Source organism: Lysobacter sp. HA18 (assembly GCF_054057595.1).
In genome coordinates this window covers 2,392,015-2,446,377 of record NZ_JBSRZL010000001.1, presented here as the reverse complement: position 1 = coordinate 2,446,377, position 54,363 = coordinate 2,392,015, and the positions used below count along the sequence as shown (strand labels likewise).

The window sequence follows — 54,363 nt, the reverse complement described above, 5'->3', positions numbered from 1 at the left end:
ACGACGTGCAGGTCGAATCGCTGGTGCCCGAGGTGCTCGCACGTTGCACCGCCAACGAAGTCGATGACGCGCTCGACGCGCTCGACGCACCACTGCGCGAGCGCTACCAGCACGCGTACAAGAGCCGCGAGAAATTGCGCCACGTCGCGCGGCTCGAGGTCATCGACGGCCGCGTGCACGCACGTGTCGGCGTCGAATCGCTCGCGCCTGACGATCCGCTCGCTGCGGGGCAGGGCACCGACAACCGCGCCGCCATCCGCTGTGATCGTTACGACGCGCAGCCGCTGGTGATCCAAGGTCCGGGCGCTGGCGCGGGCGTTACGGCAGCGGCCTTGCTCGACGACGTGCTGCGGATTGTCCGCAGCACGTGATCATTCGATCGTCGCGCCGACCGGTCGACCGGCGATGCGACCGATGATGCGCAAGGCATCGCGGTTGAGCATCGCGGAAAGATCGCGATGCATGTTGTCGACGAGCTCGCGCAGGTCGGTAAGGGGCGTCGGGCGGAACGAGGCCCAGCCGTTGCGCCCGTTCGTCTTGACGTAATACAGCGCCTGGTCGGCGAGTTCGATCATCGCCTCCCAACCGAAACGCGCGCCGTCGTCGGTGCGCACGATCGGGTATTGCGACAGACCGACGGAGCACGTGACCGGCAACACCATGCCGTTGCCCAGGTCGAACGGATGCGTCGCTACCGCCTGCTGGATGCGTTCGCCGATGGTCGACACATTGCGCTCCGGCATCGGGCGGAACACGAGAAGGAATTCCTCGCCGCCCCAGCGCGCAACGTAGTCGCCGGTGCGCACGAGGCTCGACAGCACTTCCGCGAGCTGCTGCAGCACGAGGTCGCCTGCGCGATGGCCGTAGCGATCGTTGACCTGCTTGAAGTGGTCGATGTCGACGAGCGCGAACAGCATCGCCTTGTCGTTGACCGGGCCGTTGTCGATCTGACGGTCGTAGAACGACAGGTCGGCCGGCAGCTGCGCGCCGATGTAGCGACGATTGCGCAGGCCAGTGAGCGGATCGGTGTGGCTCGCTTCCTCCAGCTGGCGATTCGCCTGCGCGAGCGCTTCGGTGCGCTGCAGGACGATGTCTTCGAGCTCCTGCTGGCGACGCTGGAAGCGATAGCGCTGGATGCGATAGCCGACGAACACCAGCAATGCAAGGCCGAGCCCGCAAAGCGCGATGAACCAGCCGGTTTCGACGAAGCGCGGCGGCACGGAGAACGTCAACGTCGCCGGCGATTTGGCCCAGACGCCGGCGTTGTTGCTGCCCGTGACCTCGAACACGTACTGGCCCGGCGGCAGGTTGGTGTAGCGCGCGCGACGCACGCCGACATCCGCGTCGACCCAGTTGGGGTCGTAGCCGCGCAGTCGATAGCGCAGCTGCACGCTCTTGGGGTCGACGAACGATGTCGCGGTGAATTCGAACGTGGCGTCGCGCGCTCCGTCGGGGAACGCGCGGCCCTGCAGTTGCCAGGCGTCGCGCCAGTTGTCGCCGATCTGCACGCGCTCGATCGCGACACCGGGCGCCACCGGGTTCTTGTGGATCGCACGCGTGTCCATCGACACCACGCCGTCGCGCGTCGGAAGCCAGAGCGTGTTGCCGTCGAGCACGCCCTTCGACGTGCCGGCGCCATTGCAGCAATAGCCCTGCTGCCCGGCGAGACGGTCGCCGCGTTCGTTGAGCAGCATCTCGCCACGCACGCGCGGCGCACGGCCGGTCACGTAGTCGGCGATGTCGGTCGCGAGTACACGGCTGATGCCGCGCAGGCCGGCGGTCCAGAGATAGCCGTCGTCCTCGGCGAAGAAGAACGGCGCGTTTGCGGGCTCGCCGTGCGTTACGCCGAGGTCGTGCCAGCGGTGGCCGTCCTTGACGTACGTGGTTTCGTTGAGTGTGCCGATGACGAGGCGGCCGTCGGCAAGTCGATGGATCGCGGTGACGTCGAGCGCCTGCGGCAGGCCGGGGTCGCGATCGCGCACGAAGGTGTCGCGGCGCTGCACGAACAGGCCATTCTGCGTGCCGACCAGAAGACCGGCCGGCTCGTCGACGATGAAACGCACGCGCGCGTCACTCAAACCGTTGCGCTCGTCGAAGCGCTGCAGTTGCTCGTTGTTCCAGCGGAACAGGCCTTCCGGCGTGCCGATCCACAACGCGCCGTCGTGTGCGCGAACGAGTGCATTGATCTGCGCGCCGCCGATCGCCGCGAGCGCCGGAAGCGCCTTTGGTTTGGCGTCGCCGGCATCGAGAACACGCAGGCCGCCGCGCGTGCCGATCCAGAGCCGGCCGTGCTCGGCGAGCAGGTTGTAGGCATGCGGATGCGGCAGGTCGCCGGGCGCGACCACATGCGTGAAGTGGCCGTTGCTGAGCAGGCTGACGCCGTCGTTGCCGCCGACCCAAAGGCCGCGACCGTCCGGATCCTTCGACACCGACCAGACGATGCGGTCGGTCAGGCCTTCGGCGGTGCTGTAGCGCCGCGTCCACGAACTCCACACGCGCACGAGGCCTTCCCACTGGCTGCCGAGCCAGAGGTTGCCTTCGCGGTCTTCGAATGCCGAGCGCAGGCCCGGGAATCCACCGGGCGCGCCGACCGGAATCATTTCGTCGACGTGGCCGTCGCGCAGTCGCGCAAGCCCGAAGTCGCCGCCGACCCACAGGTTTCCATCGCGATCCTCGAACAGCATGTCGACCGGAACATGCGCGAGCGTGGCGTCCTCGTCGTAGGCCACCCAGCCGTCGGCGACGCGACGGAACAGGCCGCGGGACGTCGCCGCCCATAGCGACCCCTGCGACGCGATCAGCCGATTGACCTGCGCATCCGATGCCGATTCGGGCAGGGCGAGGCGTTCCCAGCGGCTGGTCGGCAGGCGATGCCAGACCGCGCCGCGACCGCCGACCCACAGGCCGTCGTCGCGCGGCAGCGGCGCCTGCGCCGGTTGCGGCGCACCCGCGACGGGTTCGAGCCGGTCGCGGATCACGCGGAAAACGCCCGACATCGACGTCACCCAGATGCCGCCCTGCGCGTCGGTCGCCAGCCCGGTGATGTCGAGCTGCGGCGCGCCGTTCGGTGCGGGGATCGCCGTAAAGCCGTGGCCGTCGTAGACCGACAGGCCCTTGTAGGTGCCGATCCAGACGCGGCCGTCGCGGCCGGTCAGCAGCGCGCGGATCCACGGGCCGGGGAGGCCGGGCGTGTTGTCGGGCGTGTAGACGTGAAATTCGATGCCGTCGAAACGGGCGAGGCCGGACTGCGTGCCGACCCACAGGTAACCGGTGCGGTCCTGCGTCAGCGCCAGCACGCTGATCTGCGGCAGGCCCTGCTGGATCGACCAGTCATCGCGGACGTAGTGATGGAACGCCTTGCCCGGTTCGAGCGCGCCCGCGGCCGGTGCGAAGACCAGGCCGATCATCAGCAGAAGAAGCGTGAGAAGGCGCATTACGACGGCCGTTTCCCCTCGGGCGGGCATCCCGCTAGAGGTCTTATCGGCACGCCCGCGCAGGGCTGAGGGCGACGTGCGTCGCGTTTCTCAGCACTCGATAACGTTCACCGCGAGGCCGCCGCGGCTGGTTTCCTTGTACTTGTCCTGCATGTCTCGGCCGGTTTCGCGCATGGTCTTGATGACCTTATCCAGCGACACCTTGTGCTTGCCGTCGCCGCGCATGGCCATGCGGCTGGCGTTGATCGCCTTCACCGCGCCCATCGCGTTGCGCTCGATGCAGGGGATCTGCACGAGGCCGCCGATCGGGTCGCAGGTCAGACCGAGGTTGTGCTCCATGCCGATCTCGGCCGCGTTCTCGATCTGACCCGGCGTCGCACCGAGCGCGGCGGTGAGGCCAGCGGCAGCCATCGAGCAGGCCACGCCGACTTCGCCCTGGCAGCCGACTTCCGCGCCGGAGATCGACGCGTTCTCCTTGTAGAGGATGCCGACCGCCGACGCCGTCAGCAGGAACGTACGCACGCCGGCGATGTTCGCGCCGGGAATGAAGCGGTCGTAGTAGTGCAGCACCGACGGGATGATTCCCGCCGCGCCATTGGTGGGCGCAGTGACGACACGACCGCCCGCCGCGTTCTCTTCGTTCACCGCCAGCGCGTAGAGGTTCACCCAGTCGAGCGTGGTGAGCGGATCGCGCATCGCCGCTTCCGGTTTGCCCGACAACTCCGCATGCAGCGCCGGAGCACGACGCGCGACATGCAGGCCGCCCGGCAGCGTGCCGCTCTCGCGAATGCCGCGGGCCACGCAGCTCTGCATCGCCGCCCAGATCTCGTCGAGCGCGGCTTCGATCTCGGTCGGCGAGCGCCAGACCTGCTCGTTCGCGAACATCAGCTGCGCGATTGACATGCCGGTGCGCTCGCACTGCGCGAGCAGTTCGTCGCCGGTGGAGAACGGATACGGCAGGTCGGTTTCGTCGGCGACGATGCGGTCTTCCGCCGCTTCATCCTGGTTGACGACGAAGCCGCCGCCCACCGAGTAGTAATCGCGCGTCGCGATCACTTCGCCCTGCGCGTCGTACGCGGTGAAGCGCATGCCGTTCGTGTGGAACGGCAGCTTCTGTCGCTTGTTCATGATGAGGTCGTGCTTCTCGTCGAAGCCGATCTCGTGCTGGCCGTGCAGCAGGATGCGCTTGGTCGCGCGGATGCGTTCCAGCGCCGCCGGGATCACGTCCGGGTCGATCTGGTTCGGCCAATGGCCTTCCAGGCCCATCAGCACCGCCTTGTCGGTGCCATGCCCGCGGCCGGTGAGCGCCAAGGAGCCGAACACTTCCGCGCGAACGCGCGTCGTGCGCTGCAGCTCGCCGTTCTCGACCAGCCAGCGCTCGACGAAGCGCGCCGCCGCCCGCATCGGCCCGACGGTATGCGACGAACTCGGCCCGATGCCGATCTTGAACAGGTCGAAGGTGCTGACGGCCACCGTGGCTCCAGCGCAGTGCGATAAGGGGAGACCGCTATTCTACGGCCGTACCGCCCACCGCATTTCCGTACTGCAGCGCATTCGAATGAGCCGGTTCATCCTTTTCCAGCGCGACGACTGCCACCTCTGCGACCTCGCGCTCGAGGTGCTCGCCGCCGCGCGCCTGCCGGACTTCGAGAGCGTGTTTATCGACGACGATGCGCTGGAAGCGGCGTACGGCGTTCGCGTACCGGTACTGCGCGATACGGCGGCGGGTGTCGAGCTCGATTGGCCGTTCGATGCGGCCGCGGTGACCGCGTTGGTCGGACGCTAGCGACTGCAGCTCAGGCGCCGCCGCGCGATGCGGCCATCGAGAGCAGGGCGGTCACCGCAGCCAGAAGCAGAATGCGGACGGCGACACGCGCACGTCGCATACGACGGCGCATGGGACTTCGATTCGGAACGTGCATCGTCAGCATCCTTGCTGGCTTGATCCCGCTATTTTGCCGCAGGCGAGAACACGACCTTCGTATTCACCCGAACCTCGTTCGGGATGAGGGTCGGCTTTGCCCAGTCACCGCCGCCGATGCCGAAGTCCAGACGCTTCACCGTCGCGCTGCCGTTCAATACCGGCTGCGCACCGGGCGTCCATGTGAAAACCAGCGTGACCGGACGCGTGACGCCGCGCAGCGCGAGTTGTCCATCCGCGGCGAAGCGACCGCCGCTGAGCGCGCGGAATTTCGTCGACGTGAACCGCGCCTGCGGGAATTTGGCGACGTCGAGGAAGTCGGGGCTGCGCAGTGTGGTGTCACGATCCTTGTCGGCGATGGTGGTGCTGCCAAGCGGAATCACGACGTCGAGCCGCGAGCCGTCAGGCTTCGCCGGATCGAAGTGCAGACGTGTCGCAAAGACCGGAAAGCGGCCGGCGACTGCCTCGCCGTCGTACTGCGTTGCGAACGTGAGCGTCGAGCCCGGTGCCTGCACGTAATCGGCGGCGAGGACAGCGCCGGGCAGTAACAGCGCGGCGCAGAGTGCGAGCGGACGAATCATGGGTGGTTCTCCGGAAGCGTGGTGCGGCGACGCGACGGAATCATGCGATGCAGTGTCGAGTCGCGCAGGAAGATGTGGTGATAGAGCGCGGCGAGTACATGCCCGCACACGAGCACGACCAGTAGCCAGAACCCGTACTCGTGCAGGTTTTTCGCGATCGCATTGAGCGGCTCGCTCTTCGATGCAATGGCCGGCACGCTGACCAGCCCGAACCACTTCAGCGGATAACCGGACGTCGAGTTGATCAGCCAGCCGGTGAGCGGCATCGCGATCATCATCGCGTACAGCACGCCGTGCATGCCGTCGGCGGCGAGTTTTAGATGGCGCGCGGTGCCGGGAATCGGGCCGGGCACCTTGTGCGTCCAGCGCCACAGCAGGCGCAGCAGCACGAGCCCGAGCAGCGTCAGGCCCAGCGACTTGTGCAGCGCGTAGATTCGGATCTTCGACAGCGGGCTGGTCAGCTCCGTCATGTACAGGCCGATCGATCCCAGCGCGATGATCAGCGCGGCGCAGGTCCAATGAAACAGCTGGCTGACCGCGCCCCAGCGTTCGGGCAACAGCGACGGTGTTCGACTCATGGGGTGGAGGTCTCGTCGGGTTTCGTGTCGGTGGAGGGCGCGCCGATGCCGCGGCTGGCTTCGATCTCGATGCGCAGTTCGATGTCGCGACCGATCACCGTCGGCCAGTTCTCGATGCCGTAGTCGAATCGATCGAGCTTCGCGGTTGCGGAGAACCCGGCGGTGCGTCGGAACGGCGGCATTGGGTGGCGCTTCAGCGCGTTGAGCGTCGCGACCATGCACAGCGGTTTGGACACGCGGTGCAGCGTGAGCGTTCCGCAAATCTCGGCATGCGTGGCGTCGCTCGGCGTTACGTGATCGGAGACGAAGTGCGCGTCGGCGAATTTGTCGGTATCGAGCAGGCCCTGCACCGCGCGTGTCCAGCCCGGGTCGCCGTAGTCGAGCTTGCGCAGCGGCACGGTCACGTCGACCTTTGCATTCGCCCAGCCGTCGTCGAAATCGACGCGACCCGTCGCGCCCGACGCCACGCCCATCGCCTGCGAGAAACCGGCGTGCGACGCGGCGACCATTACGCGTGTGTGCACGGGATCGATCGCGAACTGTTCGGCGGAAGCGAGCGTCGGCACGAACAGCACGGCAAGCAGCAGGCGACGGTGCATGGCGATCCTCGGTGTTGCGGCGATTCTAGGCACGCGGTGCGTGAGCGGCCGTGGAGGCCGGCGCAACGGGATGTTCCACGCCGGTTGCCCGCGCGGGCGTGATCGTGGAGCCTTACGGCCGGGGATGCCGGGGAGATGCAGGATGCGCACTGGATGGATCACCGTGGCCTCGGGCCTGCTCGTCGCGATGACGGCGACGCTATGGACCGGCGCCGCGCAGGCGGGACTGCCTGAAACACCACGGCCACGGCAATACACCGTCGCCGACGGGCTTCCCTCGAACCGCATCAACGGCATCGCGCAGGACCGCGCCGGCTATCTCTGGATCGCGACCAGTGACGGACTCGCGCGCTTCGACGGCGTGGGTTTCCGCGTCTGGCGCGTCGAACAGGGCCTGCACGACAACTTCGTCTGGGCGGTGCATGTCGATGCGCACGACCGCGTGTGGATCGGCACGCGCACGGCCGGGCTCGCCATGCTCGATGCCTCGCGCGAGCACTTCACCTCGTACGACCGACGCACGCCGAACGTCGGCGGCGTCGAGATCTGGGCGATCGAATCCACGCCCGACGGCAGCGTCTGGTTCGGCACCGCGGACGCCGGGCTGCATCGCCTGCACGAGGGCCGCATCGAACGTTTCATGCCGGTGCCGGGCAATGCGCGCAGCCTGCCGGCGCCGGACATCCACAAACTCGTCGTGCAGCGCGGAACGCTATGGGTCGGCACCAGCAACGGCATTGCGCGGTGGACGGGTCGCGACTTCGAACGCGACGACGCATCGTCGCTGCCGTCGCCCGTCATTAACGGCATGACGCCGGATGCGGACGGCGGCCTGTGGATCGGTACGCCGCACGGTCTTGTCGAACGTGATGCGCGGGGCCGGATCGTCGCGCCGACATGGACATCGACGGGTGGCCAGCTGCTGCAGATGCTGCTGCGCGATCGCGCCGGCACGCACTGGTTCGACATTCCGCAAGGTCTCGGCGTCGAAGGCGAGGGCACCGTCGCGCCGGTCGCGCTCTACAGCGCCGCGTCGCAGGGCCTGGTGCGGCCCGCATGGGTCGACGCGCGCGAAGATCACGAAGGCGGCCTTTGGTTCGCCAGCAATACGAACGGGCTCTGGTACCTGCCGCCGCGCTGGCGCCAGTTCTCCGTGCTTGCGCGGCGGCTGGATGATCCGAAGTCGCTCGCTAACGCTCAGGTCAACGGCATTGCGCCGTCGCGCGACGGTTCCATCTGGCTGGTCGGCAGCGGTGGCGTGCTCGATCGTTTCGACAGCGAGACCGGCGCCGTCCAGCACGTGTTCGGCGACGTCGCGCAGGGCGTGATCCTCAACGGCGTGATCGAGGACCGCGACGGTCGCGTGTGGGTGACCTATTACGACGGCATCGCGCGAATCGACCCGGCGACGCATGCGATCCAGCGTTGGGCCGCGGCGATGCACGACGGCGCACTGCCGGGCGAAGCGCCGTCACTGCTGCAGGGCGACGACGGCCTGATCTGGACTGCAGGCGAGGGCGGCGTGCAGGCGCGCGAACCGAACGGCCGCGTGCGCGCGACGCTGGCGCCGGGCGATGGCCGCGGCCTTGCGCGTGGCACGACCGTCAATGGACTGGTACGCACGCCGAACGGCGCGGTGTGGATCACCACGTCGACCGGCCTGTACTCGATCGACAGCGCGAGCATGAAGGCCGCGCCGGTTGCAGGCGTCGACGCATCGGAAGTGCACGGCGTGGCGTTCGATGCGACCGGCGAGCCATGGCTCGCGCGCTTCGGTGCGGTCGAGCACTACCGCTTCGACGGTGCGCGCCTCGTGCGCGTCGACACCCTGGGTGCGGATGTCGGCTTTCCGCGCATCGCCCCGAGCGGGCTGGTGGTCGATACGGCAGGTCACATCTGGGCGACGACCGTACGCGGCCTGGTGCGCGTCGATCCTGTTGCGCGGCGCACGCGCGTCTACGGCGTGCACGATGGATTGCCCAGTCAGGAATTCGCCGGTGCGCCGATCGCGCGTCCCGGTGACGGCCGAATCCTCGTGGGATCGCCGGAAGGCCTGGTCGTGTTCGATCCGGCCGTCGTCCGGCCCGAAACGCGCGCGCCACGCTTGCAGCTCGAAGTCGTCGACGTGAACCATGGCGGCAGTCGCGTAGCACTCGATCCGAACAGCAGAATCCGCATCGCGCACGACGACCGCGACCTGCGCGTGCGTGCGCGCCTGATGGCGTTCAACAACGCCGGCGCGAACGGCTACCGATTCCGCCTGTTCGGCTTCGATCGCGGTTGGGTTGACGTAGGCGCCGATGGCGAACGCGTGTTCTCGCAGCTTCCGCCGGGCGATTACCGGCTGCGGATCATCGCTCGCACCGCCGACCAGGTCTGGTCCGCGCCGCGCGACATCGCCTTCGTCGTGCGGCCGCCGTGGTGGCAGACGTGGCTCGCGCGTGGGGTGTTCGTGCTGCTCGGTGTCGTCGCGCTGGTCGCATTCGCGATCACGTACCGCGCGCGCCTGCGTCGCCGCCATGAGCTTGATCGGATGGAGCACGAGCGCATGCTGGCGGAAGAATCGTCGACTGCGAAGACACGCTTCCTCGCGACCTTCGGCCACGAAGTACGCACGCCGATGACGGGCGTGCTCGGCATGACCGAACTGCTGCTCGACACACCGCTCGATGGCACGCAGCGCGGCTACGTCGGCGCGATCCGTGGTGCTGGCGAACACCTGTTGCGGCTCCTCAACGACGCACTCGACCTCGCGCGCATCGAGTCGGGCCGCCTCGAACTCGACGACGCAGCGTTCGACCTGCACCGCGTGCTGCACGACGTGGCGTCGCTGGTCGGTCCGCTGGTCCGTCGACGCGATCGCACGTTTGCGCTCGACATCGCGGACGACGTGCCGCGCGGCGTGCGCGGCGACTGCAACCGTCTGCGCCAGATCCTGTTGAACCTGCTCGGTAACGCCGAGAAGTTCACCGAACGCGGCGGTGTGACGTTGCGTGTCGAGCGACACGACGCCGGCCTGCGTTTCAGCGTGATCGATACCGGCCCTGGTCTGTCGGCCGAGCAGAGCGCGAAGCTGTTCCGTCGTTTCCAGCAGGCCGACGGTGCACGCACGACCGCGCGCTACGGGGGCAGCGGGCTCGGGCTGGCGATCAGCACGGAGCTCGCGGAAGCGATGGGCGGGCGAATCGGATTGGAAAGCACGCCGGGCGTCGGGTCGACATTCCACATCGACCTGCCACTGCAGGAAGTCGCACTGCCCGACGACGCACCGGACGCGACGTCGATCACCGCGCCGCCGCGTGCGCTGTCGATCCTGCTGGTCGAGGACGACCCGATCGTCGCCGACGTCGTCGCCGGCCTTCTGCGCGCACAAGGTCATCGCGTTCTGCACGTACCGCACGGCCTTGCCGCACTTACTGAAGCACGTGTCGCGAGGTTCGACGTCGGTCTGCTCGATCTCGATCTTCCCGGTCTCGACGGCTTCGCGCTCGCGCGTCAGCTGCGCGCACATGGGTTCACCGCGCCGTTGGTCGCGGTCACCGCACGCGCCGACCCGGAGTCCGAACCGCGCGCGCGCGACGCAGGCTTCGACGATTTCGTACGTAAGCCCGTGACCGGCGCGATGCTCGCGTCGGCACTGGCTCGCGTGGGTAGGGGGATTCCAGCATGACCACGACACAACTCATCGGGCTATGCGCGTGGTTCGCCAGCGTTCTCGTCGTCACCACGCTGATCGCGCGCGCCCGGCGTCGAGTCGACGGCGATGCGCTGTTGCTGATCGAACGCGCCGGGCCGAATCCCATGGTCGCGTTGCTGCCGATCTTCGCGATCGGAGCCGTCGGCTACGTGTTGTTGACGATGGCGCGCCCGCACCACCGCGCGCTGATTGCCGTAGCGCTGGTCGTCGTCGCAATGCTGGCCAGCGTGCTCACCGCGCAGGTCGGACACCGCCGCATGCAGGCGTCCGGCGTGCCGATGACGTTCCTCTCGACATGGCGCCGCGCGCAGGTCGCGTCGCTGGCGCTGTTCGTCGTCGGCTGCGCTCTGGTGTTCTGGCCCTACGTCCGCCTGCTCAGCGCGCGCTGAGCTCGTGCACGGCGTCGACCAGAACGGCGACGTGTTCGGGATTCATGTCGGGCGACATTCCGTGGCCAAGATTGAAGACGTGCCCTTCGCGCGAGCCGCCGTTGCCCGCCTTGTACGCATCGAGTGCGCGACCCACTTCGCCGCGGATCGCCTCGGGCGACGCGTACAACGTCACCGGATCGAGGTTGCCCTGTAGCGCGACGCGGCCGCCCGTGCGACGCGCGGCATCGCAGAGATCGACCGTCCAGTCGACGCCCACGCCTTCGGCACCGGTGGCAGCGAGATCTTCGAGGTAGGCGCCATTGCCCTTGCCGAACAGGATCAGCGGCGCGGCCTCGTCGCCTTCGCCGCGCGGCAGTTCGCCGGCGATGCGTTCGAGGTAACGCAGCGAGAACTCGCGATACATCGCTGGCGACAGCACGCCACCCCAGGTATCGAACACCTGCAGCGCCTGCGCGCCGGCGACGCGCTGCGCGTCGAGGTAGGCGATGACTGCATCGGTGGTGACGTCGAGGAGGCGGTGCATCGCCGCCGGGTCGTTCAACGCGAGCGCCTTGACGCGCGCGAAGTCCTTGCTGCCGCCGCCTTCGACCATGTAGCAGGCCAGCGTCCACGGGCTGCCCGAAAAGCCGATCAGGGGAACGCGGCCGCCGAGTTCGCGACGGATCAGCGATACGGCGTCCGTGACGTAGCGCAATTCGGTGCCGACGTCGGGCACGGCGAGCTTGGCGATGTCGTCGGCGGTGCGCACCGGGCGCTCGAACTTCGGGCCTTCGCCTTCGACGAAATACAGCCCGAGCCCCATCGCATCCGGCACGGTGAGGATGTCGGAGAACAGGATCGCGGCGTCGAGCGGGAAGCGCTCGAGCGGCTGCAGCGTCACTTCACACGCAAGCTCCGGGTTCTTCGCCATCGCGAGGAAGCTGCCAGCGCGCGCGCGGGTGGCGCGGTATTCCGGCAGGTAGCGACCAGCCTGTCGCATCAGCCACACGGGCGTGCGATCAACCGATTCGCGGCGGAGCGCGCGTAGGAAGCGATCGTTCTGGAGCGGGGCGTAGGTCATGGAAACGTCGCTTCGAGTCGGAAAGGTCGGGCGGAACAGGGGCGGTGGTGCGGGTGCTTTGGCGGCCGGCGACACAAGGCGTCGCATCGTGCCTATCGCTGATGCATTGGTGGCGACACATTTCCGGTTCGGACTGTCCTGTCCGACCGAACGTGCGGGCGCACCGTGTCGGCTGCCCGCCCGGATGCAGCCCGTCAGCGCGGAGCCGCGCCCTCGGCGAACATGAGCTGGAAACCGCGCTTGATCTGGGTGTCGCGCGCATTTTCGAGCGCCGCGATCGCCGACTGCTGGTCGAGGTACTGCTCGCGGCGCACGGTGCTCTTGCCGCCAATCTGGCCGGTCTCGCGCACGAGCGTCCACCCGCCGAGCAGGTCGGCCTGGAGCATGAGCTGGACGAAGCGCGGCGCTTCGCGGCCTTCAGGGCGTTGTTGCAGGAGCAATCGCATCGGCGGAATTGTAGCCGCGCGACCGGATATTCGGCTCCGACGGGGATGAATGCGTCCCTTTTGTTCGTCATCCGCCCGTCGGGCGGAGCCGCATGGCGAGCGTTCGCCATGCGCGACCGACGGTCCGCTCAGCCGGCGGCGAGGACGTCCAGCACCGCGGCATCCGGCACCTCGCGCACGATCCGCCCGTGGCCGGCGCCGTCCCACAGGATGAAGCGCAGCCCGGCGGCGTCGGCCTTCTTGTCCAGCCGCATGCGATCGAGCAGGGCGGACGGTTCGAGCCCGGCCGGGATGCGGGTCGGGAGCCCCAGCGACGCCAGTAGACGCTGAAGGCGTTCCGCGTCGGCGACCGGTGCGCGGCCCAGCGCTGCCGACAACCGGGCCGCGAGCACCATCCCGACCGCAACGGCTTCCCCGTGCACCAGCCCGCCGGTCGCGCCCGCATAGCCCTGCTCGGTCTCGATCGCGTGACCGAAGGTGTGGCCAAAGTTGAGCAGCGCACGATCGCCGCGCTCGAACGGGTCGCGCGCGACCACCTCGGCCTTGTAGCGGCACGAGCGTTCGACGGCCTCGGCTGTCGCCGTCGCGTCACCCGACAGAAGCAGATCGACGCGCGCTTCGATCCAGTCGAGGAAGCCGGCGTCGAAGATCGCGCCGTACTTCACGACCTCGGCGAGTCCTGCGCGCAACTCGCGCGGTGGTAGCGTCGCCAGCGTGGACGTATCGGCGATCACGGCCGACGGCGGATGGAACACACCGACGAGATTCTTGCCGGCCGGCAGGTCGACCGCGGTCTTGCCACCGACCGACGAGTCGACCATCGCCAGCAGCGTGGTCGGTAGCTGCACGACGTCGATGCCGCGCATCCAGCACGCGGCGGCGAAGCCGGCGAGATCGCCGATCACGCCGCCGCCTAACGCCACGACCGTACCGTCGCGAGTCGCGCCCAGCGCCGCCAGCGCATCGATCGCCTCGCGCCAGCGGTCGAGCGTCTTTTCCGACTCGCCCGGCGGCAGTACGAGCGTCGCGATGTGCGCGTCAGGCCGGATGCGTCGCAGCGTTGCGTCGAGCACCGGCAGGTAGAGCGGCGCCACGTTTGCGTCGGTAACGACGAGCACGTGCCGGCCGCGGATGGCCGACGCGAGCGCGTCCCCGTCGGCGATCAGGCCGGCGCCGATGTGGATGGAGTAGGGGCCGCGCGGACTCTCGACCTCGAGGTGGCGCGGCGCGGTGTCGCTTGCGGTGACCGGTGCGCTTGCATGCAGCAACTCGGCGACTTCGTCCGCATCGAGCAATGCCGTGTCGATACGCAGGTCCGCGATCCCGGCATACAGCGGGGTGCGACGTGCGGCCATGTCGCGCAGCACTTCGTCACGGTCGGCACGCGCAAGCAACGGACGGTCGGTCGCATCGCGAAGACGACCAAGCTGCGACGCGATCTCGGCATGTAGATGCACGACCATCGCCGACTCGCGCATGCGGCGGCGGTTCGCTTCATCGAGTACCACGCCGCCGCCGGTCGCGATGACCACGCCATCGTTTGTTAGTGCGTCTGCGAGCGCGCTCGATTCGAGCTGGCGGAACGCGGCCTCTCCGTCGGTTGCGAAGATGTCGGCAACGCGGCGTCCAGCCTGCGCTTCGATCAGCGCGTCCAGGTCGACGAAACGCAGCCCGCGTCGCGCCGCGAACAGCGCGCCCACGGTCGATTTGCCTGCACCGGTCGGACCGACCAGCACCCAGTTGCGCGAACGGTTCATGCGTCGATTGTAGGCGGAGGCCGCAGCCTGGCGACGTCGTCCGGGTCGGGGCGTCGTTGCGCGTCGAGATGGACGACGTGTTGCGCGATGCTGGGCAGCGTCGCAATAGCCCGGCGGCTCGTGCGTTCGAACAACTGCACGAAGCGGTCGATCTCGCTGCGACTCATGCCCCCGACGTCCGGCCGCGCGTCGCGCAACGCGCACTCCTGCTGCCAGCGCCACTCGGGCACGACGTCGAAACACGGCGGCGCGAGCCAGAGCAGATTCGGCAGCCGCGACCACAGCTTCGGGTAGTCGCGGCCAAGCGCGTGGTTGCAGTACGTGCGCCACGCACCGTCCGCATCCTCGTCGCGTTCCACTGCATTCAGTGGCATCGCGAGCGTGGTCGCATCCTCCGCCGGGACCTTGAGGCACCAGCCCTCGACGATGGCCAGGTCGCAACGGTCGACATGTAGCCAATCGATTTCGGACAACCGGCGATCGGTGAGCTTGTCGAAGCGCGGCACGCGCACGGCGTAGTCGCCCCGCAATGCATCCAATGTCTCGATCATCAACTCGACGTCATGCGTACCCGGCGGCCCGCGCGTGGCGAGCAGCGGGTGCACATCGCGGGCGAGGGCGAGGCGCTGCGGCCGGTCGAGGTAGAAGTCGTCCAGCGACAACGCGACGACACGCAGTCCGCGCGACGCCGCGAGGTCGACCATCCGCGCCGCCAGCGTCGACTTACCGCTCCCCTGCAAGCCCGCGATCGCGAACAGGCGATCCCGCGATGCGAGCGCCACATCGAGCAGCCGCTCGACGAATGCGGGGTCCGGTCCGTCGACGTGCAGCGCATGGGCCATGCCCGCACAATAGCGCCATGGAAACGCATGCCCTGCTTGCCGAAGCCCTCGCCACCTTTGAACGCCTGTTCGTGCAGGCCGCGGAGGCCGGCGAGCCCGATCCCACGGCGATGTCGCTGGCGACCGCCGCGCTCGATGCGCGCCCATCGGTGCGCATGGTGCTGCTGAAGGCGCACGACGCGCGCGGCTTCGTGTTCTACACGCATGTGGAAGGCCGCAAGGGCCGCGAGCTGCAAGCCAATCCGCAGGCCGCGTTGCTGTTCCATTGGCCGCGGCTGCGCAATGGCGTGCAGGTGCGGATTGAGGGCGACGTCTCGATCGTTGCCGATGAGGAAGCGGATGCCTACTTCGCTTCACGCGCGCGCGGCAGCCAGCTGGGCGCGTGGGCGTCGCTGCAATCGGAGACGCTGGATTCGGTGGAGTCGTTCGAGTCGCGACTGCAGCAGGTCGAGCGCGAATTCGCCGGTCGCGACGTGCCGCGTCCTGCCGGCTGGACGGGCTTCCGCGTCAAGCCGCGCCGCATCGAGTTCTGGTACGGCGCGCAGTACCGGCTGCACGAGCGCTGGTTCTACGAACGCGACGCCGCCGGCGACTGGAGCAAGCGGATGCTCTATCCGTGACGGTGCGCAGCGGCCCGCGCCGCATCGTCTGCCTGACCGAGGAGCCGACCGAAACGCTGTACGCGCTGGGTGAGGACGATCGCATCGTCGGCATCAGCGGCTTTACCGTGCGGCCGCCGAAAGCGCGCAAGGAGAAGCCGAAGGTCAGCGCGTTCACCAGCGCGAAGATCGACGAGATCCTTGCGCTGTCGCCGGATTTCGTTGTCGGGTTTTCCGATATCCAGGCGGATATCGCGGCGGAGCTGATCCGTCGCGGCGTCGAGGTGTGGATCAGCAACCATCGCAGCGTCGACGGCATCCTCGACTACATCCGTCGCCTCGGCGCGCTGGTCGGCGTGGGCGATCGCGCAAACGCGTATGCCGATTCGCTGGCGCGCGACCTCGACGACATCCGTGCCGCCGGCCGCGCGCTACCAACGCGGCCGAAGGTCTATTTCGAAGAGTGGGACGAGCCGATCATCACCGGCATCCGCTGGGTCGCGGAGTTGATCGACATCGCAGGCGGTATCGACCTGCTGCCTGCGCGGTCGGTCGAGTCGCTTGCGAAGAACCGCATCATCGCGGACGACCGCGAAATCATCGACGCGGCGCCGGACATCATCATAGGTTCGTGGTGCGGCAAGAAGTTCCGGCCCGAGCGCGTCGTCGCGCGACCCGGCTGGCAGGACGTGCCGGCCGTGCGCGATGGCGAACTGCACGAGATCAAGTCGCCGCTGATTCTCCAGCCCGGTCCTGCGGCGCTTACCGACGGTGTGCGCGAGATCCAGCGCATCGTGCAGGCCTGGGCGGCGAAGCGCCTCTGACGCTCAGCGCGGGAAGAAGTCCCGCGTGAACGACATCGTCGACGTCGCGCTGCCGTAGCGCACGGTCACGTCGAACTTCAGCGTTTCCGGTGGCGCGATGTCGACCGTGCCGACGTGGTCGACCAAGTCGCCGACGCGCACTTCGCGCAGATCGATCGACTGCGCCGCGCCGCCGACGGGCGCGACGGTCGCGCTGATGTCGACCTTCGACGGCGGTGCGTCACCCTTCGCATCGCGCGGGCTGACCAGCAGCATCGCGGAGCGATCGGATCGCTCGAGCCCGTATTCGCGTGCGACCGCTTCATCCAGCGTCGACGTCTGCACCACGCTCGCATGCACGACCACATCGCCGACGCGCGCTTCTGCTTCCTGCGATGCGGTCGACGTCGATGCAGTCACCGGCGGCGCATCGCTACTGCACGCGGCGAGTGTCAGCAGGGCGATGGCGAGAGCTGTGTTGCGCATGCGTTCGCTCAATGATTCGCCCCGGAGAGTTCGCGGCCGCGTTCGGTGGCGCGTTCGATCGCGCGTTCGAGCAGCGCTTCGAATCCACCAGCCTGCAGCGTCTCGACCGCCGCCTGCGTGGTGCCATTGGGCGAGGTGACGCGGGCGCGCAGCACGTCGGGTGTTTCGCCCGGCTGCGCGAGCATCGCCGCGGCGCCAGTAATCGTCTGGCGCACGAGAAGCGCGGCGGTCTCGCGCGGCAAGCCCTGACGCTCAGCCGCGGCCTGCATCGCCTCGGCCAGTAGAAACACATAGGCCGGGCCGCTGCCGGATACCGCGGTCACCGCGTCCATCAGCGATTCGTCGTCGATCCACGTCGTCGGGCCGCCGGTGCGGAGCAGGGCGGAGGCGGTGTCGCGCTGCTCGGGCGACACGGCGTTGGTCGCGAATAGCCCGGTCACGCCCTGGCCGATCAGCGACGGCGTGTTGGGCATTGCGCGGACAATCGCGCGCCCGCCGCCCAGCCAGCGGTCGAGCTGCGACGCGGTGATGCCGGCAGCGATCGAGATCACCAGCGGGTTCGATGCGGCGACGTGCGCCACCGATTCGCAGACGTTGCGCATCACCTGCGGCTTCACCGCGAGCAGCCAGGTCGATGCGCCGTCGACCGCATCCTTCGCATCTGCGACGGCATGCACACCAAAATCGCGGGCAAGCGCATCGCGCAATGCGTCGACCGGCTCGGCGACGCGGATCGTCTTCGGGTCGCGGCCCTGCGCGAAGAGTCCGCCGATCAGGCTGCGCGCCATGTTGCCGCCGCCGATGAAGGCGATCGTTTGCGTTTCGGACGCGTGCGTCATTGGCGACTCCGGTTCGTGGGGCACGGCAGGATAGCCGGCGCAATGCGTGCGCATCACTGCATCTGCCTGCGGTGGCGGCGTTCGCGCCAGAGCATGGTCAGGCTGACCGCGCCGAACACCAGCGCGATCGAGAGCATCCCGAACGCAATCATGAGCAGGCGCGCGCCGGCGCGACAGCCCGGTTCCATCGCGTCGACTGCACTCGGGCCGCACTGGCCGAAGCCGATCGACGCGGCGGTGATCGCCGCGATCAGCACGAGCAGGCCGACGCCACCAAACGCCGCGGCGATCCAGAACGTAACGACGATGCGGTGCAGCTTGTGCGTCATGGATCAGGCCTTTGTCGGACGGGCGCCGAACAGCGCGGACCCTACGCGGACCATGGTGGCGCCTTCGGCGATCGCGAGCGTGTAGTCGTCGCTCATGCCCATCGACAGTGTGTCGACGGATGGGTGCTTCGCCCGCAATGCGTCGAACAGGCGGCGGGCGGTGCGGAAAGCGGGACGCCGCGCTTCCGGGTCCGGATGCGGCGTCGGAATGATCATCAGGCCGCGAAGCGCTAGCCGCGGCTGCGACTCGACGGCCGCAGCGAGCGCCGACACGTCGTCCGGTCGGCAGCCGTGTTTGCTGGTCTCGTCGTCGATATTGACCTGCAGCAGCACGTTCAGCGGCAGCTGATCGTCGCTGCGATGGCGGGCGAGGGCATCGATGATCGACGGCCGGTCGACCGTCTGCACCCAGTCGAAGAGGGCTGCGGCCTCTTTCGCCTTATTGCTTTGCAGGTGGCCGATCAGGTGCCAGACGCCCGGCTGTGACAGGCCCGCCGCATCGAGCTCCTGCCGCTTGCGCATGGCCTCCTGCACGTAGTTCTCGCCGAAGTCGCGCTGTCCGAGGGCCGCCAGTTCCGCGATCGCAGTCGCAGGTTTCAGTTTTGAAACGGCGACCAGCGTCGGTACGGGGCGTTGTGCCGCGGTGGCCGCGCTATAAAGGCTTTCGGAGACCTCGCGGAGGGCGTCGGCGAGCACGTCGGTGACCTCGGAAACCGGCCGTTGCCGGGGCGTTGCGGGGCCCTATACTGCCCCGAGGGGGTCCATGCGGCCAGACCGCATGGATTCGGGGCTCGATCGCTTCACGGGGAAACGCATGGATATCGCCGAGCTGCTGGCCTTTTCGGTCAAGAACAAGGCGTCGGACCTTCATCTGTCGGCAGGACTGCCGCCGATGATCCGCGTCGACGGCGACGTCCGTCGCATCAACATTCCGGCTCTGGAACACAAGCAGGTGCACGCGCTCGTCTACGACATCATGTCGGACAAGCAGCGTCGCGACTTCGAAGAATTCCTCGAAGTCGACTTCTCGTTCGAGATCCCGGGCCTGGCGCGCTTCCGCGTCAATGCCTTCAACCAGAACCGTGGCGCGGCGGCGGTCTTCCGTACGATTCCGTCGGAAGTGCTGACGCTCGAAGACCTGGCGACGCCGCCGATCTTCCGCGAGCTGATCAACCAGCCGCAGGGCCTGATCCTCGTCACTGGCCCGACGGGTTCGGGCAAGTCGACCACGCTCGCGGCGATGCTCGACCACATCAACAAGAACGAGTACGCGCACATCCTCTCGGTCGAAGACCCGATCGAGTTCGTGCACACCTCGCAGAAGTGCCTGATCAACCAGCGCGAAGTGCACCGCGACACGCACGGCTTCAACGAAGCCCTGCGCTCGGCGCTGCGCGAAGACCCGGACTACATCCTGGTCGGCGAGCTTCGCGACCTCGAGACGGTTCGCCTCGCGCTGACCGCTGCGGAAACCGGCCACCTCGTGTTCGGCACGCTGCATACGAGCTCGGCCGCGAAGACCATCGACCGCATCATCGACGTGTTCCCCGCCGGCGAAAAGCCGATGGTTCGCTCGATGCTGTCCGAATCGCTGCGCGCGGTGATCTCGCAGGCGCTGCTGAAGAAGGTCGGCGGCGGTCGTACGGCCGCGTGGGAAATCATGGTCGGCACGCCGGCCATCCGTAACCTGATCCGCGAGGACAAGGTCGCGCAGATGTACTCGTCGATCCAGACGGGTCAGTCGGTGGGCATGATGACGCTCGACCAGCATCTGCAGGACCTCGTGAAGCGCGGCCTGATCCTCAAGGTGCAGGCGCGCGAATACGCGCGCGACAAGCGCCTGTTCGAATGACGTCGACGGCCCGCCTTCGGGCGGGCACCGCGGAGCGCGGGCCACCGCGCGCGCCGGGGGATACATCGCTGCGGTGGCCGGTCGCGGAGGCGGCTGCCTCGAGCCACGCGGAGAGTTAACGATGAGCATGTCCCCCGATACACCAGCGACCCCCGCCGCAGCCGGCGGTGGATCGATCGACTTCTCGTCGTACCTGAAGCTGATGGCGCAGCATCGCGCGTCGGATCTCTTCATCACGGCCGGCATGGCGCCGGCGATCAAGGTCAACGGCAAGATCACGCCGATCACGCAGCAGCCGCTGACGCCGCAGCAGTCGCGCGACCTCGTGCTGTCGGTGATGAGCCCGGCGCAGCGCGAAGAGTTCGAAAAGACGCACGAGTGCAACTTCGCGATCGGCGTCGCCAACGTCGGCCGCTTCCGCGTCAGCTGCTTCTTCCAGCGCAACCAGGTCGGCATGGTGCTGCGACGGATCGAGAGCAAGATCCCGACCATCGAAGAGCTGCAGCTGCCGGCGATCATCAAGACGCTGGCGATGACCAAGCGCGGCATCATCATGTTCGTCGGCGCGACCGGCACCGGTAAGTCGACGTCGCTGGCGGCGATGATCGGCTACCGCAACAAGAACTCGACCGGCCACATCATCACGATCGAAGACCCGATCGAGTTCGTGCACAAGCACGAGGGCTGCATCATCACGCAGCGCGAAGTCGGCATCGACACCGACAGCTGGGAAGCGGCGCTGAAGAACACGCTGCGCCAGGCACCCGACGTCATCATGATCGGCGAGGTGCGTACGCGCGAAGGCATGGACCATGCGATCGCATTCGCTGAAACCGGCCACCTGGTGCTGTGCACGCTGCATGCGAACAACGCCAACCAGGCGATGGACCGCATCATCAACTTCTTCCCGGAAGATCGCCGCAACCAGCTGCTGATGGACCTGTCGCTCAACCTCAAGGGCGTGGTCGCGCAGCAGTTGATCCCGACGCCGGACGGCAAGAGCCGCCGCGTCGCGATGGAAATCCTGCTCGGCACGCCGCTGGTGCAGGACTACATCCGCGAAGGCGAGATCCACAAGATCAAGGAAGTGATGAAGGAGTCGACCAACCTGGGCATGAAGACCTTCGACCAGGCGCTGTTCGAGCTCTACCAGGCCGGCGAGATCTCCTACGAGGACGCGCTTCGCTTCGCCGATTCCCAGAACGAGGTGCGCCTGCGCATCAAGCTCGCGCAGGGCGGCGACGCCCGCACGCTGGCGGCGGGGCTGGGCGACGTCGGTGTCGCCGATATTCGCTGAATCGGGCTTGGGTTGCGACGCGAAGGCGCCTACGGGCGCCTTCGTCATTTCCGGCGGCGGCGAGCGCTTCCATTCGCGCGGCGGGTGCGGGCATGATGGCCGCATGTCCTTGCTCGACAGCCCGACGCCGCTCGCGAACCAGCTGCTCATCGCGCTGCCGTCGCTGGCCGAATCCAGCTTCTCCAAGAGCGTCGCGCTGATCTGCCAGCACGACGAGGACGGCGCGCTCGGCATCGTCGTCAATCGGCCGTCCGAATACACGGTCGGCGAAGTGCTAAGCCAAATGGGTTTCGAAGGCGGCGGCGACGTGCTGCGTGCCCAGGTCGTGCTCAACGGCGGCCCGGTGCACCGAGAGCGCGGCTTCGTCATCCACGACGGCGGTACGCGATGGGATTCCACGCTCGCGATCGGCGATGATCTGTACCTCACCACCTCGCGCGAGATTCTGGAAGCTATGGCCAACGGATTAGGCCCCGATCATGCGGTGATTGCGCTCGGATGCGCCGGCTGGGGCGCCGGACAGCTCGAGCAGGAACTCGTCGCCGACAACAGCTGGCTGACCGCACCGGTCGATGCCACGCTGCTGTTCGACACGCCACTGGAAGATCGCTGGCAGGCGGCAGCGGGACGCATCGGCGTCGACATGTCGCGCCTGACCGACTACACGGGGCACGCCTGACATGACGGCCGCGACGACGGTTCTCGGTTTCGATGTCGGCGCGCGCAGGATCGGCGTCGCCGTGGGCAGCGCGCTCGGTACCGGCGCACGCCCGGTGGCGGTCGTGGACGTGCACGCGAGCGGGCCGGACTGGCCGGCGATCGATCGACTGGTGCGCGAATGGCGGCCCGACGCCTTCATCGTCGGTGATCCGATGACGCTGGACGGCGGCGACCAGCCCATCCGCAAGCGTGCACATGCCTTCGCCCGCGAACTCGGGCGCAAGTTCGGCAAGCCGGTGATGCTGGTCGACGAGCGATCGTCGTCGGTGGAAGCCGCGCAGCGATTCGCGGTGGAACGCGCGCAGGGCGGCAAGCGCCGGCGTGATGCGCAGATCCTCGACGCCGTAGCCGCCGCGGTCATCGTCGAGCGCTGGCTGCACGCGCCCGCCGATGCGGTCGAACTCGAAGCCTCCCTCACCGGATAAGCCATGCATCACCTGCTCACGCTCGACGGCCTGCCACGCGCCACCGTCGTCGAGCTGCTCGACCGCGCCCAGCACTTCGCCGAGCTGACTGGCGATTCGGATGCGCTTCGCGGCATCGCGGTCTGCACGCTGTTCTTCGAGCCATCGACGCGTACGCGCATGAGCTTCCAGCTCGCGGCGCAGCGCCTCGGTGCACACGTGCTCAACTTCGACGTCTCCACGTCATCCGCGCGCAAGGGCGAGACCGCGCTCGACACCATGCGCAACCTCGAAGCGATGGGCGTGCGCGGTTTCATCGTGCGGCATCACGACGACGGCGCCGTCGCGCAGCTCGCGGATGCCGCGAAGCCCGGCACTGCGCTGCTCAACGCCGGAGACGGCCGCAGCAATCATCCGACGCAAGGCCTGCTCGACATGCTCACGTTGCGACAGGCGAAAGGCGGCGATTTCTCGAAGCTGCGCATCGCCATCGTTGGTGACGTCAAGCATTCGCGCGTCGCGCGTTCGGACCTGCATGCATTGCGCGCGCTCGGTGCGGGCGACGTGCGCGTCTGCGGCCCGGCATCGCTACTGCCGGATGACGGCACGCTCGACGGCTGCCGCGTCACGCACGATATCGATGAGGCCATCGACGGCGCCGACGCGGTGATGACGCTGCGCCTGCAACGCGAGCGCATGGAAGACGGGCTGGTCGAGTCGCTCGAGGATTACCACCGCCATTACGGCATCACCGCGGAGCGCCTGCGACATGCGGCGCCCGATGCGGTGGTGATGCATCCGGGCCCGATCAATCGCGGGGTCGAGATCACCGACGAAGTCGCGGACGGCCCGCAGTCGCTGATCCTGCGTCAGGTCGCGAATGGCGTGGCGGTACGGATGGCGGTGCTGGAACGCCTGCTCGCGAACTGAAGCGAGCGCGGCACGTCGAACGTCAGGCAATCAGGCAGCGGCGGATTCGGACATCTGCGGCAGCGACGCAAGAAGCCCTGCGTCCTTGCGACGATCATCGGCCGATGCGGCGATCGACACGCTCGAAGCGATCTCGCCGCACTGTTGAAGCGTGTGCAGCATCGACAGCCGATCGGCATGCGTTAGCACGCGAACGAGCGGCGCTCCATCGTCGGTCGACATCGAAGCCAGTGCAGTGCATACCGAGTCGCCGAGCCGCCAATGCGCTGCAGCACGAGCGGACAACGTGCCCGCAAGCGCGAGAAATCGCGGGCCGAACGTGGCGTCGGCCGCAGCCTGCGTGATCAACGGACGCGGCATCATTCGCATCAGCGCGGATGCCCCGGTCGATGCGATCACCGACGCGAGCTGTGCTTCGCCGATGTCGCAGGCGCCGCGCGCCAACGTGCCGCAGAGCCACGTACGCGTTTCCGACTGCACGGCCAGACGGGCGCCCGATTGCGCGCCTTGTTGCGACGGATCGGCCTGCAGGATCGGGCGCATCACGGTGGTCAGCACGACATAACGCAGGCCGTCGCTGCCGACCGTGTTCACCGCCTGCGGCAATGCATTGATCGGCGCACCGCGACGGTAGTGCGCGCTGTTGGCGACGCGCACGACGTCGCCCGCAAGCGTGGGATCGCGCGCGAGCACTGCGGCGATCGCGTTCGCATCGACATCGTCGCGGCGCAGGGCGGCCAGCAACTGCGGCACCAGCGCGGGAAGGCGGGGCAGGCGTGCGACGTCGAGCCGCTGCATCTGCGTGTCGAGACGGTCAAGGATGTCGTCGGCCATGCCGTCGACGACCGGCGCATCCGCCGGCGTGCCGAACAGGTGCGCGACGAAGCGCGCGGCAAGTTCGGGCGATGCAAGTACGGTCGCGTCGGCTACTGCCTCGTCATCCATGTCGTTCCACACGTCGTCGACGACCACGGCATCGCCCTCGACGGACGGCGCAGCGGTCGGCGCGGGCGCGGGGCGGCCCTGCAGGCGCCGCAGCAGTCGCGTGATCATCGAGGTTCCCCTTGGTCGGCCGGTCCATGGACAGAGTCCGGGCTCACGGACATGGTAACGGCGGGCAAGGCCGTCACTTGAGCAGGAAGAAGGTCGCGAGCCCGAGGAACGAGAAGAAGCCCATCACGTCGGTGACCGTCGTGAGGAAGATGCTGCTGGCGAGCGCCGGGTCGAAGCCGAAACGGCGGAGGCTCACCGGGATCAGCACGCCGGCGATCGCCGCTGCGAGCTGGTTGATCAGCAGCGCGGCCGCGATGACGGCGGTGAGCCCCCAGTTGCCGAAGCGCAGTTGTACGACCGTGGCGAGGATGAGGCCAAGCCCGAGCCCGGTTAGCAGCGCGACCTTGCACTCCTTCCACAGCAGCGTCAGGTAGTTCGAATAGCCGACCTGACCGAGCGCAAGGCCGCGCACCATCAGCGCGAGCACCTGCGTGCCGGCGTTGCCGCCCATGCCCGCAACGATCGGCATCAGCACCGCGAGCGCGACGATCTGCTGGATCGTGCCCTCGAACTGGCCGACCACGTACGACGCGAGGAACGCGGTGCCGAGGTTGATCGTCAGCCACATCAGGCGCCGGCGCGTCGCGCGCGGCACCGGGCTGAAGAGATCCTCTTCCTCGTCGAGACCCGCCGCCGACAGCGCCTGGTGCTCGGCCTGCTCGCGGATGATGTCGACGACGTCATCGATGGTGATGCGGCCGAGCAGAATGTTGCTCTCGTCGACCACCGGGGCGCTCACCCAGTCGTAGTCCGAGAAGCGCCGTGCTACTTCGTTCGCCGTTTCGCCGACGCGGATCGCCGGCTGTTCGTCGTCGACCAGGCGGTTGATCGGCGTCGCCGGGTCCTGCGTGAGCAGGTCGGTCAGCGCGATGCGGCCGAGGTACTGGTGGCGTCGGCTGACCACGTACAGATGGTCGGTGTGCTCCGGCAGTTCGCCGCGCAGGCGCAGGTAGCGCAGCACGACCTCGATCGTGGTGTCGGTCCGCACCGTCACCACGTCGGGGTTCATCAGGCGACCGGCGGTGTCCTCCGGGTACGACAACACCTGCTCGAGGCGCTCGCGGTTCTCGCGGTCCATCGACAGCAGGACCTGCTCGATCACCGCGTCCGGCAAGTCCTCGACGAGGTCGGCGAGGTCGTCGATGTCGAGATCCTCGACCGCCGCGATGATCTCGTCCGGGTCCATCTCGGCCAGCAGGCCTTCGCGCACCTCGTCACCGACGTGCACCAGCACCTCGCCGTCGTCCTCGGCGTCGACCAGACCCCACACCACCGTGCGCTTGGCCGGCGGCAACGATTCGAGCAGGTTGCCGATCTCGGCGGGCGAGAGCGTGTTGACCAGGCGACGGACCGGACCGAGGCGCCCGCTGTCGAGCGCGTCCGACAGCAGCCTGAGCTGCCGCGCGGTCTTCTCGTGGCGGACGGATTCGGCCATGCGCGGCTTCCGGCGGGGACCTGTGCGGTCCGTGGGCGAGTCGCACCCGCCGGCGTTGAACGCCGCGATATGCGACCGAGGTCAGAGGTTCATGCGCACATTATCGCCGCTGGGTCGCGCGATGGACAATCGCTGTCGCACATCGGTGCCGCGGCGATCAGGCGGTCGCGAGCCAGCGCTCGATGGTCGCGCGATCGCGGGCGCGCAGCAGCGCGGGCAGGCGCGATTGCAGTCGCGCGAGGTCGCAGTCGCGGATGCGCTTTCGCACTTCGAGCATCGTGCCCGGATGCAGGCTGAAGTCGGTGAGCCCCAGCGCAAGAAGCAGGGGCGCGTAATCGGGCGCCGCCGCCATTTCGCCGCAGACCGCGATCGACCGCCCACGGCGCTGCGCAAGGCGGATGACATCGCGCAGCACGCGGATCACCGCGGGATGCAGCGGCGTATAGAGCTTGCCCAGCCCTTCGTGATTGCGGTCGACGGCAAGCAGGTATTGCACGAGGTCGTTCGTGCCGACGGACAGGAAGTCGACCTCGTCGATGAAGGCCGGCAACGCGAGCGCGGCGGCCGGGACTTCGATCATTACGCCCAATGGGACGTCCTGGCCGATTTCGTGGCCTTCGTCGCGCAGCAGTGCACTCACGCGATCGACTTCGCGCCGCACCTCGCGCACTTCCTCCGCCGACGTCACCATCGGCACCAACAAACGGATGCGGCCATACGCGGATGCACGCAGCAGCGCACGCAGCTGCGTTTCGAACAGGCCACGACGCGCGAGCGACAGACGCACGCCGCGCAGCCCGAGCGCGGGATTGTGTTCGTCCCGCAGCGACAGGCCGGTGCGATCGGTCTTGTCCGCGCCGACGTCCAGCGTTCGGATCGTCACCGGCCGACCGTTCATGCCCATCACGACATCGCGATACGCGCGGAACTGTTCGTCCTCGTCGGGCAAAGCATTGCGCTGCAGGAACAGGAACTCGGTGCGATACAGCCCGACGCCCGCGGCACCGAGTGCATGCGCTTCGGCGACGTCTTCCTGCGATTCGGCATTCGCGAACAAGCGGATGTCGACGCCGTCGCGCGTGCGCGTCGGCTCGCGACGCAGGCGGGCGAGGGTACGCTTCTCGCGGACATGCCCCTTCTCGCGTTCGTTGTGCGCGCGCAGGTCGTCGGCATCGGGCTCGGCGACGACCAGCCCACTACCGCCGTCGAGGATCAGCGCATCGCCATCGTTGATTCGATCGAGCGCATCCGCACAGTCGACGATCAGCGGCATGTGCAGGCTGCGCGCGAGGATGGCGGTGTGGCCGAGCGCGCTGCCGCTCGTGGTGACCAGCCCGACGACACCCTGCGCCTGCAGCTGCGCCATTTCTGCCGGCGCCACGCTCTCGGCGACGAGGATCTCGCCGGCGAAGCCGCGCAGTTCGAAGTCGCGCCGATGCAGAGCGGCATGCACGCGACCGATGACTTGGTCGATGTCCTCGACGCGGCTCTTGAAGTAGGGGTCGTCCATCGCCTCGAACACCGCGGCGAGGCGATCGCGCTGCACGCGCAAGGCGTAGTCGGCGGTGAAGTGACGCGTGCGGACGAGTTCGTCGAGGCCGTGCAACAGCTCGGGGTCGTCGAGCATCAATGCATGCAGGTCGAGGAACTCGCCGACTTCCTGTGCAAGCGCGCCATGCAGCCGTGCACGCAGCTCGTGCATCTCCGCGCGCACGGCGTCGATGGCGCCGCGCAAGCGTGCGAGTTCTTCGTCAGCCGCGGCTGGCTCGATGTGCTGTTCGGCGATCTGCAACGCATGCGGCAGGCGGACGCGGGCCCGGCCGAGCACGGTGCCCCGCGATGCGCCCTGGCCGGACAGCGTCTGTCGCATGCGATCAGCTGCCTTCGTCGAAACCGCGTTCGAACAGCGCCTGCACGGCGTCGGCGGCGGTCTGTTCGTCTTCGCCTTCGATGCGCAGCTTCACCACCGTGCCTTGCCCGGCGGCGAGCAGCATCACGCCCATGATGCTTTTCGCGTTGACCTCGCGGCCTTTCGCGGTGAGCGTGCACGCGCTCTTGTAGTGCGACAGCGTCTGCACGAGCTTCGCGGTGGCGCGTGCGTGCAGGCCGAGGCGGTTGGAAACGGTGAGGTCGCGTTCGATCATGTCGGTCAGGCGTCGTCGAGTTGAACGCCGTTGCGGCCACCCGCGACGGCCACGGCGGGCAGCGCGTCGAGTTCGAGGTCGGCGTAGTTGAGAACGCGCAGCAGCATCGGAAGGTTGAGTGCGGACACGCGACGGATCGGCGTGCCCAGGCGGGAAAGTCGTGATGCGATGTTCGCCGGGCTGGCACCGAAGAGATCGGTCAGCACCAGCACGCCATCGCCGCTGTCGGCGCGCCGCAATGCGGCGCTGGCCATCGGCAGTACGGCATCGGGGTCGGCGTCGAAACCGACCTCGAACACTTCGATGCGCAGCGGCACAGGCATGAGCAGCCGCTCGGCGACGCCGCGCAGCGCGGTACCGATACCTTCGTGGGTGACGAGCAGGATGCCGACGGCCATGGCTCGACGTTAGCAGAGCGGCGTGACCGTCCGGAAGCGGCGGTTGGAACTTTGCCTAGTCGAGCTCGCGATGATGCACGGCGACTTCAGGCCAGCCCTGCGAGCGCGCGTGGTCGGCCATGCGTTCAGCGAGATACACCGAGCGATGCCGGCCACCGGAGCAGCCGAAAGCGACCGTCGCATAGCTGCGCGTGCTGTCGGCCTGCAGGCGCGGCAGCCATGCATCGAGGAAGCTACTGATCTGCGTGTAGAACGCTTGGACGTCCGGCTGCGTCATCAGGTAGTCGCGCACATCGGGATCGCGTCCGGACAGGGGGCGCAGCGACGGGATCCAGTGCGGGTTCGGTAGCGCGCGTGCGTCGAACACGAAGTCCGCATCGGCTGGAACGCCACGTCGATACGCGAACGATTCGAACATCAGCGACATACCGGTTTCGGCGCCGAGGCCGAATTCCGTGGTGACGTGACGTCGCAACTGGTGCACGTTCATTTCGCTGGTATCGACGATCGCGTCGGCCAGCTGTCGAAGCGAACGCAACACCTGCCGCTCGAGCGCGATCGCATCGGGTAGGGACAGCCCGAGTCGACTCAGCGGGTGGCGGCGACGCGTGTCGGCATAGCGCTTGAGCAATACGGGGTCGGCCGCGTCGAAGAACACGAGGCGCGGATCAAAGCCGAGGCCACCAACCGCCGCGAGCGCTTCGGGCACCTTGTCGAGTTCGTCGTGACGGTTGCGAACGTCGATGCCGACCGCGACTTTCGCCGGGCCGCCGTCCTCGCCACCCGTGATGTCGGCGACGAGCTGCGGAAGCAGCATCGCCGGAAGGTTGTCGACGCAGTAGAAGCCGAGGTCTTCGAACGTGTTGAGCGCGACGGACTTGCCGGAGCCGGACATCCCACTGACCAGCACCAGCGTGGCAAGCGACGGTGAACTCACGAGTCGCCCCGCTCGAGGAAGTGGCTGTGGCGCGCCATGAAGGCCGCCGCCGGGTCGACGCCCTTTGCTCGCAGGATATGCGTGCGCGTGGCGGCTTCGGTCAGCACGGAGAGGTTGCGACCGGCGATGACGGGCAGGGTGATCATGGGGACATCCAGGTCCAGGACGCGGCGCGCGCCGAGGTCGCCGGTGATGCGTTCGAGCCCACCGGGCCCGGGATGCAAGGACGGCTGCGTCAGGTGCACGATCAGCCGAAGATACTTGTTCCGTTTGACGGCCGTGTCACCGAACATCTGACGGATGTTCAGCACGCCGAGACCGCGCACTTCGAGCATGTCCTGCAGCAGGTCGGGACAGGTGCCGTCGAGCACGTCGGGCGCGATCTGGGTGAACTCGGGCGCGTCGTCGGCCACGAGCCGATGGCCGCGCGTCACCAGCTCCAGCGCGAGTTCGCTCTTGCCCGCACCGCTCTCGCCGGTGATCAGCACGCCGATCGAATAGATCTCCATGAAGACGCCATGCAGCGTCACCCGCGGCGCGAGCTTGCGCGCGAGGTGGTACTGCAGATGGTTCAGCAGCTCATGCCCGCGACGCGGTGAAACCCACAGCGGCGTATCGCTTTCCTCGGCCGCGAGTCGCAGGTCTTCCGGGCAGCGCTGGTCCTTGCTGATGACCAGCGCGAGCGGTCGGAACTGGATGATCTTCTCGATCGTTTCCCAGCGCGCGCGCGAGTCGAGTTCATCGAGCCACGCGAGTTCCTCCGTGCCGAGGATCTGCACGCGATTGGGATAGATGATGTTGAGATAGCCGGCGAGGGACGGACGTCGCGCGACGGTGTCGACCGATTCCAGCACACGCGACGTGCCGCGGCGCCCGGCCAGCCATCGCAGCTCGAGGCGTTCGAGTTGCTGGTCGTACAACTCCTGCGCGCTGATGCGTGCGTTCATGCGTCAGACTCGAGCAGGCGATGCGCGAGTTCGCGGTCGTCGCTCGCGTCGCGCAATGCGTCGCGAAAACTTTCGTCGGAAAAGCGCTGGGCGATTTCGCCGAGTTGCGCGAGGTGGCCGGCGACGTCGTCGTCCGGCACCGCCATCGCGAAGAGAAGGTCGACGGGGCGTGCGTCGGGCGCGGCGAACTGCACCGGTTCGGCCAGCCGCACGAATGCGCCGCGGGCGGCATCGAGGCTGCCCATGCGTGCGTGCGGGATTGCGACTCCGAAGCCGAGCGCCGTGCTGGCGAGCTTTTCGCGCGCGCGCAGGCGCTCGGCGAGTTCTGAAGCGGGAAGTCCGTGCCCTTCGACCGGCCTGGCCAGCAGCGTCGCCATGTGCTCGATCACGCGGTCGCGGTCGAGCGGGGCGTCGATTCGTTGGATGCGTTCGCGGCTGAGCAGGTCGGCAAAGGGCATGGAGTCAGGCGAGTTCGGCGCTGCGCGCGAGGCGCTCGCCGCGGTGGTGGTCGCTTCGCCGCTCCTTGTGCCTGAGCAGCCCACGGTCGAGTTTGTCGGCGAGCACGTCGATGGCGGCGTAGACATCCGCGCCTTCCGCGTCCGCGTGAAGTGTCCTGCCGGCCATGATCACCGTCGCCTCCGCGCACTGGCGTGTCTTTTCGACGAGAAGCACCGTGCGGACCTCGAACGGCTGGTCGATGTGTCGGCCCAGACGGTTGAACCGGGTGGCGACGTACTCCCGCAGGGCGGGGGTGACATCGATGTGCTGACCGTGGACTTCGATACGCATGGGCATCTCCAGGCTGTCGGCAGAGGCGGCCCGGTGGCCGCGGTCCCAGCATGTCACTTTCCCGGCTCCGCGATATGACGTTCGTCAAATACTGCGTTGCTCAGCTCATCCTCACGCGGTCCTGCGACGAAGGGATGCTCATGGCTTCCCGATATTTTGCCACCGTACGCCGCGCCACCGGCACGCCGGCGCTTTGCAGGGTCTCGGCCAGCCGCGCGTCGGACAAGGGTTTGCGCGGGTTTTCGGCGGAGATCAGCTGGCGGATCATCGACTGCACGGCCGCGCTCGATGTCTCCTCCGCCGTGCCGTTGCCCACGCTCGATGCGAAGAACGACCGCAGCGGCAACGTGCCGCGTGGCGTGCGTGCGTACTTGCGTGCGATGGCGCGCGAGACGGTGGATTCGTGAAGGCCGAGCTCGGCGGCGACTTCGCGCAGCGTGAGCGGTCGCAACGAGCCGTCACCGCATTCGAGGAACTGCAACTGGCGCTGCACCAGGCAACGCGCCACGCGCAGCAGCGTCTCGCCACGCGCTTCGACATTGCGCAGCAGCCAACGCGCTTCCTGCAACTGGCCGCGCAGGTACGTGGTATCCGCCGTTGAAGTGCGCCCAATCAGCGATTCGTAGCTTCGGTTGATGCGTAGCCGCGGACGGCTGAGGTCGGCGAGCGCGACGCGCCATGCGCCATGCTGCCGCCAGATCACGACGTCGGGCGTGACATAGCTTTCGGGCGCGACTTCGCCCAGCTGCGCGCCCGGACGAGGGTCCATCGACAGCAGCAATGCGATGGCGCATTCGACTTCGTCGACCGGCTCACCGAGCTCATGCGCAAGGCCATCGGCGCCGAGCCGCGGCAGGCGTTCGAGATGCGCGTCGGCGATGCGCAGTGCGATCGCGCGACCGGGCGTGTCCGGATCGAGCGCACCCAGCTGCACGCACAATGCTTCGGACACCGAACGCGCACCGACGCCGATCGGATCGAAGTGCTGCACCACATGCAGCACCGTCGCGACGTCTTCCACCGGCACCGGCGGATCCATCGTGTCGGCAATCGCCTCCAGCGGTTCGCGCAGGTAACCGTCGTCGGAAATCGCATCGATGATGGCGGCGCCGATCTGGCGATCGCGCGGCGACTGACTGCTGAGATGCAGCTGCCAGAGAAGATGGTCGTGTAGCGTTTCGCGGTCGGCGATCTGCTCGGCGAGCGAGCCGCCGTCGCCATCGCCGCTGTAACCATGGCCCGAGCCTTCGCCCCAGCCGTCGAGTTCCGAGTCCGTCCACGTTTCGAGTGCGGACCGATCGATCTCGACTTCGACATCCGCACTGTCGCCGTCCGGCGCCGCCGTATCGGGCGTGGTGATGACTTCGCCGCCTTCGTCCCACTCGAGCAGCGGGTTGCTCTCGACCGCTTCAGTGAGTTCCGCATCGAGTTCGACGGACGACAACTGCAGCAGGCGGATCGCCTGCCGCAGTTGCGGCGTCATCACAAGATGCTGGCCCAGCGAGGCCTGGAGGCGCGGTTTCATCGACATGCAAGGTACACGGCGTTCCGGTAAGACGTCAGCTTCGATCGCTGCCGCCGGTCGGGCGCTGAAACATTACAGTCGGAACGTTTCACCGAGGTAGACGCGGCGTACGTCGGGATTCGCGAGGATGGATTCGGGCGAACCCTGCGCGAGCACGGCACCCTCGTTCAGGATGTACGCACGGTCGCAGATGCCCAGCGTCTCGCGCACGTTATGGTCGGTGATCAGCACGCCGATGCCACGCTCGGTGAGGTGACGCACGATGCGCTGGATTTCGCCGACGGAAATCGGGTCGACGCCGGCGAACGGTTCGTCGAGCAGCATCATGCGCGGACGTGCGGCAAGGGCGCGTGCGATTTCGACGCGGCGTCGCTCGCCACCCGAGAGACTTGCGCCGATCTGGTCGGACACGTGCGCGACCTGCAACTCGTCGAGCAGCGATGCGAGTTCGCGCTCACGGCCCTTGCGATCGAGATCGGTGCGCAGTTCGAGCACAAGGCGGATGTTGTCGGCGACCGTGAGCTTGCGGAACACCGACGGTTCCTGTGGCAGGTAGCCGACGCCGTGCTTGGCGCGCGCATACATCGGCTGCGCGGTGATGTCCTGGCCGTCGAGCGTGATCTTGCCCGCATCGGCCGGCACCAGCCCGACGATCATGTAGAAGCACGTCGTCTTGCCCGCGCCGTTCGGGCCGAGCAGGCCGACGACTTCACCGGCTTCCAGCGTCAGGCCGAAATCGCGAACGACCTCGCGCGACTTGTACTTCTTGCGCAGACCCTCGGCCTTGAGCATCAGGGCGTGCCCGCGTTCTTCGGTGCGATGTGCATGTGCACGCGTCCACCGCCCGCGGCCGCGCCGCTCGCGACCTGTCCGGTGCGCATGTTGTAGTTCACGCGATCGCCGGTCAGCGTGCCGCGCGTCTGCTGCACGGTGACATTGCCGCTCAGCACCACCACGTCGGCCTTCATGTCGTAGTCCGCGGCGGCGGAAGTCGAACTCATCGGCGTGCCGTCGTCGAGCAGCTGGCTCATCTTCACCGGACCGCCGTTGAGCACCGCGCGCACGGCCCTCGCCGTTCTGCATCGTGATCTGCGCGCCACTGGACGTGATGTGCAACGTACCCTGCGTGATCGTGACGCCGCCACTGAGTACGGTCGGCCTGCTGTCGTCGGTCGAATAGGTCGCCGACCCGCTTTCGATGTCGATGCCCATGCGGCGATCGCTCGAACGAGCGAACGCGGAGCCCGCGACGAACACGAGGAGGAGCGCGACGACGGGCGCGAGGTCATTGCGACTTTTCATAACGGGCCTTGACGTTCTGGAGCTTCACCACGCGGTCGTCGAGTCTCGCGTCCATGCCGTGGCCATTCAGTATAAGTCCCGGTTGTTTCACGCTGACCGCCACTGCGGAGGTCGCGCGATTCGCATCCGGAAACACGTTGAGTTCCTGCGTATCCATGCGCACAGGATCGCCGCCGCTGCGCGTGCTGATCGCATGCACGTCGCCGCGGAGGCGGATCTCGTCGCCCTTGGCCGACACCCACGCGGTCTTGGAATCGACCGTCCACGGCGCATCGGTGCTGCCCGCGCGCGGCGGAATCACGAACACCGGCGTCTGCAAGGACAGCGTGTGCACCTCGGGCTGGCGTGTCAGCTTCGGGCCGCGCAGCGTGAACGACTCGCGGCCCTGCGCATCGAGCGACACCAGCTCGAAATCGTAAAGCGTGTAGTCGGAGCGGCCCGCTTCGAGCGGAAGATTGTCCGCCACATGCTGCCGCCACAGCGAAATGCCGACAGCGACCGCCGCGGCCGCAAGCACCAGCCCGAGTACCAAGCGCCAGTTCATGCCTGCGCTCCGAGCGGCGCGGGTGCATCGGCGACCAGTGCATCGATGATCGACTGCACGCGATCCTGCGCGTCGAGCACGAAATCGCAGAACTCGCGTGCGGCGCCGCGGCCGCCTTCGCGTTGCGATGTCCACGCTGCATCGCGACGGATCCATTCGTGCGCATCCGCCGGACATGCGGACAACCCGACGCCGCGCATCACCTTGAGGTCGGGCAGGTCATCGCCCATGAACGCGACTTCGTCGAGCGATACGCCGAGCGCATTCGCGATCTTCTCGACGCAGGCCAGCTTGTCCCCGATGCCCGAGCACGCACGCACGCCGAGTTCCGCGGCGCGTCGCTCCACGACCGGGCTCGTACGCGCAGTGATCAGCGCGACTTCGATACCCGCACGGCGCAGCAGCACGAGGCCCTGTCCGTCGTGCACATGGAATGCCTTCGCTTCGCCGCCGGCCGCGTCATAGATGAGGCGGCCGTCGGTCAGCGTGCCGTCGACGTCGAAGCACGCAAGGCGCACGCGTCGGGCGCGGTCGCGCAGATCGGCGAGGGCGGAGGTATCGGTCGTCATGCGTATCGGCCCTTAAACCACCCGGGCTCGCAACAGGTCGTGAATGTTGAGGGCGCCGACGACGCGGCCCTCACCATCGACGACCAGCAGGCCGTTGATCTTGTGTTGCTCCATGACATGCGCGGCTTCCACCGCGAGCACGTCCGCGTCGATGGTGCGCGGGTTCCGCGTCATCACCTGTGCGATGGAGGTGGAGCGCAAATCGAGCTGCGCATCGTCGAGCGTGCGACGCAGGTCGCCGTCGGTGAAGACGCCGAGCAGTCGTTGCGATTCGTCGGCGACCGCGGTGAGCCCGAGGCGCTTGTGGCTCATCTCCACCAGCGCTTCGCTGACGGATGCATCGGGGCGAACGATCGGCAGATCGTTACCCGCATGCATGACGTCCGCGATGTGCAGCAGAAGGCGACGACCCAGCGCGCCGGCGGGATGCGAACGCGCGAAATCGTCGGCAGTGAAGCCGCGTGCTTCGAGCAGCGCGACCGCGAGCGCATCGCCCATCGCGAGCGACGCGGTGGTGCTCGACGTCGGCGCGAGGTGCAGCGGGCAGGCCTCGGCCGGAACCGACACGTCGAGATGCACGTCGGCTTCGCGCGCCATCGTCGACGCCGCACGGCCGGTCATCGCGATTACGGCATTGCCCTGGCGCTTAAGCACCGGCATCAGGGTGAGGATTTCGTCGCTCTCGCCGGAGTAGGAGAGGGCGAGCACGACGTCGGCGTCGGTGATCATGCCGAGGTCGCCGTGCGCGGCTTCACCCGGATGCACGAAGAAGGAGGGCGTGCCGGTGGATGCCAGCGTCGCGGCGATCTTGCGGGCGATATGCCCGGACTTGCCCATGCCGACGCAGACCACGCGGCCGCGGGCCTGCAGCATCAGGCGGCAGGCGTCGGCAAAGCCGCCGTCGAGGCGAGCGGAAACGGCGGCGAGCGCCTCGGCCTCGACGGCGAAGACGCGGCGGCCGCTGGCCGGGAAGTCGATGTCGCCGGGCACCGGCGCGATGGGATCCGCCATTTCGGACGGGGGTCCTTTCGGCTAGGCTAAGTCGCTCAGTTTAAGCGGTTCAGGCGGCCCGCGCCCGCGGGACCGCCGCCCGCGTCGTTTCCGAAGGCCTCCCGTGAACCCCGACACCATCCGCCACCTCATCGAGCAGGGCCTGCCCGGCGCTCGCGCCGACGTCCGCGGCGACGACGGCGTGCATTTCGAAGCCACCGTCGTCAGCGACGCCTTCCGCGGCAAGCTGCCGCTGGCCCGGCACCGCATGGTCTACGCGACGCTCGGCGACCGCATGGGCGGCGAGATCCACGCCCTGCAGCTCAAGACCGTGACCCCCGAGGAAGCCGGCAACGCCGGCTGAGCCCCCGCGGCCCTCCCACTCCTTTCCAGACCCCATCCATGCAGAAGATCGTTGTCGAAGGCGGCGCGCCGCTGAACGGCGAAGTCCGTATTTCCGGTGCCAAGAACGCCGTCCTGCCGATCCTCTGCGCGACGCTGCTCGCCGACGGCCCGGTGACGCTGCGCAACGTGCCGCACCTGCACGACGTGCACACCACCGCGCGGCTGCTCGCCGAACTCGGTGCGCGCGTCGGCGACATCGGCCCCGGCGTGGTCACGGTCGACCCGACCACCGTGCACAGCCAGGTCGCCCCGTACGAACTGGTCAAGACGATGCGCGCGTCAGTGCTGGTGCTCGGGCCGCTGCTCGCGCGCTACGGCCACGCGGAAGTCTCGCTGCCCGGCGGCTGCGCGATCGGCTCGCGCCCCGTCGACCTGCACATCAAGGGCCTGCAGACGCTCGGTGCGCAGATCAGCGTCGAGAACGGCTTCATCAAGGCGCGCGCCGACAAGCTGGTCGGCGCACGCCACGTGTTCGACATCGTCAGCGTCGGCGCGACCGAGAACGTGCTGATGGCGGCGACGCTGGCCGAAGGCCGCACGGTGCTCGAGAACGCGGCCATGGAGCCGGAGATCGTGGACCTCGCGGACTTCCTGATCGCGATGGGCGCGAACATCACCGGCGCCGGCACCGGCCGCATCGTGGTCGAAGGCGTCGAACGCCTGCACAGCTGCGAACACACGGTCGTCGCCGATCGCATCGAAGCCGGCACCTTCCTCGTCGCCGCGGCGATGACGGGCGGCCGCGTGACGCTCACCCATACGCGTCCCGACACCATGGATGCCGTGCTCGACAAGCTGAAGGAAGCGGGCGCGGAGCTCGACTGCGATGGCGACCGCATCACGCTCGACATGAAGGGCCGACGCCCGCGTCCGGTGAACATCACCACCGCGCCGCACCCGGGCTTTCCCACCGACATGCAGGCGCAATTCATGGCGCTCAACTGCATTGCCGATGGCGTGGCGGTGATCAACGAAAACATCTTCGAAAACCGTTTCATGCACGTCAACGAGCTGGTGCGCCTCGGTGCGGACATCCACGTCGACGGGCATACCGCGGTGGTGCGTGGTGTCCCGCGCCTGAGCGGTGCACCGGTGATGGCGACCGATCTTCGCGCGTCCGCATCGCTGATCCTTGCCGGCCTCGTCGCCGATGGCGAGACGATCATCGACCGCATCTACCACCTGGATCGCGGCTACGAAAACATCGAGCAGAAGCTGTCCGGTGTCGGAGCGAAAATCTCGCGCATCAGCTGACGGGCTGCATCGCCGGAGACGAAAAAAGCCCCGCCGAAGCGGGGCTTTTTCTTTGCAGCAAACCGCGAGCGATTACTGCGCGATGCGCAGGTCGATCGTGTCGTTGCCGGCGGCCTGCATGATGCGCACCGGCACCGGGACACCGGCGACGACCCAGATCGTCGTCTTCTTGTCGCCCGACGTGCTCACCACCTTCGTGGCCTGCTGCGACTTGCCGTTGACCGTGATCGCTTCCTTGCCTGCGATCGCGTACGACAGGTCGCGTGCCTTGCCGTTCTCGACCAGACGGTAACGCAGCGGCTTGCCGGCCACCGCGTCACGCGCGATGGCGATGTTCACGAGCAACGCGTCGAGATCACCCTTCTGCAGCTTCACCGGGCCGGCGCGATCGGGCTTGACGTCGCCGGACCACGTTGCGACGCCCTTGGCCCAGTCGTACGTGGCCTTCTTGCTGGACTTCTTGATCAGCAGCTTGTTGGTGTCGCTGCCGGACAGCGGGCGCAGCACGCCGCCGTCCTCGTCGAACACCGTGGTCTGCACGAGGTCGGCGAGCTGGTTGCGGATCTCGAGCGTGTAGCGCCACTGGCCGTTGCCCGCCGATTCGATCGCCATGCGACCGGTGGCGTTCATGCCCATGTAGTTCGCCTGGTACGGCGCGCTGAAGGGCTGCGTCGCGAAGGCGGGCAGGGCGGCGAGGGCAAGCGAAGCGGCCAGCACGGCGCCGCGGAGGAACGTCTTCGTCATGTGGTCAGGCTCCCTTGTATTCGATGAGGCGCAGGTCATACGTGTCCTCGCCGTTTTCACGCTGAAGGATGCGGATGGGCGTCGGAACGCCATCCGCGACCCAGATGGAGGTCTGCTCGTCGCCCGACTGCACGCGGTCGACGCGCAACGCGCTGTACTGCAATTCCCCGACGCTGATGTCGTCCGGCTGCGTCGCCACCGTGTAGCGCTGCAGGCGCGCGCGACCGCTGTCGACGTACCGGTACTGCAGCGTCTGGCCCGGCTGCGCGTCCCGGATCACCGCAAGGTTGATCAGAAGCCCGCTCATGTCGCCCGCCTGCAGCGCGACCGGCGCCTGGCGGGTTTTCTTCATGTCGCCCGTCCAGACCGCACGTTGCGAGGCCCAATCGTAGACACCGGTCGTCTGCTTGCGCGTGAACAGCATCTTCCGGAGCGTGCTCTGGGAGAGGGGACGATAGGCGCCGTTCACCTCGTCAAAAACCGTGCTCTGCTGCGCGTTGAGGCCCGCGAGGCCGATCAGGCCCTTGCCGTCCATCACCAAGTCGACGCGCCAGTGGCTGCCGTCGGGCACGACCTGCAGCGTCGCGACGCCGAGGTCGCGGCCCCCGCGATAGACGTCGTAGGTCGCATGGAACGGCTGCATGGCCTGCGCGGGAAGCGCTGCGGCGAGCGATGCGATGGCGATGACGATTGCGATGAAGCGGCTCATGCGTCGATCTCCCGAAGATCCATGCCCGCTAATCGCAGCGGGCGCTGCAGCGGACGGCCGTCGAACTCTACGGATCCGCCGTGCAGGCGGAGGCGACGCGCGGCGAACAGCTGCAGCGTAGCGATGAGAAGCGGGTATTCGCGATCGAGTACGCGCGCACTCAGCGCCTCGGCATCGTCATGTGGCAACACGGGCACCGTCGCTTGCGCGATCACCGGCCCGCCATCGAGCTCGGCGGTGACGAAATGCACGCTGCAGCCGTGCTCCGACGCACCGGCCGCAAGCGCCTGATCATGCGTTCGCAGGCCCTTGTACAGCGGCAGCAGCGAGGGGTGGATATTGATCATGCGGCCGTGCCATGCCTCGACCTGGGCGGCGCCCAGCAGGCGCATGTATCCGGCGCAGACTATGAGGTCGGGCTGAACGGCGGCAATCGCATCGAAGAGCGCAACGTCGAATGCCTCGCGCGTTTCGAACTTCGATGGTGAGATCGCGATGGCTTCGATGCCGGCATCGCGCGCGCGATCTAGCGCTTTTGCGGTTCGTCGATCGGAGAAGACGCCGACCACGCGTGCGTCGAGCGCACCGTCGCCGATCGCATCGAGGACCGCTTGGAGATTGCTGCCGCGGCCGGAGGCGAGGACCGCCAGTCGCAGGGGCGTCGCCATCAGCCGATGCGCACGCGCTCGCCGGTCGCGCGTACGACCTGTCCGATCGCGCGATGCGCAAGGCCGACACGCTGCAGATCGTTCGACACCGCGCCGACATCGTTCGGCGCAACCACCAGCACGAAGCCGACACCGCAATTGAACGTGCGCCACATTTCTTCGTCGGCGACGGCGCCTTCGCGCTTGAGCCAGTTGAACACGGGCGGCAGCACGATCGCAGTGGCGTCGACGTGGACACCGAGGCCTTCCGGGATCGCGCGGATGATGTTTTCGCTGAGCCCACCGCCGGTGATATGCGCCATGGCGTGCAGGTCGTGCAAGCCGAGCAGCTCGAGGATGGGTTTGACGTAGAGCTGCGTCGGCGCCATCAGCGCATCGACGAGCTTGACGCCGCCGACGTCGAGATCGGCAGGGCGACCGGCGCGGTCGTAGATGCGGCGCACGAGCGAGTAACCGTTCGAATGCGGGCCCGACGACGCGATGCCCATCAGCACGTCGCCTTCGCGCACCTTCGAGCCGTCGATGATCTTCGACTTCTCGACGCCGGCCACGCAGAAGCCTGCGAGGTCATATTCGCCCGGCGGGTACATGTCGGGCATCTCGGCGGTCTCGCCGCCGATCAGTGCGCAGCCGGACAGTTCGCAGCCGCGCGCGATGCCGCCGACCACTGAGACCGTCGTTTCGACGTCGAGCTTGCCGGTCGCGAAATAGTCGAGGAAGAACAGCGGCTCGGCGCCCTGGACCAGCACGTCGTTCACGCACATGGCGACGAGGTCGATGCCGATCGTGTCGTGCCGGTTCAGCTGCTGGGCGAGCTTGAGCTTCGTGCCGACGCCGTCGGTACCGGAGACCAGCACGGGCTCCTTGTACTTGCCCGCGAGGTTGAACATCGCGCCGAAGCCGCCGAGCCCGCCCATCACCTCGGGGCGGAAGGAGCGCTTGACCAGCGGCTTGATGCGCTCGACGAGCTCGTTGCCGGCGTCGATGTCGACGCCCGCCTCCCGGTAGGTGAGCGGGGGGCGGCCAGTGGCGTCGTTCGACTGGGACACGGCGGTCTCGGAGGCGTCGGGGAAGCCCACGATTCTACCAGCGGCCGCGCCCTCGACCGGCCGGCGTGGACGTGCCGGCGGCGCTCCGGCACCATGTCCGGCCAGTCCACGACCTCCGGGCCGGCGATGGCGCGCACGCACCGACTCTTTACTGCTCTTCTCCTTTTCGCGTTCAGCACCGCCGTGCTGGCGCAACGCGTGGAGGGCGATCGCGCGCAGGCCGCGGGCGCCTACGCGGCCGAAGTCGTGGTCACCAACCAGGGTGACGCGCAGCGCAATAGCGGCTTCGCGCGCGGCCTGTTGCAGGTCCTGCAGCGCATGACCGGCGACCGCGCGGTCAACCAGCGCCCCGGCGTCGGCGACGAACTGCGCAACGCCAAGGCCTACGTCGACCATTACGACTATCGCCAGGACGAGGGCATTGGCCCGACCGGCGCGCCCACGTTCAACACGACGCTCATCGTCCAGTACGACGGCAAGAAGGTCGAAGAAGCGATCGCGACCCTCGGCCTGCCGATGTGGCCGCAGCCGCGTCCCAAGCCGGTGCTGTGGCTGGCGATCGACGACGGCTCGGGCCCGCGCCTGGTCGGCCTCGACAAGAGCAACGCGGCGCGACCGGTGCTGGATCGCGCCAAGCAGCGCGGTTATGCGCTCGGCCTGCCGTCCGGCAGTGCGGCGGAGCAGGCGCTGGTCGGCTCGATCTGGCGTGGTGACAGCGCGGCGATCGCGCGTGCATCGTCGAAGTACGCGCCGCCGATGCAGTTGATCGGCAAGCTGTACCGCACGGTCGCCGGTGGTTGGCAGGCCGAATGGACCTTCCTCGACAACGGCAAGCAGCTCGCGAAGTCGGCGACGTACGACCGCGACGCGCGACGCGCGATGTCGGGCGGCGCGGACATCGCGGCCGACGCGCTGATCCGCAAGTACGCGCGACCGGGCAAGGCGCTCGGCCCGCCGGGCACGTACACGATCACGTTTACCGGCGTGAACAGCACCGACGACTTCATCCGCCTCGCGGCGTATCTCGAGAGGAACGCGGTGGTGAAGCGCGCGACGCCGATCCGTGCGACGCCCGAGGGCCTCGTCTACGAGCTCGAGCTCGTGAGCGGCGTCGCCGGGTTCTCTCGCATGGCGTCGCGTGACGGTGTGATTGAAGCGGTCGACGACGGCGACGACAACGCGACGACGTTCCACTTGCGCTGATGGAGCACCTCGCGCCGCTGGACGAGATCGCGCGGTTCCTGCGTCGCCTTCAATGGGCCGCGGTCGTGGTTGCGGCGCTGTGGTTGCTCGGCTTGCTCGCGCCGGTGCTGACGCCGTTCGTCATCGCGGCGCTGCTCGGCTGGCTCGGCGATCCCGTCGCGGATCGTCTCGAAGCGCGTGGCATGTCACGCGGCGCCGCGGTCGGCATCGTCTTCAGCGTGATGACGTTGTTGTTCGTGCTCGTGCTGGTGCTCGTGCTGCCGATACTGCAGCGCCAGCTGTTTACGCTGATCGCGTCGCTGCCCGCTTACAGCGCGTGGATCGGTACCACGGCCGTCCCATGGTTCGAAGCGCATACGCGGATCGACGTCGGCCACTACCTCGACGTCGGCTATCTCACGCAGCTGGTGCGCGAGCACTGGCAGAGCGCGGGCGGCATCGCGGCGACGGTGCTCGGTTATGTCACTCGCTCGGGTTCGATGCTGCTCGGCCTCATCGCGAACGCGGTTCTGGTGCCGGTGCTTGCGTTCTTCTTCCTGCGCGACTGGGATGCACTCGTCGCGCGCTGCGCGTCACTGGTGCCGCCGCGGCACCTGACCGTTGTGTCCCGTCTTGCGCGCGAGTCGGACGCGGTGCTCGGCGGGTTCCTGCGCGGGCAGTTCCTGGTGATGCTGATCCTCGGCGTGATGTACGCGGTGGGGCTGGAGATCATCGGCCTCGACCTCGGCATCCTGATCGGCATGGTCGCGGGCATGCTGACGTTCGTGCCGTTCATGGGCCCGGTCAGCCTGCTGACGCTCGGCGGCATCGCCGCGCTGGTGCAGTTCGGCGACTGGCAGCATTTCGGCGGTGTACTCGTGGTCTTCGCCGTCGGCCAGGTGATCGAAAGCTATTGGCTGACGCCGAAACTCGTCGGCAATCGCATCGGCCTGCATCCGATGGCGGTGATCTTCTCGGTGATCGCGGGCGGCCAGCTATTCGGCTTCCTCGGGATGCTGCTCGCGCTGCCGGTGGCGGCGGTCGTCAACGTGCTGCTCCGCTATGCACAGGAGCGCTATCGCGCGAGCAGGCTCTACGGCGCCGAGACGGCGACGGTGATCATCGGGGATGCATCGGCGCCGGAATCCGGCACACCCTGATGGCCACGTCGCGTCACGTGCCGCAGTTGCCACTGGCGCTGCGGTCGCCGCCGGACCAGCGGCTCGAAACCTTTGTCGCGGCACCCGACGGCGCCATCGCGCTGCTGACGGCCTGCGCATCGGGTGCGTCGAACGACTGGATCTTCGTCAGCGGGCCGGCAGGCTGCGGCAAGACGCACCTTCTGCTCGGCACCTGCGCGCAGGCGCTGGCCGATGCGCAGCGTCCGGCCTATCTCTCGCTCGCGACCGCCGCCGGTCGATTGAGCGATGCCTTGCAGGCGTTCGAAGGCATGGATCTCGTCGCACTCGACGACCTCGATGCCATTGCCGGGGATCGCGACGACGAAGTCGCGCTGTTCGATTTCCACAATCGTGCACGCGGCAACGGCGCACGCGTCGTCTACGCCGCGACAGCGCGTCCCGATGCACTCGCGTTGGTATTGCCCGATCTGCGATCGCGTCTAGGCCAGTGCATCGGCATCGCGCTGACCCTGCTGGACGATGAGGCGCGCCGCGAAGTGCTGCGGCAGCGTGCGCAACGCCGCGGCCTTGTCGTCGACGAGGCCGCCCTCGACTGGCTGATGCGCCGCGTTGGCCGTGACCTCGGCAGCCTGACGCAGCTTTTCGACCGTCTCGACCGCGCTGCGCTCGCAGCCCAGCGCCGGCTCACAGTTCCGTTCCTCCGCGAGATCCTCGGCCGCGAATCCGACGTACGATCGGGCGACTGACGCCACGACGGACGTGCCATGACGCTGCGCCTCGATATCGCTCCCGCGCCTGAAACCGTCCGCGACTACGCGGAGGACGCCGTGCGCAACATGCAGAGCGTCTACGGCATTCGGCTGGATTATTCGATCGCATCGCTGATGCACGTCGATCGCGTGCTCGCCGAATGGCGCGAGGCCGGTGCGCCGCTGCAGGCGATCAACAAGTCGCTTTACGCGTTCGGCAGTTACGCTGGCGAGGTGCTGCGCGAGCAGGAACCGGGACGCTGGACCGTGCCGCCGAAAGCGCAGCACGGCAGTGTGGATTCGCTGTTCCTGTTCGTGCGCCTGTTCGACGGCCGCGAATGGCCGCCGATCGCGCGTGCCGTCAATACCTTTCTGAGCGCCGAGGCCACCAGCCTGCACGCATCGCTGACGGAGCTGCTCGCGCTCTGAGCGTTAGCCCGCGCGCAGCGATGCGTCGAGTTGCTGCAACCGCTCCGGCGTGCCGACGTCCGTCCATGCGCCCCGATGATGTTCGCCGGTCACCTTGTCCACGCGCATCGCCGCGCGCAGCAGCGGGGCGAGCTTGAAGCGCGGCGGTGTTTCCGCTGCGCCCGGCATGTCGCCGATGATCGAACGCCAGTCGTCAATGAGGCCGCGGCGATACACGCCGACGCCCGAAAACGTGTAGCGCGGCACGCCATCGCTGCGCACCATCCGGCCGTCGAGCGCGAAGTCGCCGACTTCGTTGTGTGCCGGGTTGTCGACCAGCACGAGATGCGCGAGCCCGTCGGGATCGTGCGGCAAGCATGCGAAGTCGTAGTCGGTCCAGATGTCGCCGTTGACCACGATGAAGGGTTCGCCATTCGGCGAAAGCTCGGTCAGCGCATTCCACATGCCTCCGCCGGTTTCCAGCGGAACCGGGCCTTCGTCGATGCAGCGGACGCGCAGTCCCCAGCGGCTACCGTCGCCCAGCGCATCGGGGAATTGCGACGCGAGCCAGCTCGTATTGACGATGACTTCGTCGACACCGATGGCGGCGAGCTTTTCGAGATGCCATGCGATCAGTGGCCTGCCGCCGACTTCGAGCAGCGGCTTGGGCGTCGTCAGCGTGAGCGGACGCATGCGTTCGCCGAGGCCTGCGGCAAGTACGAGCGCCTTCATGCGGCGAAATGCGGTCGCACGCGGCGATCGATCACGCGCGCGAGCGGTGCGAGTTCGGGATAGCGCGGCAGCACGCCATCGAGATACGCGACGAAGCGCGGCGCGTCTTCGAGGTACTTCGGTTTGTGATCGCGATGATTCAGCCGCGCGAAGATGCCGAGCACTTTGAGGTGACGCTGCACGCCGATCAGGTCGGCGTCGCGGCGGAAACGCTCGAACGCCGGCACCGGAAGGCCAGCTTCGGAAGCGCGACGGTGGTAGTCGACGAGCCAGCCATCGACGCGCGCTTCCGGCCAGCTCAGGAACGCATCCTTGAACAGGCTCAGCGCGTCGTAGGCGATGGGCCCGACGACTGCGTCCTGGAAATCAAGCACCGCCGGGCCGTTGCCGTGGTCGGTCGGCATCAGGTTGCGCGGCATGTAGTCGCGATGCACGAACACCGTCGGCTGCGCGAGCGCGGCGTCGATCAGAACGCGGTAGGCGGCGTCGAGGTTCTCGAGATCGTCGCAGTCGAGTTCATGGCCGAGGTGGCGGGTGAGGAACCATTCGTCGAACAGGCGCAGCTCGCGCGCAAGCAATGCTTCGTCGTAGTGCGGAAGGTCGGCGGGCGGCGTGATCGCCTGCAGCTTGAGCAGCTGCGCCACGGCGTCGTCGAACAGCTCGTCGGCGTTGGTTTCCGCGATGACGTGCAGGTAGGTCTGCGCGCCGAGGTCTTCGAGCAACAGGAAACCGTTGTCGACGTCGCGCGACAGCACGCGCGGCACGCGAACGCCGCCGGCTTCGAGCACGTCGCGCAACGCAAGCCAAGGGCGCACGTCTTCCTTATCGGGCGGCGAATCCATGACGATGCGCGTCGGCGATTCGCCGACGGTGCGCCAGTAGCTGCGGAAACCGGCGTCGGCGGACGCCGCGACCAGGTCGATGTGGTCGTGCCCGGTGGCGGACCGGGCCCAGTCGAGGCGCGCCTGTTCGCGCGCCGGGTTGCTGCTGGACGTCATGCGTTCTCCGCGCGGCAACGGCCGCGACCGACAGGGTAGCCGGCGCAGGCGACGCGTTGAACGGCCGCTGCGGAAAATCGCGACGGCCGCTCGGTGTTTCCGGCGGCCGTCGTTCGATCGATCAGGGCAGGCTGGTGTCGCCGACCGAGGCCAGCCATTCGTCGTCCGAGCCTTCCGCCACGCCTTCGAACAGGATGGTCGAGAGGTAGCGCTCGCCGGTGTCGGGGAGCATTGTCAGGATGACGGAACCTTCGGGCGCCGACTCGGCGACGCGCAGCGCGGCGGCGGCCGTCGCACCCGCCGAGATGCCGACGAAGATGCCTTCTTCGGCCGCCAGGCGACGCGCCGTGTCGCGCGCCAGGGTGTCGTCGATCTTGAGGATGTCGTCGGCGATCGAGCGGTCGAGCACTTCGGGCACGAAGTCCGGCGTCCAGCCCTGGATCTTGTGCGGCTGCCACTGGTCGCCGGAGAGCAACGCGGCGCCCGCCGGCTCGGCGGCGATCACCTTGATGCCGGGACGCGCGAGCTTCAGCACTTGGCCGGCGCCCGTCATGGTGCCGCCGGTGCCCCAGCCGGTGACGAAATAATCCAGCCGCTGGCCGGCGAAGTCGCGGAGGATTTCCGGGCCGGTGGTGTTGCGGTGGTAGGCCGGGTTGGCCTCGTTCTCGAACTGCCGCGCGAGGAACCAGCCGTGCTTCTCCGCGAGTTCCTTCGCCTTGCGCACCATGCCGGTGCCGCGCTCGGCGGCGGGCGTCAGGATGACCTTCGCGCCATACACGCGCATGAGCTTGCGGCGTTCGATCGAGAACGAATCGGACATCACCGCGACGAACTTGTAGCCGCGCGCTGCCGCGACCATCGCCAGCGCGATGCCGGTATTCCCGGACGTCGCTTCAACGATGGTATCGCCGGGCTTGATCAGGCCGCGCTGTTCGGCGTCGAGCACGATGGCCAGCGCAAGCCGGTCTTTCACCGACCCGCCGGGATTGAACGATTCGACCTTCGCGTACAGCGCGACGTTCTTCGGCGCGATGCGGGCAAGGCGAACGATCGGCGTGCGGCCGACGGTGTCGAGGATGCTGTCGTAGAGGGCCATGGCTCGGGGTCGTGTGGGGATGGAGTAGGGTGCCGCCCGCGTGCTTCGCGTGGCGTGCCGCTGGTCGAATGCCGCGTTTCAGCGGCGGGCGCGGCTACAGGCTCATGCGGCCGCCTGCAGCGGCGTTGATGCCTCGCCGAGCGGCGGTGCGCGGAACCAGTGCAGCGTGTTCGCGAGTGCCGCGACCTCGCCGACGATCAGCAGGGCGGGCGACTTCACCGCGTGCACGTCGACCAGTGCGCCGAGCCGATCGAGCGTGCCGGTGACGACGCGCTGGTTGCTGCGTGATCCGTTCTCGACGATGGCGATCGGCGTGGACGCGGGAAGCCCATGCGCGATGAGGCTGGCCGATACGCGAATCGAAGCCGCGACGCCCATGTAGATCGCGAGCGTCTGTCGTGGTTTGGCGAGCACCGCCCAGTCCGGCTCATCGCCGCCGTCCTTCGCATGCGCGGTGACGACGTGCAGCGACTGGGAGTGGTCGCGATGGGTGAGGGGAATGCCGGCATAGGCGGCGCAGGCGAGGGCGGCGGTGACACCGGGCACGACCTCGAACTCGACGCCGTGCATCGCGAGCGCTTCGAGCTCCTCGCCGCCGCGTGCGAACACGAACGGGTCGCCGCCCTTGAGTCGCACGACCGTGCGTCCCGCCTTCGCGTGTTCGACCATCAATGCATGGATGCGCGACTGCGTGTCGTCGTGCACGGCCGTGGAATTGATGCCCATGGCGTGCTTGCCGACGTCGATGAGCTCGGCGTCACGGCGGACGCGCGCGAGGACGTCGGCGCTGACCAAGCGGTCATGCAGCACGACATCGGCCTGTGCGAGCACACGCAACGCGCGCAGCGTTAGCAGTCCCGCATCACCCGGGCCCGCGCCGACGAGGATGACGCGGCCGCGGCGCTGTGTCGGTGTGTCGGCAAGCAATGCACGTAGGACATCGCGTGCGTCACGGTCATGCCCGGCGCGAAGCAGGTCGGCGATTTCGCTTGCGATCACGCGGTCGAAGAAGGCCCGTCGTGCGCCGGTGTCGGGAAAACGCGCACGGATCACGCGGCGATATCGGGTGAGCAGCACCGCCAGCGACGACCAGCTTTCGTCGAGCTGCGCTTCAAGCGTCTCGCGTAGATGACGCGCCAGCATCGGCGCGCCGCCACCGCTGGAGATCGCGACCTGCAGCGGTCCGCGCTCGACGCGTGCGGGCACCTGCACGGTCGAGAGTTCGGCATCGTCGACGACGTTCGCCCAGATGCGGCGCGCGCTGGCGGCCTCGGCGACTTGGCGGTTTACCGTCGTGTCGTCGGTTGCCGCGACGACCATCCAGGCATCGTCGAGCCATGCGGGATCGAACGTGCCACGGACCTGCGCGATGCGTCCTGCTTCAGCCAACGTCTGCAACGCCTCGATCAGATCCGGCGCGCCGACGAGCACATCCGCGCCGGCGTCGAGCAACGCCGCGACCTTCCGACGCGCGACCACGCCTCCGCCCACCACGACGACGCGTCGGCCGCGCAGGTCGAGGAACAGCGGGAACAGCGGCGTGGAACCGGGCGTTGCGGACACGGTGATCTTCCGGCGGGCGAATGACCGCACCGTAGGCCGCGCCCGAGGACGGCAGAAATGACCGCTCGCCACGCCGTCATTCCGCTGCGGCATGAGCGACTGGACACGCGGCCCGCCGCCCGCTAGCGTAGGCATCGTTCTATCCGGATTGAGCGATGAATACGATGAAACGACCCGCCTGCCGCATGTGTCGCCGCGCGCGACAGCCGTCCGACGTCCTCCGCTCCCGACTCCCAGCGCCGCCGCCATGACTCTCGCCCAGCTCCGTTATTTCGTCGCCATCGCCGATTCCGGCCTCAACATCACCGTCGCCGCCGAGCGCGTGCACGCCACGCAGCCGGGGCTGTCGAAGCAGTTGAAGCAGCTCGAGGACGAGCTCGGCTTCCTGCTGTTCTCCCGCAAAGGGCGCTCGCTCGACTCGATCACGCCGGCCGGGCAGCAGGTGCTGGCGCATGCGCGCCGACTGCTCGCCGAAGCCACCAACATCCGCGCTTACGCCGCCAACGTGCGCGGCGACGCGCAGGGCCGGCTGGTCATCGCCACCACGCACACGCAGGCGCGCCACGTGCTGCCGGGCGCGATCGCGCGCGTGCGCACCGCGTATCCGCAGATGAGCGTGCACCTGCAGCCGAGCGGCGAAGGCGAAGTCCTCGAGCTGCTCGCGCGCGGTGAGGCGGACGTTGCCGTAATCAGCACGTCGGGCGAAACCCCTGCGGGCGGCATCGCGGTGCCGTTGTTCCGCTGGAGCCGCGTCGTGCTGGTGCCGCGCGACCATGCGCTCGCGTCGCAACAGGGCGCGCCCACGCTCGACACGCTGGCCGCGTTCCCATTGGTGAGCTACGAATCGTCGGTGCGTGCCGATTCGTCATTGCGTCGCGCATTCGCGCAGCAAGGGCTCGAGCCGCGCATCTCGATGACCGCACGCGACGCGGACCTGATCAAGACGTACGTTCGTGCCGGTCTCGGCGTTGGCCTGCTCGCCGAGATGGCGGTGGGCGACGACGACCTCGAATCGCTGGTCGCGCTGCCCGCACCCGACGTCGTGCCCGAATGCATTGCCTGGGCGCTGCTGCCGCGCGAACGCGTGCTGCGTGACTACACGCTGTCCTTGCTGACCGCCGTCGCGCCGCAACTCGATCGCACTGATCTGCGTCGCGCGGTCGCAGGCACCGACGAACCGCGCTGGCCCGAACCACCGAGCTGGAGCGCGTTGCGCAAGACCATCGCGGCATAGCGACGCGACGGCAACGTCGCCGCAGGCACAGTACGGCGGTCATTCGACGGAGGCGCGCCACATGAAATACCTGTGCCTGGCCTACGGCAATGGGGCCGAGTGGAACAAGCTCGAGCCGGCGGAGCAGGAGACGTTGCTTGCCGCCGATCAGCGCATCCGCGACCGTGGCGCGTTCATTTCGGCCGTGCACGACGATGTCACCACGGTGACTGCATGGGACGGTACTGCGAAGACCGACGGCCCCGCATTCGCCATGTCGCGCTTACCGATGGCAGGTTTCTCGATCATCGAGGCGGACAGCGTCGAGGAAGTCGTGCAGCTCGTCGCGCAAACTCCGTGCGCACGCGCAGGCGGCGCGATCGAGATCCGCCCACTGATGGACACCTCATCGCACTGACGGCTATGCCGCGCGGCCTTCCGCGCCCCACGCTTCGTGCAACCCGCACTCGCGCTTGAGGCCGAAGAAGCGCGTGTCGTCCTCGCTCATCCCGGCCTCCAGTGCTCGCGTGGTGTGCACGTCACCGATCGACACATAACCCTCGTGCCACAGCGGGTGGTAGGGCAGGTCGTGCTGTTGCAGGTAGCGGAAGACGTCGCAGTCCGTCCAGTCGGCGATCGGGTGCAGCTTCCAGCGGCCATCGCGCAATTCGAGGAAGTCGACGTGCTCGCGCGAACGCGACTGGCTGCGACGCAGGCCTGCGATCCAGCAGCGCACGCCGAGATCGCGTAAAGCCCGCTGCATGGGCTCTACCTTGCGCAGGCGGTTGTAGCGCTCCAGCCCGTCCAGACCTTGTTCCCATAGACGACCGAAGCGCGCTTCCATCCACGCGATGCCGATCTGCGGTCGCACCACGTGGAGGTTCAGCGAGAGACGCTGCGAGAGCTCGTCGACGAAGCGATACGTCTCCGGGAAGAGATAGCCCGTGTCGACCAGGATTACAGGCAGCTCGGCGCGCTGTTGCGTGGCGAGATGCAGGCTCACCGCAGCCTGCGCGCCGAAACTCGACGACAGCGCGTGCTCGCCCGACAGGTTTTCCAGCGACCAGGCGATCCGTTCCTGGGCGGTGCGCGCAGACAGCCAGTCGTTGAGTTCGGCGAGCGCGCGAGGGGACTCGGCGGCGGTCAGCGGATCGGGCGTGCTCATGCGGCCACCTCCTGCAGCGTCACCGCGATCGGTCGCGGAATACCGACTACGCCGACTCGTACGAGGAAATCGCCGAACCGTTCGCCGTCGAGGCGCTCGGCTGCGTAGCGCGCCAGCAGGGGATCGAGTGCTTCGACGATGCCGGCTTCGTCAACGTTCTCACGATAGATCGTGTTGAGGCGTTGCCCGCGATGGTCGGCGCCGAGTCGCAGTGCGTACCGGCCAGGCGCTTTTCCGACTAGTGCGATCTCGCCCAGATATGGACGTGAGCACCCGTTCGGGCAGCCGCTGATGCGGACGTGGATCGGGGTCTCGCGCAGGCCGTGGCGGTCGAGCAACCCATCGAACCTGTGGAGGAAAGACGGCAGATAGCGTTCCGCTTCGGCCATCGCCAAGCCGCACGTCGGAAGCGCCACGCAGGCGAGGGCGGCGAGGCTCGACGGCGTGGCGCGAGCGTGCGCGTCGAGCCCATGTGCAGCGGCGATCGCTTCGACGCGTGCGCGATGCGCCACGTCGACGTTGGCGATCACCAGGTTCTGGTTCGGCGTCAACCGGATTTGCGCACCGTCGATGTCCTGCAGGAGCCGGGCGATTTCGCGAAGCCCGGTCTGTGACGCGACGTCATGCGCGTCCTGCACGCGGCCGGACACGATGCGAAGCGTGAGATGCGCGCGGCCGTCGTGGCCCTCGACCCACCCGAAGCGGTCGCCGTTGTGCTCAAAGCGGAACGGCCGCGCGGTAGCAAGCGGGAAGCCCGCGCGGCGCTCGACCTCCGCCTTGAATGCATCGAGCCCGCGATCGTCGATGGTGTACTTCAGACGCGCGCGCTTCCGCACTGTCCGATTGCCCCAGTCGCGTTGCGTGGTGACCACCGCGACCGCCAGCGCGATCACATCCTGTGGCTCGACGAAGCCGATCACGTCGCCCAGGCGCGGATACGTTTCCGCATCACCATGCGTCGCGCCCATACCGCCGCCGACGCTGACGTCGTAGCCGGCGACGCGACCGTTCTCGACGATCGCGATGAAGCCGAGATCCTGCGCGAATACGTCGACGTCGTTGGTGGGCGGAATCGCGAAGCCGATCTTGAACTTGCGCGGCAGGTAAGTCTCGCCATAGATCGGGTCCTGCTCCGGCGTGCCGGCGATGCGCTCCTCGTCAAGCCAGATCTCGTGATAGGCGCGCGTATTCGGCAGCAGGTGCTCGGAGAGGGCGGCGGCAGTCGCATACACGCCAGCATGCACGTCCGACTGCAGCGGATTCGCAGCGATCGCAACATTGCGATTGACGTCGCCGCAGGCCGCCAAAGTGTCGATCAATGCATCATTGATCGCGTGCATGGTCGCCTTCAGCTCGCGCTTGACGATCCCGTGGAACTGGATCGCTTGGCGCGTGGTGATGCGCAGCCCACGCTCGGCGTACGTCGACGCGATCACGTCGAGCTTCAGCCATTGGGACGGCGTGATCACGCCGCCTGGCGTGCGCGTGCGGATCATGAACTGGTAGGCCGGCTCGAGCTTCTGGCGACGCCGTTCGTCGCGCAGGTCGCGGTCGTCCTGCTGGTAGCTGCCGTGGTACTTGATCAGCGTCTGGTCGTCGTCGGCGATCGCCCCCGTGATCGGGTCACCGAGGCTGTTGAGCAACGTGCCGCGCAGTGCGCGACTGTTCTTCTTGATGTCTTCGACCGAATGCGCGGTCATGCTGTTCTCCGTAGGCGTGTCGGGGCTGGCATGCGTCAGCGTCGACAGCGCATTCGGCGGCGGGCAGGCGTGCGGCGCATCAGTAGACGTCCCGCGCGTAGCGGCCTTCGGTCAGCAGTGTGTCCAGCCATGCCCTGGCGTTGTCGACACTGCGACCGCCGTGCGTCGCGATGATGTCGATGAGCGTTGCGTGCACGTCCTTCGACATCGCGACCGCGCCGCAGACGTAGAGATGCGCGCCACCCTCGAGCCACGCGTACACCTCGCGACCGTGCTCGCGCAGGCGGTGCTGCACGTAGACCTTGTCGCGCTGGTCGCGGGAGAAGGCGACGTCGAGCCGATGCAGCGTTCCGCGCTTGAGCGCCTGCTGCCATTCGAGCTGGTAGAGGAAATCGGTGCGCGCATGCGGCGCACCGAAGAGCAGCCAGTTGCGGCCGGTAGCACCCAGATGTGCGCGGTGTTGCATGAAGCCGCGGAACGGCGCGACGCCGGTGCCGGGGCCGATCATCAAGACATCGCGCGAGCCATCTTTCGGCAAGCGGAAGCGCTCGTTGCGTTCGATGAACACGCGAGCGGTGTCGCCATCCGCCAGGCCTGCCAGCAGGTGCGACGCCGTACCCCAGCGCGTCCGGCCGTCGAAGTCGTACTCGACATGCGCGACGGTGAGATGTGCTTCGTCGCCCACTTCGAGCGGCGATGACGCGATCGAATAGAGGCGCGGTGGGAGCGGACGCAGCGCGGCGACGAGTTCGTCCGCGGACCAGTCGCCGCGGTGTGTCCGCAACAGGTCGACGAACTGCGTCGATTCCAGCAGGCTCGCGACGTACGAATCGTCAAGCGCGGCGAGCGACGGCGAGCGTTCGGCATGCCGCGCAAGCAACGGCCGCAATAGTCGGGTGATCTCGCGCTCGCGCAGCAGCCAGTCGCGCAGCGGCAGGGTGCGACCCTTCAGCTCGACGTCCGCGTCGCCATCGAGCGCCAGCGTTTCGAGAATCTCGTCGACAAGCGCGGGCGGATTTGTCGGCCATACACCGAGCGCATCGCCCGGCTCATACGTCAGCCCGGACCCTTCCAGCGACAGCTCGACATGTCTCACATCGCGAACAGCGTCGCGCGCGGTGACGCGTTGCACAGTGAGGACCGGCGCGGAAAACGGCGCATCGCGGTGATGCGTCGGCGTGGCGTTCGGGCGGATTGGCGTGACAGTCGCGAGCGCAGGGGAGGGCGCAAGCTCGCGGGCGGCGATGTGCGCCGCGTCGATCCACGGCGTCGCAACCTCGTCGATATCCAAATCCGCATCGCCGCGCGACACCCAACGCTGCGCGCCCAGTGCTTCAAGTCGATCATCCAGTTGGCGACCGATCGCGCAGAACTGCGGATAGCTCGA

58 protein-coding genes and 1 pseudogene (2 of these 59 cut by a window edge) are annotated in these 54,363 nt (G+C 67.8%); 19 read left to right on the top strand and 40 right to left on the bottom strand.

What is annotated here, in order from left to right:
• Positions 1 to 371: the 3' portion of a homoserine dehydrogenase gene (locus ACVWWW_RS12085; RefSeq protein ID WP_456998755.1), read on the top strand. 718 nt of this gene lie to the left of the window's left edge; only the last 371 of its 1,089 coding nucleotides appear in the window; the start codon falls outside the window, past its left edge; the stop codon is at positions 369 to 371.
• Here the strand turns inward: ACVWWW_RS12085 and ACVWWW_RS12080 are convergent, their stop codons facing one another.
• Positions 372 to 3,434 carry a ligand-binding sensor domain-containing diguanylate cyclase gene (locus ACVWWW_RS12080; protein ID WP_051235240.1) on the bottom strand — a complete coding sequence of 1,021 codons (3,063 nt, stop codon included), beginning with the start codon at positions 3,432 to 3,434 and terminating at the stop codon, positions 372 to 374.
• A 90-nt stretch (positions 3,435 to 3,524) separates the two neighbouring features.
• On the bottom strand, positions 3,525 to 4,907 hold the full coding sequence (locus ACVWWW_RS12075) for an L-serine ammonia-lyase (RefSeq protein WP_027083329.1): 1,383 nt from the start codon (positions 4,905 to 4,907) through the stop codon (positions 3,525 to 3,527).
• An 85-nt stretch (positions 4,908 to 4,992) separates the two neighbouring features.
• Between ACVWWW_RS12075 and ACVWWW_RS12070 the strand changes: the two genes are divergently transcribed.
• Positions 4,993 to 5,220: a glutaredoxin family protein gene (locus ACVWWW_RS12070; RefSeq protein WP_027083330.1), complete on the top strand. Its 228-nt coding sequence runs from the start codon at positions 4,993 to 4,995 to the stop codon at positions 5,218 to 5,220.
• Between the two features lie 164 nt (positions 5,221 to 5,384).
• Here ACVWWW_RS12070 and ACVWWW_RS12065 read toward each other — a convergent pair whose 3' ends face one another.
• The 3 genes from ACVWWW_RS12065 to ACVWWW_RS12055 are packed head-to-tail and all read right to left on the bottom strand — an operon-like array spanning position 5,385 to position 7,119.
• Positions 5,385 to 5,936, bottom strand: a complete 552-nt coding sequence (locus ACVWWW_RS12065) for a YceI family protein (protein WP_027083331.1) — start codon at positions 5,934 to 5,936, stop codon at positions 5,385 to 5,387.
• Positions 5,933 to 6,514: a cytochrome b gene (locus ACVWWW_RS12060; RefSeq protein ID WP_027083332.1), complete on the bottom strand. Its 582-nt coding sequence runs from the start codon at positions 6,512 to 6,514 to the stop codon at positions 5,933 to 5,935. Before ACVWWW_RS12060 ends, ACVWWW_RS12065 begins: the two co-directional genes overlap by 4 nt.
• Positions 6,511 to 7,119 carry a YceI family protein gene (locus tag ACVWWW_RS12055; RefSeq protein ID WP_456998754.1) on the bottom strand — a complete coding sequence of 203 codons (609 nt, stop codon included), beginning with the start codon at positions 7,117 to 7,119 and terminating at the stop codon, positions 6,511 to 6,513. The genes ACVWWW_RS12060 and ACVWWW_RS12055 overlap by 4 nt, the downstream gene beginning before the upstream one ends.
• A gap of 136 nt (positions 7,120 to 7,255) precedes the next feature.
• Here ACVWWW_RS12055 and ACVWWW_RS12050 point away from each other — a divergent pair, with 136 nt between their 5' ends.
• The gene (locus ACVWWW_RS12050) at positions 7,256 to 10,783 is read left to right on the top strand and encodes a hybrid sensor histidine kinase/response regulator (protein ID WP_036142060.1); all 3,528 of its coding nucleotides are present in this window, start codon (positions 7,256 to 7,258) and stop codon (positions 10,781 to 10,783) included.
• Positions 10,780 to 11,199, top strand: coding sequence for a hypothetical protein (locus ACVWWW_RS12045; RefSeq protein ID WP_027083334.1), 420 nt, complete (start codon positions 10,780 to 10,782; stop codon positions 11,197 to 11,199). The genes ACVWWW_RS12050 and ACVWWW_RS12045 overlap by 4 nt, the downstream gene beginning before the upstream one ends.
• On the opposite strand, the gene hemE is transcribed toward ACVWWW_RS12045, so the two are convergent.
• The 5 genes and pseudogenes from hemE to ACVWWW_RS12020 all read right to left on the bottom strand — a co-directional run bounded on the left by hemE (position 11,186) and on the right by ACVWWW_RS12020 (position 15,307).
• Positions 11,186 to 12,262: a uroporphyrinogen decarboxylase gene (gene hemE / locus ACVWWW_RS12040; RefSeq protein ID WP_027083335.1), complete on the bottom strand. Its 1,077-nt coding sequence runs from the start codon at positions 12,260 to 12,262 to the stop codon at positions 11,186 to 11,188. The two genes, ACVWWW_RS12045 and hemE, sit on opposite strands and share 14 nt — an antisense overlap.
• A 194-nt stretch (positions 12,263 to 12,456) precedes the next feature.
• Complete coding sequence (locus ACVWWW_RS12035) at positions 12,457 to 12,708, bottom strand: WGR domain-containing protein (RefSeq protein WP_027083336.1); 252 nt, start codon at positions 12,706 to 12,708, stop codon at positions 12,457 to 12,459.
• A 128-nt stretch (positions 12,709 to 12,836) separates the two neighbouring features.
• A complete protein-coding gene (gene aroB, locus ACVWWW_RS12030; protein WP_456998753.1) occupies positions 12,837 to 13,892 on the bottom strand; it encodes a 3-dehydroquinate synthase in 1,056 nt (351 codons plus the stop codon).
• Positions 13,893 to 13,988: 96 nt separating this feature from the next.
• Positions 13,989 to 14,465: pseudogene (locus tag ACVWWW_RS12025) on the bottom strand (shikimate kinase); the annotation flags it as partial.
• Positions 14,462 to 15,307 carry a hypothetical protein gene (locus ACVWWW_RS12020; protein ID WP_051235244.1) on the bottom strand — a complete coding sequence of 282 codons (846 nt, stop codon included), beginning with the start codon at positions 15,305 to 15,307 and terminating at the stop codon, positions 14,462 to 14,464. The gene ACVWWW_RS12020 and the pseudogene ACVWWW_RS12025, both read right to left, overlap by 4 nt.
• Positions 15,308 to 15,324: 17 nt before the next feature.
• On the opposite strand from ACVWWW_RS12020, the gene pdxH reads away from it, so the two are divergent.
• Complete coding sequence (gene pdxH, locus ACVWWW_RS12015) at positions 15,325 to 15,927, top strand: pyridoxamine 5'-phosphate oxidase (RefSeq protein WP_027083338.1); 603 nt, start codon at positions 15,325 to 15,327, stop codon at positions 15,925 to 15,927.
• A complete protein-coding gene (locus tag ACVWWW_RS12010; protein ID WP_027083339.1) occupies positions 15,924 to 16,730 on the top strand; it encodes an ABC transporter substrate-binding protein in 807 nt (268 codons plus the stop codon). Before pdxH ends, ACVWWW_RS12010 begins: the two co-directional genes overlap by 4 nt.
• 3 nt (positions 16,731 to 16,733) lie before the next feature.
• Here ACVWWW_RS12010 and ACVWWW_RS12005 read toward each other — a convergent pair whose 3' ends face one another.
• The 4 genes from ACVWWW_RS12005 to ACVWWW_RS11990 are packed head-to-tail and all read right to left on the bottom strand — an operon-like array spanning position 16,734 to position 19,059.
• Entirely contained in the window at positions 16,734 to 17,195 is a 462-nt protein-coding gene (locus ACVWWW_RS12005) for a DUF4426 domain-containing protein (RefSeq protein WP_051235246.1), read from the bottom strand.
• Positions 17,196 to 17,203: 8 nt separating this feature from the next.
• Complete coding sequence (gene proC, locus ACVWWW_RS12000) at positions 17,204 to 18,088, bottom strand: pyrroline-5-carboxylate reductase (RefSeq protein WP_456998707.1); 885 nt, start codon at positions 18,086 to 18,088, stop codon at positions 17,204 to 17,206.
• Positions 18,088 to 18,363: a hypothetical protein gene (locus ACVWWW_RS11995; RefSeq protein WP_027083341.1), complete on the bottom strand. Its 276-nt coding sequence runs from the start codon at positions 18,361 to 18,363 to the stop codon at positions 18,088 to 18,090. The genes proC and ACVWWW_RS11995 overlap by 1 nt, the downstream gene beginning before the upstream one ends.
• A 3-nt stretch (positions 18,364 to 18,366) precedes the next feature.
• Positions 18,367 to 19,059, bottom strand: coding sequence for a YggS family pyridoxal phosphate-dependent enzyme (locus ACVWWW_RS11990; protein WP_027083342.1), 693 nt, complete (start codon positions 19,057 to 19,059; stop codon positions 18,367 to 18,369).
• Positions 19,060 to 19,177: 118 nt separating this feature from the next.
• Between ACVWWW_RS11990 and ACVWWW_RS11985 the strand changes: the two genes are divergently transcribed.
• From ACVWWW_RS11985 to ACVWWW_RS11965, 5 genes are all read left to right on the top strand, one after another.
• Entirely contained in the window at positions 19,178 to 20,215 is a 1,038-nt protein-coding gene (locus ACVWWW_RS11985) for a type IV pilus twitching motility protein PilT (protein WP_027083343.1), read from the top strand.
• 127 nt (positions 20,216 to 20,342) lie between these two features.
• On the top strand, positions 20,343 to 21,512 hold the full coding sequence (locus tag ACVWWW_RS11980; protein ID WP_051235475.1) for a PilT/PilU family type 4a pilus ATPase: 1,170 nt from the start codon (positions 20,343 to 20,345) through the stop codon (positions 21,510 to 21,512).
• A 103-nt stretch (positions 21,513 to 21,615) separates the two neighbouring features.
• Complete coding sequence (locus ACVWWW_RS11975) at positions 21,616 to 22,191, top strand: YqgE/AlgH family protein (RefSeq protein ID WP_027083345.1); 576 nt, start codon at positions 21,616 to 21,618, stop codon at positions 22,189 to 22,191.
• A gap of 1 nt (position 22,192) precedes the next feature.
• Complete coding sequence (gene ruvX, locus ACVWWW_RS11970; protein ID WP_027083346.1) at positions 22,193 to 22,657, top strand: Holliday junction resolvase RuvX; 465 nt, start codon at positions 22,193 to 22,195, stop codon at positions 22,655 to 22,657.
• Between the two features lie 3 nt (positions 22,658 to 22,660).
• Complete coding sequence (locus ACVWWW_RS11965; protein ID WP_027083347.1) at positions 22,661 to 23,566, top strand: aspartate carbamoyltransferase catalytic subunit; 906 nt, start codon at positions 22,661 to 22,663, stop codon at positions 23,564 to 23,566.
• 30 nt (positions 23,567 to 23,596) lie between these two features.
• Here ACVWWW_RS11965 and ACVWWW_RS11960 read toward each other — a convergent pair whose 3' ends face one another.
• The 15 genes from ACVWWW_RS11960 to ACVWWW_RS11890 form a co-directional block, all read right to left on the bottom strand.
• Positions 23,597 to 24,619 carry an HDOD domain-containing protein gene (locus ACVWWW_RS11960; RefSeq protein ID WP_051235248.1) on the bottom strand — a complete coding sequence of 341 codons (1,023 nt, stop codon included), beginning with the start codon at positions 24,617 to 24,619 and terminating at the stop codon, positions 23,597 to 23,599.
• 73 nt (positions 24,620 to 24,692) lie between these two features.
• Positions 24,693 to 26,054, bottom strand: a complete 1,362-nt coding sequence (gene mgtE, locus ACVWWW_RS11955) for a magnesium transporter (protein ID WP_027083351.1) — start codon at positions 26,052 to 26,054, stop codon at positions 24,693 to 24,695.
• Positions 26,055 to 26,211: 157 nt separating this feature from the next.
• A complete protein-coding gene (gene ptsP, locus ACVWWW_RS11950) occupies positions 26,212 to 27,924 on the bottom strand; it encodes a phosphoenolpyruvate--protein phosphotransferase (RefSeq protein ID WP_027083352.1) in 1,713 nt (570 codons plus the stop codon).
• A gap of 4 nt (positions 27,925 to 27,928) precedes the next feature.
• Complete coding sequence (locus tag ACVWWW_RS11945; protein WP_027083353.1) at positions 27,929 to 28,198, bottom strand: HPr family phosphocarrier protein; 270 nt, start codon at positions 28,196 to 28,198, stop codon at positions 27,929 to 27,931.
• Positions 28,199 to 28,203: 5 nt separating this feature from the next.
• Positions 28,204 to 28,596, bottom strand: coding sequence for a PTS sugar transporter subunit IIA (locus tag ACVWWW_RS11940; RefSeq protein WP_027083354.1), 393 nt, complete (start codon positions 28,594 to 28,596; stop codon positions 28,204 to 28,206).
• 55 nt (positions 28,597 to 28,651) lie between these two features.
• The gene (gene rapZ / locus ACVWWW_RS11935; RefSeq protein WP_027083355.1) at positions 28,652 to 29,533 is read right to left on the bottom strand and encodes an RNase adapter RapZ; all 882 of its coding nucleotides are present in this window, start codon (positions 29,531 to 29,533) and stop codon (positions 28,652 to 28,654) included.
• A complete protein-coding gene (gene hprK / locus ACVWWW_RS11930) occupies positions 29,530 to 30,480 on the bottom strand; it encodes an HPr(Ser) kinase/phosphatase (protein WP_027083356.1) in 951 nt (316 codons plus the stop codon). Before hprK ends, rapZ begins: the two co-directional genes overlap by 4 nt.
• The gene (locus ACVWWW_RS11925) at positions 30,477 to 30,938 is read right to left on the bottom strand and encodes a PTS sugar transporter subunit IIA (protein ID WP_027083357.1); all 462 of its coding nucleotides are present in this window, start codon (positions 30,936 to 30,938) and stop codon (positions 30,477 to 30,479) included. The genes hprK and ACVWWW_RS11925 overlap by 4 nt, the downstream gene beginning before the upstream one ends.
• Positions 30,939 to 30,942: 4 nt before the next feature.
• Positions 30,943 to 31,269, bottom strand: coding sequence for a ribosome hibernation-promoting factor, HPF/YfiA family (hpf, locus tag ACVWWW_RS11920; RefSeq protein ID WP_027083358.1), 327 nt, complete (start codon positions 31,267 to 31,269; stop codon positions 30,943 to 30,945).
• A 100-nt stretch (positions 31,270 to 31,369) separates the two neighbouring features.
• On the bottom strand, positions 31,370 to 32,794 hold the full coding sequence (locus tag ACVWWW_RS11915; RefSeq protein WP_027083359.1) for an RNA polymerase factor sigma-54: 1,425 nt from the start codon (positions 32,792 to 32,794) through the stop codon (positions 31,370 to 31,372).
• 72 nt (positions 32,795 to 32,866) lie between these two features.
• On the bottom strand, positions 32,867 to 33,586 hold the full coding sequence (gene lptB / locus ACVWWW_RS11910) for an LPS export ABC transporter ATP-binding protein (protein WP_027083360.1): 720 nt from the start codon (positions 33,584 to 33,586) through the stop codon (positions 32,867 to 32,869).
• Positions 33,586 to 33,858 carry an LptA/OstA family protein gene (locus ACVWWW_RS11905; protein ID WP_456998706.1) on the bottom strand — a complete coding sequence of 91 codons (273 nt, stop codon included), beginning with the start codon at positions 33,856 to 33,858 and terminating at the stop codon, positions 33,586 to 33,588. Before ACVWWW_RS11905 ends, lptB begins: the two co-directional genes overlap by 1 nt.
• Positions 33,859 to 34,079: 221 nt before the next feature.
• Positions 34,080 to 34,640 (bottom strand): LPS export ABC transporter periplasmic protein LptC, encoded by a 561-nt coding sequence (gene lptC, locus ACVWWW_RS11900; protein ID WP_027083361.1) that lies wholly within the window; start codon positions 34,638 to 34,640, stop codon positions 34,080 to 34,082.
• Positions 34,637 to 35,209: an HAD family hydrolase gene (locus ACVWWW_RS11895; RefSeq protein WP_051235252.1), complete on the bottom strand. Its 573-nt coding sequence runs from the start codon at positions 35,207 to 35,209 to the stop codon at positions 34,637 to 34,639. The genes lptC and ACVWWW_RS11895 overlap by 4 nt, the downstream gene beginning before the upstream one ends.
• Positions 35,210 to 35,221: 12 nt before the next feature.
• Positions 35,222 to 36,220, bottom strand: coding sequence for a KpsF/GutQ family sugar-phosphate isomerase (locus tag ACVWWW_RS11890; protein ID WP_036142064.1), 999 nt, complete (start codon positions 36,218 to 36,220; stop codon positions 35,222 to 35,224).
• A gap of 103 nt (positions 36,221 to 36,323) precedes the next feature.
• Between ACVWWW_RS11890 and ACVWWW_RS11885 the strand changes: the two genes are divergently transcribed.
• Together ACVWWW_RS11885 and murA are read left to right on the top strand one after the other, a co-directional pair.
• The gene (locus ACVWWW_RS11885; protein WP_027083363.1) at positions 36,324 to 36,563 is read left to right on the top strand and encodes a BolA family protein; all 240 of its coding nucleotides are present in this window, start codon (positions 36,324 to 36,326) and stop codon (positions 36,561 to 36,563) included.
• A gap of 38 nt (positions 36,564 to 36,601) precedes the next feature.
• Entirely contained in the window at positions 36,602 to 37,858 is a 1,257-nt protein-coding gene (gene murA, locus ACVWWW_RS11880; RefSeq protein ID WP_027083364.1) for a UDP-N-acetylglucosamine 1-carboxyvinyltransferase, read from the top strand.
• 72 nt (positions 37,859 to 37,930) lie between these two features.
• On the opposite strand, the gene ACVWWW_RS11875 is transcribed toward murA, so the two are convergent.
• From ACVWWW_RS11875 to purM, 4 genes are read right to left on the bottom strand one after another with little or no spacing between them, the layout of a single operon-like run.
• A complete protein-coding gene (locus ACVWWW_RS11875) occupies positions 37,931 to 38,602 on the bottom strand; it encodes a DUF3108 domain-containing protein (protein WP_027083365.1) in 672 nt (223 codons plus the stop codon).
• 4 nt (positions 38,603 to 38,606) lie between these two features.
• On the bottom strand, positions 38,607 to 39,311 hold the full coding sequence (locus ACVWWW_RS11870; RefSeq protein ID WP_051235254.1) for a DUF3108 domain-containing protein: 705 nt from the start codon (positions 39,309 to 39,311) through the stop codon (positions 38,607 to 38,609).
• The gene (gene purN, locus ACVWWW_RS11865) at positions 39,308 to 39,979 is read right to left on the bottom strand and encodes a phosphoribosylglycinamide formyltransferase (RefSeq protein ID WP_027083366.1); all 672 of its coding nucleotides are present in this window, start codon (positions 39,977 to 39,979) and stop codon (positions 39,308 to 39,310) included. The genes ACVWWW_RS11870 and purN overlap by 4 nt, the downstream gene beginning before the upstream one ends.
• The gene (gene purM / locus ACVWWW_RS11860) at positions 39,979 to 41,028 is read right to left on the bottom strand and encodes a phosphoribosylformylglycinamidine cyclo-ligase (RefSeq protein WP_027083367.1); all 1,050 of its coding nucleotides are present in this window, start codon (positions 41,026 to 41,028) and stop codon (positions 39,979 to 39,981) included. The genes purN and purM overlap by 1 nt, the downstream gene beginning before the upstream one ends.
• A gap of 93 nt (positions 41,029 to 41,121) precedes the next feature.
• On the opposite strand from purM, the gene ACVWWW_RS11855 reads away from it, so the two are divergent.
• The 4 genes from ACVWWW_RS11855 to ACVWWW_RS11840 are packed head-to-tail and all read left to right on the top strand — an operon-like array spanning position 41,122 to position 44,530.
• On the top strand, positions 41,122 to 42,231 hold the full coding sequence (locus tag ACVWWW_RS11855) for a DUF2066 domain-containing protein (RefSeq protein ID WP_456998705.1): 1,110 nt from the start codon (positions 41,122 to 41,124) through the stop codon (positions 42,229 to 42,231).
• Positions 42,231 to 43,370 carry an AI-2E family transporter gene (locus ACVWWW_RS11850; RefSeq protein ID WP_027083368.1) on the top strand — a complete coding sequence of 380 codons (1,140 nt, stop codon included), beginning with the start codon at positions 42,231 to 42,233 and terminating at the stop codon, positions 43,368 to 43,370. The genes ACVWWW_RS11855 and ACVWWW_RS11850 overlap by 1 nt, the downstream gene beginning before the upstream one ends.
• Positions 43,370 to 44,098 carry a DnaA regulatory inactivator Hda gene (gene hda / locus ACVWWW_RS11845; protein WP_036142068.1) on the top strand — a complete coding sequence of 243 codons (729 nt, stop codon included), beginning with the start codon at positions 43,370 to 43,372 and terminating at the stop codon, positions 44,096 to 44,098. The genes ACVWWW_RS11850 and hda overlap by 1 nt, the downstream gene beginning before the upstream one ends.
• Positions 44,099 to 44,116: 18 nt before the next feature.
• Positions 44,117 to 44,530: a hypothetical protein gene (locus ACVWWW_RS11840; protein WP_051235257.1), complete on the top strand. Its 414-nt coding sequence runs from the start codon at positions 44,117 to 44,119 to the stop codon at positions 44,528 to 44,530.
• A gap of 3 nt (positions 44,531 to 44,533) precedes the next feature.
• On the opposite strand, the gene murU is transcribed toward ACVWWW_RS11840, so the two are convergent.
• The 4 genes from murU to cysG all read right to left on the bottom strand — a co-directional run bounded on the left by murU (position 44,534) and on the right by cysG (position 48,898).
• The gene (gene murU / locus ACVWWW_RS11835; RefSeq protein WP_027083370.1) at positions 44,534 to 45,241 is read right to left on the bottom strand and encodes an N-acetylmuramate alpha-1-phosphate uridylyltransferase MurU; all 708 of its coding nucleotides are present in this window, start codon (positions 45,239 to 45,241) and stop codon (positions 44,534 to 44,536) included.
• A complete protein-coding gene (locus ACVWWW_RS11830; RefSeq protein ID WP_027083371.1) occupies positions 45,238 to 46,239 on the bottom strand; it encodes a phosphotransferase in 1,002 nt (333 codons plus the stop codon). The genes murU and ACVWWW_RS11830 overlap by 4 nt, the downstream gene beginning before the upstream one ends.
• 121 nt (positions 46,240 to 46,360) lie before the next feature.
• Positions 46,361 to 47,335 (bottom strand): cysteine synthase A, encoded by a 975-nt coding sequence (gene cysK / locus ACVWWW_RS11825; RefSeq protein ID WP_027083372.1) that lies wholly within the window; start codon positions 47,333 to 47,335, stop codon positions 46,361 to 46,363.
• 102 nt (positions 47,336 to 47,437) lie between these two features.
• Complete coding sequence (cysG, locus tag ACVWWW_RS11820) at positions 47,438 to 48,898, bottom strand: siroheme synthase CysG (protein WP_456998704.1); 1,461 nt, start codon at positions 48,896 to 48,898, stop codon at positions 47,438 to 47,440.
• Between the two features lie 247 nt (positions 48,899 to 49,145).
• Between cysG and ACVWWW_RS11815 the strand changes: the two genes are divergently transcribed.
• Positions 49,146 to 50,132 (top strand): LysR family transcriptional regulator, encoded by a 987-nt coding sequence (locus ACVWWW_RS11815; protein WP_027083374.1) that lies wholly within the window; start codon positions 49,146 to 49,148, stop codon positions 50,130 to 50,132.
• Between the two features lie 61 nt (positions 50,133 to 50,193).
• On the top strand, positions 50,194 to 50,529 hold the full coding sequence (locus ACVWWW_RS11810; RefSeq protein WP_051235259.1) for a YciI family protein: 336 nt from the start codon (positions 50,194 to 50,196) through the stop codon (positions 50,527 to 50,529).
• Between the two features lie 3 nt (positions 50,530 to 50,532).
• Here ACVWWW_RS11810 and ACVWWW_RS11805 read toward each other — a convergent pair whose 3' ends face one another.
• The 3 genes in view from ACVWWW_RS11805 to ACVWWW_RS11795 are tightly spaced (at most 40 nt apart) and all read right to left on the bottom strand, a layout consistent with a single transcriptional unit that may run on beyond the window.
• On the bottom strand, positions 50,533 to 51,276 hold the full coding sequence (locus ACVWWW_RS11805; protein ID WP_051235261.1) for a phosphoadenylyl-sulfate reductase: 744 nt from the start codon (positions 51,274 to 51,276) through the stop codon (positions 50,533 to 50,535).
• Complete coding sequence (gene cysI / locus ACVWWW_RS11800; RefSeq protein ID WP_456998752.1) at positions 51,273 to 53,015, bottom strand: assimilatory sulfite reductase (NADPH) hemoprotein subunit; 1,743 nt, start codon at positions 53,013 to 53,015, stop codon at positions 51,273 to 51,275. The genes ACVWWW_RS11805 and cysI overlap by 4 nt, the downstream gene beginning before the upstream one ends.
• A 40-nt stretch (positions 53,016 to 53,055) precedes the next feature.
• Positions 53,056 to 54,363, bottom strand: the 3' portion of a protein-coding gene (locus tag ACVWWW_RS11795; RefSeq protein ID WP_051235263.1) for an assimilatory sulfite reductase (NADPH) flavoprotein subunit. The gene runs 471 nt beyond the window's last position; 1,308 of the gene's 1,779 nt are visible here — the last part of the coding sequence; its start codon lies beyond the right edge, outside the window — the gene reads right to left on this strand; it ends in the stop codon at positions 53,056 to 53,058.

What these genes read in the sequence shown, in the direction of transcription:
- ACVWWW_RS12080 (WP_051235240.1), bottom strand. Translation starts at nt 3,434, where the DNA reads ATGCGCCTTCTCACGCTTCTTCTGCTGATGATCGGCCTGGTCTTCGCA.
- ACVWWW_RS12070 (WP_027083330.1), top strand. Translation starts at nt 4,993, where the DNA reads ATGAGCCGGTTCATCCTTTTCCAGCGCGACGACTGCCACCTCTGCGAC.
- ACVWWW_RS12065 (WP_027083331.1), bottom strand. Translation starts at nt 5,936, where the DNA reads ATGATTCGTCCGCTCGCACTCTGCGCCGCGCTGTTACTGCCCGGCGCT.
- ACVWWW_RS12060 (WP_027083332.1), bottom strand. Translation starts at nt 6,514, where the DNA reads ATGAGTCGAACACCGTCGCTGTTGCCCGAACGCTGGGGCGCGGTCAGC.
- ACVWWW_RS12050 (WP_036142060.1), top strand. Translation starts at nt 7,256, where the DNA reads ATGCGCACTGGATGGATCACCGTGGCCTCGGGCCTGCTCGTCGCGATG.
- ACVWWW_RS12045 (WP_027083334.1), top strand. Translation starts at nt 10,780, where the DNA reads ATGACCACGACACAACTCATCGGGCTATGCGCGTGGTTCGCCAGCGTT.
- hemE (WP_027083335.1), bottom strand. Translation starts at nt 12,262, where the DNA reads ATGACCTACGCCCCGCTCCAGAACGATCGCTTCCTACGCGCGCTCCGC.
- ACVWWW_RS12035 (WP_027083336.1), bottom strand. Translation starts at nt 12,708, where the DNA reads ATGCGATTGCTCCTGCAACAACGCCCTGAAGGCCGCGAAGCGCCGCGC.
- ACVWWW_RS12020 (WP_051235244.1), bottom strand. Translation starts at nt 15,307, where the DNA reads ATGGCCCATGCGCTGCACGTCGACGGACCGGACCCCGCATTCGTCGAG.
- pdxH (WP_027083338.1), top strand. Translation starts at nt 15,325, where the DNA reads ATGGAAACGCATGCCCTGCTTGCCGAAGCCCTCGCCACCTTTGAACGC.
- ACVWWW_RS12005 (WP_051235246.1), bottom strand. Translation starts at nt 17,195, where the DNA reads ATGCGCAACACAGCTCTCGCCATCGCCCTGCTGACACTCGCCGCGTGC.
- proC (WP_456998707.1), bottom strand. Translation starts at nt 18,088, where the DNA reads ATGCGCACGCATTGCGCCGGCTATCCTGCCGTGCCCCACGAACCGGAG.
- ACVWWW_RS11995 (WP_027083341.1), bottom strand. Translation starts at nt 18,363, where the DNA reads ATGACGCACAAGCTGCACCGCATCGTCGTTACGTTCTGGATCGCCGCG.
- ACVWWW_RS11985 (WP_027083343.1), top strand. Translation starts at nt 19,178, where the DNA reads ATGGATATCGCCGAGCTGCTGGCCTTTTCGGTCAAGAACAAGGCGTCG.
- ACVWWW_RS11980 (WP_051235475.1), top strand. Translation starts at nt 20,343, where the DNA reads ATGTCCCCCGATACACCAGCGACCCCCGCCGCAGCCGGCGGTGGATCG.
- ACVWWW_RS11975 (WP_027083345.1), top strand. Translation starts at nt 21,616, where the DNA reads ATGTCCTTGCTCGACAGCCCGACGCCGCTCGCGAACCAGCTGCTCATC.
- ruvX (WP_027083346.1), top strand. Translation starts at nt 22,193, where the DNA reads ATGACGGCCGCGACGACGGTTCTCGGTTTCGATGTCGGCGCGCGCAGG.
- ACVWWW_RS11965 (WP_027083347.1), top strand. Translation starts at nt 22,661, where the DNA reads ATGCATCACCTGCTCACGCTCGACGGCCTGCCACGCGCCACCGTCGTC.
- ACVWWW_RS11960 (WP_051235248.1), bottom strand. Translation starts at nt 24,619, where the DNA reads ATGATCACGCGACTGCTGCGGCGCCTGCAGGGCCGCCCCGCGCCCGCG.
- mgtE (WP_027083351.1), bottom strand. Translation starts at nt 26,054, where the DNA reads ATGGCCGAATCCGTCCGCCACGAGAAGACCGCGCGGCAGCTCAGGCTG.
- ptsP (WP_027083352.1), bottom strand. Translation starts at nt 27,924, where the DNA reads ATGCGACAGACGCTGTCCGGCCAGGGCGCATCGCGGGGCACCGTGCTC.
- ACVWWW_RS11945 (WP_027083353.1), bottom strand. Translation starts at nt 28,198, where the DNA reads ATGATCGAACGCGACCTCACCGTTTCCAACCGCCTCGGCCTGCACGCA.
- ACVWWW_RS11940 (WP_027083354.1), bottom strand. Translation starts at nt 28,596, where the DNA reads ATGGCCGTCGGCATCCTGCTCGTCACCCACGAAGGTATCGGTACCGCG.
- hprK (WP_027083356.1), bottom strand. Translation starts at nt 30,480, where the DNA reads ATGAACGCACGCATCAGCGCGCAGGAGTTGTACGACCAGCAACTCGAA.
- ACVWWW_RS11925 (WP_027083357.1), bottom strand. Translation starts at nt 30,938, where the DNA reads ATGCCCTTTGCCGACCTGCTCAGCCGCGAACGCATCCAACGAATCGAC.
- hpf (WP_027083358.1), bottom strand. Translation starts at nt 31,269, where the DNA reads ATGCGTATCGAAGTCCACGGTCAGCACATCGATGTCACCCCCGCCCTG.
- ACVWWW_RS11915 (WP_027083359.1), bottom strand. Translation starts at nt 32,794, where the DNA reads ATGAAACCGCGCCTCCAGGCCTCGCTGGGCCAGCATCTTGTGATGACG.
- lptB (WP_027083360.1), bottom strand. Translation starts at nt 33,586, where the DNA reads ATGCTCAAGGCCGAGGGTCTGCGCAAGAAGTACAAGTCGCGCGAGGTC.
- lptC (WP_027083361.1), bottom strand. Translation starts at nt 34,640, where the DNA reads ATGAACTGGCGCTTGGTACTCGGGCTGGTGCTTGCGGCCGCGGCGGTC.
- ACVWWW_RS11895 (WP_051235252.1), bottom strand. Translation starts at nt 35,209, where the DNA reads ATGACGACCGATACCTCCGCCCTCGCCGATCTGCGCGACCGCGCCCGA.
- ACVWWW_RS11890 (WP_036142064.1), bottom strand. Translation starts at nt 36,220, where the DNA reads ATGGCGGATCCCATCGCGCCGGTGCCCGGCGACATCGACTTCCCGGCC.
- murA (WP_027083364.1), top strand. Translation starts at nt 36,602, where the DNA reads ATGCAGAAGATCGTTGTCGAAGGCGGCGCGCCGCTGAACGGCGAAGTC.
- ACVWWW_RS11875 (WP_027083365.1), bottom strand. Translation starts at nt 38,602, where the DNA reads ATGACGAAGACGTTCCTCCGCGGCGCCGTGCTGGCCGCTTCGCTTGCC.
- ACVWWW_RS11870 (WP_051235254.1), bottom strand. Translation starts at nt 39,311, where the DNA reads ATGAGCCGCTTCATCGCAATCGTCATCGCCATCGCATCGCTCGCCGCA.
- purN (WP_027083366.1), bottom strand. Translation starts at nt 39,979, where the DNA reads ATGGCGACGCCCCTGCGACTGGCGGTCCTCGCCTCCGGCCGCGGCAGC.
- ACVWWW_RS11855 (WP_456998705.1), top strand. Translation starts at nt 41,122, where the DNA reads ATGTCCGGCCAGTCCACGACCTCCGGGCCGGCGATGGCGCGCACGCAC.
- ACVWWW_RS11850 (WP_027083368.1), top strand. Translation starts at nt 42,231, where the DNA reads ATGGAGCACCTCGCGCCGCTGGACGAGATCGCGCGGTTCCTGCGTCGC.
- hda (WP_036142068.1), top strand. Translation starts at nt 43,370, where the DNA reads ATGGCCACGTCGCGTCACGTGCCGCAGTTGCCACTGGCGCTGCGGTCG.
- ACVWWW_RS11840 (WP_051235257.1), top strand. Translation starts at nt 44,117, where the DNA reads ATGACGCTGCGCCTCGATATCGCTCCCGCGCCTGAAACCGTCCGCGAC.
- murU (WP_027083370.1), bottom strand. Translation starts at nt 45,241, where the DNA reads ATGAAGGCGCTCGTACTTGCCGCAGGCCTCGGCGAACGCATGCGTCCG.
- ACVWWW_RS11830 (WP_027083371.1), bottom strand. Translation starts at nt 46,239, where the DNA reads ATGACGTCCAGCAGCAACCCGGCGCGCGAACAGGCGCGCCTCGACTGG.
- cysK (WP_027083372.1), bottom strand. Translation starts at nt 47,335, where the DNA reads ATGGCCCTCTACGACAGCATCCTCGACACCGTCGGCCGCACGCCGATC.
- ACVWWW_RS11815 (WP_027083374.1), top strand. Translation starts at nt 49,146, where the DNA reads ATGACTCTCGCCCAGCTCCGTTATTTCGTCGCCATCGCCGATTCCGGC.
- ACVWWW_RS11810 (WP_051235259.1), top strand. Translation starts at nt 50,194, where the DNA reads ATGAAATACCTGTGCCTGGCCTACGGCAATGGGGCCGAGTGGAACAAG.
- ACVWWW_RS11805 (WP_051235261.1), bottom strand. Translation starts at nt 51,276, where the DNA reads ATGAGCACGCCCGATCCGCTGACCGCCGCCGAGTCCCCTCGCGCGCTC.